The following is a 57,671-nucleotide window of genomic DNA, read 5'->3' on the forward strand; positions in this document are numbered from 1 at the left end:
GTGGGCTACAGCGGCGGCCTGGACTCCAGCGTGCTGCTGCACCTGCTGGCGAACACGTCCGGCGCCATCCCGCTGCGCGCCCTGCACGTGCACCACGGCCTGCATCCGCACGCAGATGCCTGGGCCGAGCACTGCGCGCGGACGTGCGCAGCGCTGGAGGTTGCACTGACCGTGGTGCGGGTGAGCGTGGTCGCTGATGGCGACGGCCCCGAGGCCGCTGCGCGCGCCGCCCGGCATCGTGCGTTCGCCGACGCGCTTGCGCCCGCCGAAGTGCTGGCGCTGGCCCATCACCGTGACGACCAGGCCGAGACGCTGCTGCTGCGCGCACTGCGCGGCTCGGGCAGCGACGGCCTGGCGGCGATGCGTCGTTGGCGGCAGTTCGGCGCTGGCCGGCTGTGGCGGCCGCTGCTCGACCACGGCCGCGCCGACCTGCTGGCCTACGCGCGTGCAAACGGGCTGGACTGGATCGACGACCCCAGCAACGCCGACACCGCGTTCGACCGCAACTTCCTGCGCCAGCGCGTGATGCCGTTGTTGCGCGAACGCTGGCCGCACGCCGATGCGGCGCTGGCGCAATCGGCGGGCCTGTCGGCGCAGGCGCGGGACCTGCTCGAGGAAGGCGACGCACAGGCGCTGGCGGCTGCCGCCACCGCCGACCCGCACTGTCTCTCGCGCCGTCGCCTGCTGGCGATGCCGGCCGCGCGCCGCGCGCGCGTGCTGCGGCGCTGGATCGCCGGACTCGCCCTGCCCGCCTTGCCCGCCCAGGGTGTCGCCCGCATCGAGGCCGACGTGCTCGCGGCAGACGAGGACGCCGAGGCCGAATTCGCCTGGCGTGGCGTGGCGGTGCGCAGCTGGCGCGACCTGCTGCATGCCGGTCCGATCCGCCCGCGCTTGCCCGGACACTGGCGCAGCCCGTGGAACGGCGACACCCCACTGGCGCTGCCGCACGGCGGGCAACTGCGACTGGAGGGCGCCGTGGCGCTGGCCGCAGGGGTGGTGGTGCACGCCCGCCAGGGCGGCGAACGCATCGTCCAGCCCGGGCGCACCCATTCGCATGCACTCAAGCACGTGCTGCAGGACCTGGGCGTGCCGCCGTGGCTGCGCGAGCGGCTGCCGTTGCTCAGCGACGCCGATGGCCACTTGCTGGCCATCGCCGACCTGGCCTATTCGGCACCGTTCGATGCCTGGCTGCGCCAGCACGGGGCGCGGCTGGCCTGGGACGACGCCTGATCGCACCGCGGCTGCGCGGAGCGCGGCTGCGGGAATGGCGATCGCATGAACCGCGACGCATTGCCTACTGACCCGCTGCGGCAATTGACCCCCGCCGGGCGCGGTCGCAAACTTCGCCCATGTCGCGAAAAACCGCCAATGAAGCCGCTTCCTCCGCCTCGCCTGTCAGCGATTTCGAACAATCGCTGGATGCGCTCGAACAACTGGTCGAGAAGATGGAACACGGCGAGATGAGCCTGGAGGACTCGCTGGCTGCCTACGAGCGCGGCGTCGGCCTCTACCGCCGCTGCCAGAGTGCGCTGGAGCAGGCCGAACTGCGCGTGCGCCTGCTCAGCGACCCGCAGAACCCGGCCGCGGCCGAGAACTTCGCCGCACTGTCGCCCCAGTCGCCCAACGATGCCTGACGTCAGTGATGTCTGACCTGGCCGGCTGGCGCGAACGCGCCGACGCGGCGCTCGCCCGAGTCCTGCCCGACCCTTCGCTGCCACCGCATCGGCTGCATGCGGCCATGCGCCACGCCGTGCTGCTGGGCGGCAAGCGCATGCGGCCGCTGCTGGTGTACGCCAGCGGCGCGGCGCTGGGTGCCGGGGCGGACGCCCTGGACGCACCCGCGGCCGCAGTCGAACTGATCCACGCCTATTCGCTGGTGCACGATGACTTGCCGGCGATGGACGACGACGCCCTGCGCCGCGGCCAGCCGACCGTGCACGTCGCCTTCGACGAGGCCACCGCAGTACTGGCTGGCGACGCACTGCAATCGCTGGCCTTCGAAGTCCTGGCTGATGCCCCGGTATCGGATGCCGTCCGGGTCGCGTTGCTGCGTACGCTGGCGACGGCCTCCGGCGCCGCCGGCATGTGCGGCGGCCAGGCTCTCGACCTGGCTGCCACCGGCAACGGCGCCACGGTATCGGTGGCTGATCTCGAAACGCTGCACGCACTCAAGACCGGGGCGCTGATCCGTGCCGCGGTGCGCATGGGTGCACTGTGCGGCGGCGCATCGGCGAGCGAGTTGGACGACCTCGACCGCTATGCCGATGCACTCGGCCTGGCGTTCCAGGTGCGCGACGACATCCTCGACATCGAAGGCGACAGCGCCACCCTCGGCAAGACCGCGGGCAAGGACGTGGCGCAGGACAAGGCAACCTTCCCGGCGTTGATCGGCCTGGAGGCTTCGCGTGCACGATTGCAGGAGCTCGGCGCGGCGATGACGGCGGCATTGGCGCCGTTCGGTGCGCGTGCCGATGCGCTGGCGGCGTTGGGCCGGCTCGCGATCGAGCGCGATCGCTGATCAGCGCGTGACAACCCGGGCGCGGCGATCGGCCGCACCCGGTTGCAGGCCTTACTTCACCAGGCGCAGCGTGAAGGGATAACGGTAGCTGACGCCCTCGTTCGACTTCACCGCGGCAATGATGGTGAACACCAGCCATGCCACGCCGACGACCAGCCAGGCCGGGATCGCGATCAGGAAGCCGATGCCCAGGGTGATGAACACCAGCACCCACAGGGCGAAGAACACGATCGCCACGGTGATGTTGTAGTTCAGCGCTTCCTTGGCCTGGTCTTCGACGAAGGGCATGGTGTCCTTCTTGATCAGCCAGATGATCAGCGGTCCCAGGAACGTGCCCCAGCCGCCGATTCCGGAGGTGAGCACGGCGCCGGCAATGGCCGACAGGTGCGCGAACATCGCCCACTGACGCTGCTCGGCCGATATGCCGCCCAGGTTGCTTTCCGGCGGCGGCGGGGGCGCGGAGTACGGGCTCGGATCGTTCGGGTTTTCGCTCATGAGTCTGCTCCCTTGACTGTTAAGGCCACTTTCCACTCGCGGCAGTGACAGGTCAAGCGCGCCCCTGCCCCTCGCCCTGAGCCGGGCGAGGGGGTAGCGCTCACTCCTGGGTTTCGCCGGCCACCGTCATCCGCCCGACCAGGATCGAGCCGGTGCGCAGGTGCGAGCGCGGGTCGACGTCGCTGCCGACGGCCTCGATCGCGGTGAACATGGATTTCAGGTTGCCGGCCACGGTAATCCCGTCGACCGGGTACTGGATCTGGCCGTTCTCGATCCAGAATCCGGCGGCGCCGCGCGAGTAGTCGCCGGTGACGGTGTTCACGCCCTGCCCCATCAACTCGGTGACCAGCAGGCCGCGGCCCATCCCGGCCAGCATGGCGTCGAGGTCGCCGGCGTTGGCCTCGACCTGGAGGTTGTGCACGCCGCCGGCATTGGCGGTGGTCTGCAGGCCGAGCTTGCGCGCCGAGTAGCTGCCCAGGATGTAGCGCTGGAGCACGCCGCCGGTGACCAGCGGCGACTCGCGCGTGGCCACGCCCTCGGCATCGAACGAGCACGAGCGGAAGCCACGCTCCAGGAACGGCAGCTCATCGATCGCGAACCAGTCCGGGAACAACTGCGTGCCGACCGAATCGACCAGGAAGCTGGCGCGGCGGTACAGCGCGCCACCGGAGACGGCGCCGAGCAGGTGCCCGATCAGCGAGCGCCCCATCTCGGCGGCGAACAGCACCGGGTACTCGCCCGTCGCGATCTGCCGCGGCTGCAGGCGCGAGGCGGCGCGCTGGGCGGCCTTGCGACCGATGGTGGCGGCAGACTCCAGATCGTCGGCCGACAAGCCGATGCTGTACCAGCCATCGCGCTGCATCGCGTCGCCGCGACCGGCGATCAGCGCGCAGCCCAGGCTGTGCTGGGTGCTGCGTTCGCGGCCGATGAAGCCGTGCGAATTGGCATAGACGCTGATGCTCTCGCCGGTGCCGACCGAGGCGCCGTCGGAATTCTCGATGCGCGCATCCGACTCCCGCCCCGCCTGCTCGCAGGCCAGGGCCAGGTCGATGGCGCGGTCGGCGTCGATCACCCACGGGTGCCAGGAATCGAACTCGCGCAGGTCGCGCGCCATCAGCGCGGCATCGGCCAGACCTGCGGCGGCATCGTCCTCGGTGTGGCGGGCGATCGCGCAGGCCTGCTCGACAGTGGCGCCGAGGCTTTCCTCGCGCAGGTCGGCGGTGCTGGCACTGCCCTTGCGCTGGCCGAAGTAGACGGTGACGGCGATGCCGCGGTCGCGGGTGGATTCGACCGTCTCGACCTCGCCCATGCGGACATTGACGTTGAGCCCGGATTCTTCCGAGCACGACACCTCGGCCTGGGTGGCGCCGGCGGCGCGGCAGCGCTCCAGCAGGCGCTGGGACACCTCCGCCAGGGACTCCAGGCGGGCATGGCTGTCGCCGAGGGAGGCGGCGTATTGGGGAGTCAGTTCGTTCAATGGCTTATCCTTGTGGCCTGCCGTTCCGCGGGCCTGGGCCCGGGAACCTGTTTTTGCCCTCCGCGGCGCTGACGACTGCGCGCGGAGAGATGTATCGATATCCAGGAAGAAGTGTCATGCGTGGTAGAGACGAAGAATCCGGCGAGTTCCTCAGCCCAAGCCGCAGCCAGAACCGGCGCGAGGCGCTGGAGGTACTGGCGCTGGGCGAGAAGCTGGTGGCGCTGACCGAGGCGCAGCTGGCCAAGCTGCCCGTGCCCGACTCGCTGCTGCCGCATATCCGCGAGTGCAAGCGCATCACCGCCAACATCGCCCACAAGCGCCAGCTGGCGTTCCTGGCCAAGCAGATGCGGCGCGAGGACGACGAAATCCTCAATGCCCTGCGCGACGCCCTCGACGAGAACGGCGAAGCAGCGCGGCGCGAAATCGCCGCCATGCACCGCGTCGAAGCCTGGCGCGAGCGCCTGATCGCCGACGGCGACACCGCGCTGGCGCAACTGCTCGACGAATACCCGACGGCCGACCGCCAGCGCCTGCGGCAACTGGTGCGCAACGCCATCGACGAGCGCAACCGCAACAAGCCGCCGCAGTCGTTCCGCGAACTGTACCGGGAGCTGCGCGGCGTGATCCTCGGCGCAGCCGACACCGGCGACGACGAGTCCGACGACGAATAGCCCCCCGCCGGCATCATCACGCCTGCGTGCCGCCCACCGTCAGTTGGTCGATCAGCAGCGACGGCTGGCCGACGCCGACCGGTACGCTCTGGCCGTCCTTGCCGCACACGCCCACGCCTTCATCGAGGGCGAGGTCGTGGCCGATCATCTTCACCCGCTGCATCGTCTCCGGGCCGTTGCCGATCAGCGTGGCGCCCTTCACCGGCGCGGTGATCTTTCCGTCCTCGATCAGGTACGCCTCGGTCGCCGAGAACACGTACTTGCCGCTGGTGATGTCGACCTGGCCGCCGCCGAAATTGACCGCGTACAGGCCCTTCTTGACCGAGCGGATCATCTCTTCCGGATCGTGCTGCCCGGCCAGCATGTAGGTGTTGGTCATGCGCGGCATCGGCAGGTGCGCGAACGATTCGCGGCGGCCGTTGCCGGTCGGCGCCATGCCCATCAGGCGCGCGTTGAGCGTGTCCTGCATGTAACCGACCAGGACGCCGTCCTCGATCAGCGTGGTGCAGTTGGTCGGCGTGCCTTCGTCGTCGACGTTGAGCGAGCCGCGCCGTCCCGGCAAGGTGCCGTCATCGACGATGGTCACGCCCGGTGAGGCGACGCGCTGGCCCATGCGGCCGGCATAGGTCGAGGTACCCTTGCGGTTGAAGTCGCCCTCCAGGCCGTGGCCGACGGCTTCGTGCAGCAGCACGCCGGGCCAGCCACTGCCAAGCACCACCGGCATGATGCCGGCCGGCGCATCGATCGCATCCAGGTTCACCAGCGCCTGGCGCAGCGCTTCGCGAGCCAGCTGTTCGGGCTTGTCGCCATCGAGCAGCTCGGCGTAGCTGTAACGGCCACCACCACCGGCGTAGCCGCTCTCGCGACGGCCTTTGTGTTCGACGATCACCTGCACGTTGAGGCGCACCAGCGGGCGCACGTCGGCGGCAAGCACGCCGTCGCTGCGCGCTACCAGGATGGTGTCGACGCCACCGGCCAGGCTCACCATCACCTGCTGCACGCGCGGGTCGGCCGCGCGCAGCATGCGGTCGACGCGACGCAGCGCCTCGACCTTAGCTTCGTTGGCGTAACCGTCGATCGGATCTTCGGGCACGTAGAGTTCACGACCGCCGCCGCGCACCAGCGCATGCGGCGCCTGGGTCGAACCGTCGCGGGCGATGGCGCGCGCCGATTTCGACGCGGCCAGCAACGCCTGCGTGTTGATCTCGTCGGAATAGGCAAAGCCGGTCTTTTCGCCGCTGATCGCGCGCACACCCACGCCCTGCTCGATCGAATGCGCGCCGTCCTTGACGATGCCGTCCTCGACCGTCCAGCTCTCGCGGCGGGCGTGCTGGAAATACAGGTCGCCGAAGTCAATGCCAGGTCCGAGCAGGGTGCCGAAAGTGCGCTCAAGGCCACCGGCGTCGAGCCCGGAGGGCAGGAGCAGGCGGGTTTCGGCGATCTGGATGGGCAGGGTCATCGTGTCGGGGGGCTCGCGGGCTGTGGAATGAGAGGTGGAAAAAGCAGTTATACGCTGCACTAGATGCGGGCGAAGTGGTCGCCTTCCAAGGCTGCGGCGCCGGGGCCGCGGGCTCCGGAGGGCGCCGGCAGTGCGAACGGCACCGCCGCAGCTGGGCCTGCGGGCCGGCGACGCGTCGGGTCTGGCCCGGCCCTTCAGCGGGCCGGTGGCACGGTCTGTTCGGCCCGCCCTTGTTCGCTGCCGACCACCTCGACCTTGGGCTCCTTCCACGGCCCGGTGACGCGGTAGGTGCGCGAGGCCATCTGCCCCAGCGGCTTCTGCAGGACCGCATTGGCCGCTGCGCCGATCGCCGCTCCGACGGGGCCGGCGGCAATGGCGCCGGCCACGGTCAGCAGGTTGCCGGCCTTGGGCCGCACTTCGATGGTCTGGTCGAAACTCTGCGCGCGCAGGTTGGCGCTGCCGCTGATGCTGATCTGCGCGGCCGGCCCGTCGATGGAGATCGCGTCGCTGTGGGCAGTGCCGGCAGTGAATCGAAGCTTGCCGCCGGCACGGTTGAAGGCGAATCCCTTGGAGAAGAAGTCGCGGAAATCCAGCATCAGCCGCCGCGGCAACTGGGCCAGGCTGAGCAGGCCGAGCACGCGGCCGGCGCCGGGCTCGACTTCGAGCAGGCGACCGTCGCGGATGTCGGCATCGAGCGAGCCTTCCAGCGTCGCCAGGTTGAAGTCGGCGGGACTGCCGTTCCAGCCCGCGGCGAAATGCATCGTGCCGATACCACCGGCCAGTTGCTGGCTCATGCCGAAGCCGCCCAGCAACGTGCCCAGATCCTTGCTGTCGATCCGCACGTCCATCTGCGTGCGTGCAGCCGCGCCGCGCCCGCTCCACTCGCCGCTGACGTCGAGGCTCTGGCCGGTGCCGCGCATGCGCAGTTGTTCGAAGCGCATGCCATTGCTGCTCGGTCGCGTGCGCAGGTTGGCTTCGCCCAGATGCGCATCGGCGACACGCAGGTCGGCGATGTCGATGGTCAACGGCGGGATCCTGGCGGGATTGAAACCGTCGTTGCCTGCCGGCGCGGGCGCGGGCGGTGCCGGCGTGGAGGCGGCCGCGGTGGCGGCCTTCGGAGCGCGCCAGTAGACGCGATCGAACCGGCCCGCGATCGGCGCGCCGTCACCGGCGGGGATCAGCGCCGCGCCCTGCAATGCCGCGCCTTCCACCTGCACCGCGATTGCGCCTTGTGGGGCTGGAACCACGACCAGATGCGTGTCGGCGAAGGCGCCACCGAGCAGGTTGAACCGCTGCGCGGTGACGTCGATGCGCTGCAGCGCGAGCCCGCCGCTGCCGCCGCCGTACATCATCGCGATCCAGTCGATCGCATCGAACACCGGCGCGCGGCCGGTGGCCACCAGGCCATGCGCCGGCGGCGCTTCGTCGACACGCCCGCCACCCAGTGCGACCCGTACTCCGGTCTGCGATTTGCCCGAGGCATCCTCGCGGCTGCGCGCGCGCACCGAGACCAGGTTGCCCAGGGTCACGCGGATGTCGTCGCTGCCCATCGGCAAGGGCGCATCGATGCTCGCCGCCAGCGCGTCGCCGGCGGGCTTGCGCAGCGGCGCGGGCAGGTTGAGCGCGGTACCGACCAGGTCCGAGCGCAGTTGCAACTGCGTGGGCACGGCGCGTCCCGACGACGCCTTCGGGATGGCGATGCCGACCGTCCAGCGCGAGCGGCCATCGACGTAAGGCTTGAGCCACGCCATCTCCGGCGCGCGATCCAGCAGGTCGGCAATGGCCATGTCGGCATCGAGACCGGCCTCGAACACGTGCGACTTGTCGCTCACGTACTGGTCGCCAGCCAGCAGCGACAAGCGCCCCGGCTGGCCGTCATGGCGTACGCGCAGATCCTTGGCGCCGAAACCGCCGCGCCCGTAGATGGCCGAGCCGTTGACCTGGTCGAACGCGAGCTTCCAGCGCGGGTCGGCGAGTTTGGCGTCCTTGAGTTCCACCGTCCCGCTGATCGCCGTCACTGCGCCATGGACCAGCGGCAGGGTCATGTCGAAGCCGACCTTGGCCGGTCCGCTTGCGACCACGTTCTTGAGCGTGTCGGCGTGGTCGTGCTGCAGCGGACTGGCGCGCAGCAGGTTCAGCAGTTGCGCGGCGTCGCCCCCGCCCTGCGCCTTGACCGTCAGCGCGCCACCGCCGTAATGATCGATGCCGGCGCGGATGTGATCGATGGCGACTTCAGCCAGCTTGCCGTGCCCCTCGACGGTGAAGCCGTCGGCGATGAACGCGACATCGGCCTCGAGACCTTCCGCCGCCGGCCATTCCGGCTGGAACTTGACCACGGCGTCATGCAATTGGGCAACGGCTTCGAAGCGGCCGTTGCGATCGCGGAACGGCCAGTCGTCGAGGTCGCCCGACACCACCGCATGGCCATTGCGAAGCTGCCCGCCGACCAGCGCCGAGTCGAGCCACCCGATCACGCGCGGCGACATCTTGTGATGGATCCAGAAACCCTTCGCGACCGGCACCTGGGTCTCGTCGATGTCGGCGGCGATGTCGATCCACGGCCGCGATCCGTCGCCCTGCCACCACAGGCCGCCACGCGCGGTCACGCCGAAGCCATCGCCCTTGATCGCCAGCGACGGCGTGCCGATGCGCCAGCCGGCGCCCTCGCGCCAGCCGCTGACCATGCCGTGCAGGGCGGCGGTATGGACGACGCCGAACCCGCTCGGCCAGTCGAACCGCATCGGCGACTTCTGGTCGAGCACCAGGCTGAAGCCGTCGGCATCGCCGTCGAACTCGCCGGCCAGTCCGCTCAGTCCCGGCGCGTTGCCGACCGCCTTGAACCCGAACGAGGCGATGCGTGCATGCGTGCGCATCGGCCCACCGCGCACGCCGGCCACTTCGATGCGTTGCAGCGACGCCTGCGGCGCGGTGTTGTGCAGCCACTGGCGAAGGCCAGGCTCGAGCCGGTCGCTCAGCGCCGCGGCCGCAAGCAGCGGGCCGGCGTCGATCTGGTCGGCCATCAGTGCGAAACGGCTGCCGCCCGCGATCGCCAGGCCGTCGAGCTTCTGCGCATGGCCGGCACTGTCGATGCGCAGCTTCGGCGCGTCCGCGCGCCAGCCACCGTCCACCAGCCGCCAGCGCGCACGCGCCTCGATGTGCGGGAACATCAGGCGCGGCACCTTGCCGCCGGGCAATGCCTGGCCGCGCAGGCCGACGCGGTCGAGCGCGGCATCGATGATCACATCGGTGATGCGGTGGCTTCGCAACTGCGCCCACGCTTCGGCGCGGCCCTGGCCGGACTCGCTGCCGACACCGGCCAACTGCAGCAGCGGGCCCCATGCCGCCAGATCGGCGCGACGCGTGCCCAGGTAGGCCCTGCCATCGCCCTGCTGGCGGTCGAAGTCGAACACCGCGTCCAGCGGCGAGGAGGCGGCGCCGGGCACGCCAACGCTCGGCCAGGCGCGGACACCGGCGCGCACGCGCGGGCCGTCCACGCGCAGACGCAGGTCGATGCGCGGGATGCGCGCGTCGATGCCCAGCTGCGGCGCGATCACCGACAGCTTGCCACCGATGACCTGCAGTTCGCCCAGGCCTTCCAGCGCCGACAGCGGATCGCGCGCGGGCTGCTCCTGGCCGGGCAGGCCGCGCACTTTCCAGCGCGCGTCGTCGCTGCGTTCCAGGGTCAGGTCGAGGCCACGCAGGCGCAGCTCGGAAAAGGCGTGGCCAGGCAACAGGCCGGCGTAGACCGACACCAGCATCTCGGTGTCGCCCACGGTGAACGCCTCATCGCCCGCGCCGACGCGCAGATTGTCCAGGCGCAACAGCGGTCCGCGCCGGGTCCAGTCGGTTTCGACCCTGTCGAACGAGACCGGCCGGCCGGCGCGCTCGCTGAGCCACGCGGCGACGCGCTGCGGATTGCTTTCGGCCAGCGGCAGCAACTGGCTGGCGATCGCCAGCACCAGCGCGATCAGCACCAGCACCAGGGCGGTCGTGTAGGCCAGGCCACGGCGGGCGATGCGCAGGCGGCGGCGCATGGGGGTCGGCATCGTGCTTCAGCCTTCCGCCCTAGAGGAGAACCACATCGAACTGCTCCTGCGCATACTGGTCGTCGGCCTGGAAGCGGATCGACTTGGCGAGGAACTCTTCCAGTTCGGCCACCGCCGCCGACTCTTCGTCGGTGATGCGCGCGACCACTTTCGGCGAGGCGATCACCAGCAGCCGCTGCGCATCGAACTGGCGCACCTGGCGGACGATGTCGCGGAAGATTTCGTACGTCACCGTCTCCGGCGTCTTCAGCGTGCCGCGGCCGCCGCACTCATGGCAGGCCTCCGACAGCTGGCGCTCCAGGCTTTCGGTGGTGCGCTTGCGCGTCATCTCTACCAGGCCCAGCGGCGAGAACTCGTACACCGTGGTCTTGGCGTGGTCGCGCGCCAGCGACTTCTCGAGCTGGCGCAGCACCTGCCGCCGGTGCTCGGAATCAATCATGTCGATGAAGTCGATGATGATGATGCCGCCCAGGTTGCGCAGGCGCAGCTGGCGCGCCACCGACTGCGCAGCTTCGAGGTTGGTGCGGTACACCGTCTCCTCGAGGTTGCGCTGGCCCAGGAACGAGCCGGTGTTGATGTCGACCGTGGTCATCGCCTCGGTCTGGTCGATCACCAGGTAGCCGCCGGATTTGAGCGGCACTTCCTTGTCGAGTGCGCGCTGGATCTCGTCCTCGACGCCATACAGGTCGAAGATGGGCCGCGCGCCGGTGTAGTGCTCGATCTTCTCGTCCAGGCCCGGCATGTACTGCGCGGCGAACACGCGCAGGCGCTCGCAGGTCTCGCGGGAATCGACGCGCACTTTCTCGACGTCCTTGCGCATCAGGTCGCGGACCGCACGCAGCGGCAGGTTCAGGTCTTCGTACACGCGTTCGCCGACGCGGGCGCTGCGCGAACGTTCCTCGATCAGGCCCCAGACCCGGCCCAGGTAGGCCACGTCCTCGGCCAGCTGCTCCTCCGGCTGGCCCTCGGCGTTGGTGCGCACGATGTAACCGTGGCTGTCGCCGGACGGGGCCAGCGAGGTGATGTGGCTCTTGAGGCGGGCGCGCTCGGCCTCGTCCTCGATCCGCGCCGAGACGCCGACCACGCGCGTGCGCGGCAGCAGCACCAGGTAGCGCGAAGGAATGCTGAGCTGGGTGGTGAGTCGGGCGCCCTTGCTGCCGATCGGGTCCTTGACCACCTGCACGATGATGTCCTGGCCCTCGCGCAGCAGTTCGGCAATCGGCCGCGTCGGCGTCGGCGGCAGCGGCGCCTCCTCGCCTTCGCTGGCGCCCTCGGCGACCGGCACGGGCTTGATGATGTCAGCCGCGTGCAGGAACGCCGCGCGCTCCAGGCCGATTTCGACGAACGCCGCCTGCATGCCCGGCATGACCCGCTGGACCTTGCCCTTGTAGATGTTGCCGACCACGCCACGGCGCCAGCCACGTTCGATGTGCAGTTCCTGGAGCATGCCGTTTTCGACGACGGCAACACGGGTTTCGCGGGGCGTAACGTTGACCAGTATTTCTTCGGTCACTTCAACACTCCGAACTGTCGCAGCAAGGTGGCGGTCTCGTACAGCGGCAACCCCATCACACCGGAGTAGCTGCCGGACAGGCGTGTGGTGAATGCCTCGGCCAGGCCCTGGATCGCGTACGCGCCGGCGCGCCCGTGCGGCTCGCCGCTGGCAACGTAGGCATCGATCTGCGACGGACTCAGCGTGGCGAAGGTGACTTCGGAAATCGAGACGGCCTGCAGCTCGCGCGACGGCGAAACCAGCGACACTGCCGAGATCACCTGGTGGGTGCGTCCGGACAACCGGGCCAGCATCGCCGCGGCGTCGGCGTCGTCGGCCGGCTTGCCGAACACCTCGTCATCGAGCACGACCTCGGTATCGGAGCCAAGCACGACCGCGGACGGGTTGCCGACCACCTTGAGCAGTCCGGCCCCGGCCTTCTCGCGGGCGACACGGCGCACATAGGATTCGGCCGGCTCGCCGGGCTGCGGGTGCTCGGGGATGTCGAGGTCGAGCACGCCGAACTCCAGGCCAGGCTGGCTCGACAGGAGCCGGCCCAGCAATTCGTGCCGGCGGGGGGATTTGGAGGCGAGATAAAGCATCGGCGAAAGCATAACCCGCGCTGACTGCGCGACAGCGCACGCAACCTCATCCAACCCCGACCAGGCTCACGAATCGTTCACCGCACCATCCAGACCCTAGCCGCAACCACAAGGAGTTGTTCATGCCCCTGCCGTCTTCTCGCCCGTCTTCGCGGCTCGCCCTGCGCCCGCTCGTGCTGGCCGCCGCCCTCGCATTTGGAGCCTTCCCCGTCGTGAGCCCCGCCCAGACCACCCCGTACGTAGCGACCGACGGCACCCTGCTGTCGGTGTCGGCCCAGGCCGAGAGCCGTCGTGCGCCCGACATCGCAACCCTGTCCACCGGCGTTGTGACCCAGGCGGCCGACGCCAACTCGGCCATGCGCGCCAATGCCGAGCAGATGAACAAGGTCGTGGCCGCGATCAAGGCCGCCGGCATCGCCGAGCGCGACGTCCAGACCAGCGGCGTCAATCTCAACCCGCAATACAGGTACGCCGAGAACCAGCCGCCGACGATCACCGGTTACCAGGCGCAGAACACCGTCAACATCACCGTCCGCGACATCGCCAAGCTCGGCAGGATCATGGATGCGCTGGCCGCCACCGGCGCCAACCAGATCAACGGGCCGACCTTCGACATCGACGAAACCAAGAAGGGCGAGGCCTACGACGAGGCCCGCCGCGCCGCGGTCGAGAAGGCGCAGACGCGCGCGCAGATGTACGCCAAGACGCTGGGCCTGAAGGTCCGCCGCATCGTCAGCATCAGCGAGGGCGGCAGCTTCGCCCCGCCGCGGCCGATGCCGATGATGGCGATGGCGCGCGGCAAGGAAGCCTTCGACACGCCGATCGCGGCCGGCGAGAACACCCTCTCGGTCAGCCTCGACATCGTCTTCGAACTGGGCAACTGAGCGCCGCAGCGCTGAAGCTTCCCGCAAGGTCCAACGATCAGGCCCGCCCCGCGCGGGCCTGATTTTTTTCAGGGTCCGTAACCCCGCCGCCGCCATGGATGCGTTTGCCGCCAGTGCAGACCACACAGGAGGCGCGCCATGTCGAATGCAATTGCCCTGCACCACCAGGCCGGGCCGTTCAAGCTCGGTGAACTCGATAGCAGCCGGATAGTCGCTGCAGCCGGTGCCATCGCCGTCAATGCGGTGGTGGCGATGCTGCTGATGGTCCCGTTGGCGCAGGTCGCACCGCAGCTGGAAGAAGACACCATCCAGATATTCGAATTGCCACCCAGGGCCACCAAAACAGAGCCGCCGCCGACCGAACCGGTCAAGATCGAAAAGAACAGGCCCCAGCCCGCGCCGACGCGCTCAGAACGTTTGACCCCCGCGCGCAGCGAACCCATCGAGGCCGTGGTCGACGCCCAGACCGGCGACGAAGCACTGCAACCGGTCGATCCGGTCACACCCGGCGGATCAACCGGCGAATCGATCGGCGAGTCGACGGAGCCTGCCACCGGCTCAGTGCTGCAGGCATTGTCGGCGCCCGCGCCGGCCTATCCAGGTGAAGCGGTGCGTCAGGGCCTGATGGGTACGGTCGAACTGGAGATCCTGGTCGGCATCGACGGACGACCGCTGGAAGTGCGCGTGGTCCGCAGCAGCGGTCACCGCGTGCTCGACCAGGCCGCCCGGCGGGCGGTGCTGACGCAGTGGACGTTCCAGCCGGCGTTCCGCAACGGCCAAGCCGTGCAGGCGCTGGGGCGCGTGCCGATCGAGTTCAAGCTGGCGCGGTGATCAGCACGCGCGCGGTGATCAGGCGCGGTGATAGGGATGGTTCGCAAGCAACGCCGCCGCGCGGTACAGCTGCTCGGCGGCAACCAGCCGCACCAGCATGTGCGGCAGCGTCAGCGGCCCCAGCGACCACGACTCGTCACCGCGCGCGATCACTTCCGGCGCATGCCCTTCAGGACCGCCGATCAGGAACGCGAGGTCGCGCCCCTGCCCGCGCCAATGTTCCAGCCGTTGCGCCAGCTGCTCGGACGACCAGGTCTTGCCGCGTCCATCGAGGGTGACCACGCACGCGTTCTTCGGCAACGCCGCCAGCACGCGTGCGCCTTCGTCCTGGGTCGCACGCGCCGCATCGCGGCCCTTGCCGCGCAGGCCGGGCTCGATCTCGACCAGCTCCAGCGGCAGCCAGTGCGACAGGCGCTTGCGGTACTCGCCGAAGCCTTCGGCCACCCAGCGCGGGGCGTGTTCACCGACGGCGATCAATTTCGCTTTCATTGCAGAGATGGTACCGGCTGCGTGTCACGTTCCGGCGCACTGACATCGGCATGTCATCGCATGGCCATGCCCCGCACCTAGGTTGCAGGCTCCCCCCAGCCCCGCAGGAGTCCGCAGATGGATGCATTGGATCTCTCCCGCCGCCAGGTCCTCAAAGGCGGTGCCGCCGCGATGACGCTTGGCGCCATGGGCAGCCTTGGCGCGCTGTATTCGCGCCAGGCGCTGGCCGCCGGCGACCCCACCCGCCTGGCCCCCATTCCCGGCCGTTATGGCCCGCTCGCGCCGGTCGCCGATCTCGCTACCGGCCTGCCGCTGCTGCAACTGCCGCGCGGTTTCAGCTACCGGTCCTTCGCCTGGAGCGGCGATGCGATGAGCGACGGCCAGCCCTGCCCCGATCGCCACGACGGCATGGCCGTGGTCGGCCTGCGCCGGCCCGGCTCACGCCCACGCGACAACAAGCACGCCTCCGGCCGTGGCCGCGGCAACGAACTGGTACTGATCCGCAACCACGAACGCGGCGCAGCCACCCCGATCAACGCACCGGGCATGTACGACCGCGGCGACATCGGCGGCGGCCAGGTCGCCGGCGGTGGCACCACCACGCTGACCTGGCGCCAGGGCCAATGGCGCAGCAGCGAAGCCAGCCTCGGCGGCACCCTGGTCAACTGCGCCGGCGGGCCGACGCCCTGGGGCAGCTGGCTGACGTGCGAGGAGATCAAGACCGACGCGGTATCCAGCACCGGCAAGAAGCACGGCTACGTCTTCGAAGTGCACCCGGAAGCCGAACGCACCTGCGGCCGTCCACTGATCGGACTGGGACGCTTCAGCCATGAAGCCGTGGCGATCGATCCGCGCACCGGCATCGTCTACATGACCGAGGACGACCGCAACAAGGCCGGCCTCTACCGCTTCATTCCCAACGATCGCGCCGGCCGCTACGGCTCACTCGAACACGGCGGGCGCCTGCAGGCCGCGCGCGTGCGCCGCCGGCCCAACGCCGACCTCACCGTGGCCGCGATCGGCGACGAATACGCACTGGAATGGGTCGACATCCCCGATCCGGACCTGGACACGATCGTCGCCCCGGCCGGCTTCCCCGACATCTCCGCCGGCGAAACCCTCAGCGGCCCGTTCGCACAGGCCTGGAGCGCCGGCGCGCTGCGCATGAGCCGCGGCGAAGGCATCTGGCACAGCTACGGCAAGATGTTCATCGTCGACACCAGCACCGGCGTCGACGCACAGGGCCGCAAGGGCCGCGGCAACGGCGCGGTGTGGGTGCTCGACCTGCTGACCCAACGCATCCGCGCGTTGTTCGTCAGCGGCAACCAGCTCGCCGCGCACAACCCAGACAACATCACCGTCAGCGCGCGCGGCGGCGTGCTGCTGTGCGAAGACGGCGGCGAAAGCCCCGACCAGTACGGCCCCGGCGCGCGACTGATCGGACTGACCCGCCAGGGCGAGTCGTTCTACTTCTGCAAGAACAACATCGAGCTGACGTCGACGCAGATCGGCAACGCCGGCAAGGTCATCCCCGAGGGCGACTACCGTGAAAGCGAGTTCTGCGGCGCCTGCTGGGATCCGTTGAGCCAGGCGTTGTTCGTCAACATCCAGACACCGGGGATCACGGTGGCGATCACGGGACCGTGGGAGCGCGGGCACCTGTGATCTGCAGACCGGTCAACGTCCATGGATTCCCGCCTTCGCGGGAATGACGGCTCTTCAACGAAGACCGGGAACGAAATTTCCGGAGCGTCGTCCGGCGGCTCGGGGATTGCGTGGCAGCGGGCCATGGATGGCCCGGCGGGCGACGCCACTCCGAGCCTCTACGACGCCGATCGCACAAATGAAAACGGCGCCCGCAGGCGCCGTTGTCCTTGACTCGATGAACAGCGACTCAGCGACGCCGGCCGTAGCCGACCTCGTACTCCTGGTCGTCTTCCATGCCCGGCGGCTGATCGCCGACCGTCCACAGACGCTCAAGCGCATAGAACTCGCGAACGCGCGGCAGCATGACGTGGACGACAACGTCGCCCAGATCGACCAGCACCCACTCGGCCTCGCGCTCGCCTTCGACGCCCAGCGGCTGGACATCGAGATTCTTGGCGAATTTGACGACTTCGTTTGCGATCGACTTGACGTGGCGCGTCGAAGTGCCCGAAGCGATCACCATGTAGTCGGTGACGCTGCTCTTGCCGCGCACATCGATCTCGACGACGTCCTTGGCCTTGAGTTCCTCGACCGCGGCATGGACCGTCTTTAGCAGGAGATCTACCGGCGGCGGCGGGTCGGGCAAACGGGTCTTGATGACTTGTGCTTCGGTACTCAAGGGGCGATGGCTCTCGGCGCGGGGGGCATCTGGATTATGTCATGCAGATTATAACGAAGCCGGCGTGACGTCCCGGACGGCGTAAAGACCGTGACGGACGATGTACTCGGCGACAGCCGCCGGCACCCAGTCTCGCCAGGCCTCGCCAGCGGCGATCCGGCGGCGCAGCTCCGTGGAGGACTCAGGCCGCTGCAGGGGCAGTTCAAACGCCGCGAAGCCCCCAGCAGGGGCTTGCGACAGATCCCGGGGCGGGCGCCAGCGCGCGGCGACCTCCGCATGAACCGGCGGCGACTGCTCGGCGATGGTGGCCATATCCAGATGCGACCCCGGCCGGGCCACCGCCAGGACATGCGCGAACTGGAACAATTCCTGCCAACGGTGCCAGCGATGCAGCTGCAGCAGCGAATCGCCGCCGACCATCCACACGATCGGCGTGTCCGGGCCCAGCTCCGCGCGCAGCTCACGCAGGGTGTCGACCGTGTAGGACGGCCCCTCCCGGCGCAGCTCGCGGCGATCGACCTTGAGCCCGGGCTCGCCGGCCACCGCCAGATCGAGCATCCGCGCCCGCGCGATCGCGTCGGCGTGGGTCGCGTCCTTGTGCGGCGGATCGGCGGCGGGAACCAGTTGGACCTGCGCATCGAGGCCATCGCGCACCGCGCGCGCCACCGCCACGTGGCCGCAATGGACCGGATCGAAGGTGCCGCCGTAGTAGACCTGCAGCGCCATGGCGAACGCTCAGCCGCGCGGTGCGACGAGCAGCCTGGCGGCGCGCGGCTCGGCCACGGCCAGCAGCAGGCGCTCCAGCGCCAGCCAGGCGTCGGTCGGCTCCTCGCCGATGCGCATGCGACCCTTGGCGATGCGGTCGACGCGACCGGCTTCGGCCACGAACGCATCCCAGCGCGGCGCCGCGTGGCGCTGCAGCGCGCGCCGGTACATCGGCTGCTTGGAATCCCAGATGCGCTGCGCCTTGAATTCGCCGGCGAGGTTGCCGCCGCGTGCCTGCACTCGCGCCAGCGATGCGGCGCGCTGCAGTTCCATGACGACCATGCCGAGCAATGCCGGCACCGCCTCGCCTTCCGCGCGCAGCCCGGCGAGCATGCGCGCGACCAGCGCAGCCTGCCCGTTCATCGCCGCATCGACCAGGCGGAACACATCAAAGCGTGCGGCATCGGCGACCAGCTCGGTCATCTTCGCGCTGTCGAGCGTGCTGCCATCGGACAACAGCGCAAGCTTGTCGATCTCCTGCGCAGCTGCGAGCAGGTTGCCCTCGACGCGATCGGCCAGGTTCTGCACCGCGTCGCGGTCTGCGCGCAGGCCGTGCTGGCGCAGGCGCCGTTCGATCCAGTCGGGCAACTCGTGCGGCTTGACCGCCCAGGCGATCGCGATCTGGCCGATGCGACCGATCGCCTCGCTCCACTTGCCGCCGTGCTGTTTGCTCCATTCGCCGGCAGTGACCATCAGGACCACGTCGGCCGGCGGATCGGCGCAGAAATCGCTGATGACTTCAGCGCCCTCCTTGCCCGGCTTGCCGCTGGGCAGACGCACTTCCACCAGGCGACGGCTGGCGAACAGGCTGGGCGCGCGGAAACTGGCCGACAGACCATTCCAGTCCGGTTCGCGCTGGTTGCCTTCGGCCTCGAAGACTTCGCGTTCGGCAATGCCCTGCCTGCGCGCAGCGGCGCGCACGGCGTCGGCGGCCTCGAGCACGCGCAGCGGCTCGGGCCCTGCGATCAGGTAGGCCGGACGCAACGGCGGCGGCGCAGCCTGGTCGAGGCCAAGCTGGGCTACCAGCTGTTCCGGTTTGAGTTCCATTGCGACGACGGCAGGCTCAGCGCGGCGTGCCGCCGCCACCTTCTGCCGGCGGGACGGGCGCGGCGGCAGGCGCCGGCGTGGTCCCTTCGGCAGCAGGCGCCGGCGTGGCCGCAGGCAACGCACTGACGTGACGGGCGACAGCATCGAGGCGGCGCAGCACGGAAGCCACCATCTCGCGGCGCATTTCACCCTGCAGGATTTCGCGTTCGCCTTCGGTACCGATCGACTGCACCGGGTTGGACACGTAGTCGCGCGCGAGCTCGACGGTCTGGCGCGGCACCGGCGTGGTGCCATCGGCCTTGCGCACTTCGAACGTCACCGCATAGCGCAACGAGTACTCCTGCGCGCGGCCGAGTTCGTCCAGCGCGATCGGGCGGTCGCCCCACTGCTCGCCGAGCAGGTCGAGCACGGTTGCATTGCTGGTGTCTTCGGTCGCCGGCACCGCACCGGCGCGGGTCAGCGCCTGCGCCAGAGAGTCGGCCAACGGGCTGTAGCGGTCCGACGACACCACCCGCACCGGACCCATGTCCGGCGGCAGCACGAGGGCGTTGCGCAGGTGGAAGCCACAAGCCGACACGGCCAGGGTGATCACCAGCGCGGCGCTGGCGGGGAGCATGCGACGGATCGGGCGCATCTGGCGGATCGGGTGACGGATCATGCGGGCAGTCTGGACGAGGCGTGCGTGGCCATCAATAGCGGGCGGCGGCTCGTTCAGCCTGTGACGACGGGCGGGCCCTCACCCCAACCCCTCTCCCGCGGGCGGGAGAGGGCCCAGGACGCCGATCAAGCGGCGACGATGTTGACGATCTTGCCCGGCACGACAATCACCTTGCGCACCGTCAGGCCTTCCATGTACTTGGCCACGTTCGGTTCGGCCAGGGCCAGGCGCTCGGCGTCTTCCTTGCTGATGTTCACCGCAACGTCGATGGTGCCGCGCAGCTTGCCGTTGACCTGCACCGCCAGCGTCACCGCGTCGCGCACCAGCGCGGCCGCATCGGCCTGCGGGAACGGCACGTCCTCCAGCAGCGTCTCGGCATGGCCCAGGGCCTGCCACAGGGCGTGGCAGACATGCGGCGTGACCGGATTGAGCAACAGCACCATCGCCTGCAATGCCTCGTGGCGAACGGCCCGGCCCTGGTCACTCATGTCGTCGAACTTGGAGACGTGGTTGAGCAGTTCCATCAGCGCCGCGATCGCAGTGTTGAAGCTGTGGCGGCGGCCGTAGTCGTCGCCGACCTTCTGGATGGTTTCGTGCAGCTGGCGGCGCAGCGTCTTCTGCGCAGCATCCAGCTGTGACGCATCCACTTGCGGATGGTCAGGCTGGGAGACGTGCTCGAGCACCTCGCGCCAGAAGCGGCGCAAGAAGCGCGACATGCCTTCCACGCCCGCCTCGTTCCATTCCAGCGACTGCTCCGGCGGCGCGGCGAACATCGAGAACAGGCGCACCGTGTCGGCGCCGTACTTGCCGACCATCAGTTGCGGGTCGACGCCGTTGTTCTTCGACTTCGACATCTTCTCGGTGCCGCCGATCACGACCGGCTTGCCGTCGGCCTTCAGCGTGGCGCCCGTGATGCGGCCGCGCTCGTCGCGGATCACCTCGACGTCGGCCGGGTTGATCCAGTCCTTCGAGCCGTCGGTGTTGTCGCGGTAGAAGGTTTCCGCGATCACCATGCCCTGGGTCAGCAGGTTGATCGCAGGCTCGTCGCTGTTGACCAGGCCCTGGTCGCGCATGAGCTTGTGATAGAAGCGGAAGTACAGCAGGTGCAGGATCGCGTGCTCGATGCCGCCGATGTACTGGTCGACCGGCGTCCAGTACTTGGCGCGTTCGTCGACCTGCTGCTCCGCGCCGGGCGAGGTGTAGCGCGCGTAGTACCAGCTCGACTCCATGAAGGTGTCGAACGTGTCGGTCTCGCGCTCGGCCGCACCGCCGCACTGCGGGCAGGTGGTCTGGCGCCAGGTCGGATCGGACTTGATCGGCGAGGCGACGCCGCTGAAGGCGACGTCTTCGGGCAGCACCACCGGCAACTGGTCTTCCGGCACCGGCACGTCGCCGCACTTCGCGCACAGGATCACCGGGATCGGGCAGCCCCAGTAGCGCTGGCGGCTCACGCCCCAGTCGCGCAGACGGAAGTTGACCCGGCGCTGGCCGCTGCCGTCGCCTTCGAAGCGCGTGGCCAGCGCATCGAGCGCCTGCTGGAACTCCATGCCGTCGAACTCGCCGGAGTTCACCAGCCAGCCGCGCTCGGTGTAGGCCGACTCTTCGGCGATGCGACGCTGGAACTCTTCCACCACCTGCACCGCGGCCGTGGTGTCGTAGACATCGACCGAACCGGCGCCGCCGAGCGCGCTGCGCATCGGGTCGTCGTGGCGGGCCAGGTGCTGGCCAATCTCGGCCAGCGCGTCACGCACCTGCGCCGGCACGATGACCATGCGGATCGGCAAGACGTAACGCTGGGCGAATTCCCAGTCGCGCTGGTCGTGCGCGGGCACGGCCATGACCGCGCCGGTGCCGTAGTTCATCAGCACGAAGTTGGCGACGAACACCGGCAGTTCTTCGCCGGTGATCGGGTGGATGGCGCGCAGGCCGGTGTCGCGGCCGCGCTTTTCCTGGGTCTCGAGCTCGGCTTCGGTGACACCGCCCTTCTTCAGGTCGGCCAGGAACCCGGCCAGCCCGGCATCCTTCTGCGCCGCCGCCAGGGCGAGCGGGTGCTCGCCGGCGATCGACACGAAGGTCACGCCCATCAGCGTGTCCGGGCGCGTGGTGAACACGCTCAACGGCGCAACGGCGTTGCCGTCTGCATCGCGCACGTCGAAGCGGATCTCCAGGCCTTCGCTGCGGCCGATCCAGTTGCGCTGCATGGTCTTGACCGCATCCGGCCAGCCCGGCAGCGCGTCCAGTCCGTCGAGCAGTTGCTGCGCGTAGTCGGTGATCTTGAGGAACCATTGCGGGATTTCGCGCTTTTCCACCAGCGCGCCGGTGCGCCAGCCGCGGCCGTCGACGACCTGCTCGTTGGCCAGCACGGTCTGGTCGACCGGATCCCAGTTGACCACCGAGTTCTTGCGGTAGGCCAGGCCCTTCTTCATCAGGCGCACGAACATGCGCTGCTCGTGCACGTAGTACGACGGCTGGCAGGTGGCGAACTCGCGCGACCAGTCGATCGCGTAGCCCATCTGCTTGAGCTGCGCCTTCATGTGGGCGATGTTGGCGTAGGTCCACTTGGCCGGCGCCGTCTTGTTCTTGATCGCGGCGTTCTCGGCCGGCAGGCCGAAGGCGTCCCAGCCCATCGGCTGCAGCACGTTGTGGCCGGTCATGCGCTTGTAGCGGCTGATGACGTCGCCAATCGTGTAATTGCGCACGTGACCCATGTGCAGCGCGCCGGACGGATACGGCAGCATCGACAGGCAGTAGTACTTGGGCTTGTCGGAGCGCTCGTCGACCTCGAAGGCGCGGCTGTCGTCCCAGTACCCCTGGGCGGCGGCCTCGATGGCAAGCGGATCGAAGGCCCGGATGTCGGTGGCGTTCGGATCGGCGACGGTTTGAGCGGCTTCGGCGTCTGTGGACACGGGGGGCAAGGGAAAGCTAGGGGAAGACCGCCAAGCCTACCGCAGTGCACAAATGGCCGCTATTCCGCCCGGGGCCGCGCGGTCGCCCGATCAGGCGGCGGCCGCCAGACCGCCACCGCGTGACCGCCGCCACGGGAGGTTGCGACCAATGTCCCAGCGGCCCGGCCCGCCCGCGCGGCTACAGTAGTGGCTTCATCTGGGGAGATACCGAATGCGCCTGTCCACGCTTGTCCTGTCCTTGACCACCGCCCTGGCCGCCGCGCCGGCCGTCGCCGCCGGCGACAGTTACGCGCTGCAGTGCGGGCAGTTGTTCGACGCCCGCGCCGGCAAGGTGCTGGGCCCGCACACCGTGATCGTCCGCGATGGCAAGGTCGCCGAGGTGGTCAGTGGCCAGGCCGACATGGCGGGGCTGGAGCGCATCGACCTGTCCGGCCATACCTGCTCGCCGGGTTGGACCGACCTGCACGTGCATCTGGGCAGCCAGTCGAGCCCGCAGAGCTACTCGGAAGGCTTCCGCCTGGACGACGTCGATTTCGCGTTCCGCTCCGTCGGCTTCGCCAAGAAGACGCTGCTGGCCGGCTTCACCAGCGTCCGCGATCTGGGCGGCGAAGTCAGTCCGCACCTGCGCGACGCGATCAACCAGGGCCTGGTCGACGGGCCGCGGATCTGGGCGGCGGGCAAGTCGATCGCCACCACCGGCGGCCACGCCGATCCCACCAACGGCTACAACGACGCGCTGTCGCACCTGATCGGCCCGCCCGGCCCGACCGAGGGCGTGATCAACTCGATCGACGACGCGCGCCAGGCCGTGCGCCAGCGCTACAAGGAAGGCAGCGACGTGATCAAGATCACCGCCACCGGTGGTGTGCTGTCGTATGCAAAATCCGGCGACGCGCCGCAGTTCACCGTCGAAGAGGTCAAGGCGATCGTCGACACCGCCAAGGACTACGGCTACCGGGTCGCCGCCCACGCCCACGGCGAGGAAGGCATCCGGCGCGCGGTGCTCGGCGGCGTCACCTCCATCGAGCACGGCACCTACATGAGCCCGGAGGTGATGTCGCTGATGAAGCAGAAGGGCACCTGGTACGTGCCGACCATCTACGCCGGTCGCTTCGTCGCCGACAAGGCCAAGATCGACGGCTATTTCCCGGAGGTGGTGCGGCCCAAGGCGATCCGCATCGGCGCGCTGATCCAGGACACTGCCGGCAGGGCCTACAAGAACGGCGTCAAGATCGCCTTCGGCACCGACATGGGCGTCGGCCCGCACGGCGACAACGCGCGCGAGTTCATCTACATGACGGAAGCCGGCATCCCCGCCAACGTAGCGCTGCAGGCCGCCACGATCCGCGCAGCCGAGGTGCTCGGCGTCGACGACCAGGGCGTGATCGAAATCGGCAAACGCGCCGACATCATCGCAGTGCCCGGCAACCCGGTCGAGGACATCACCGCAGTGATGAAGGTCGACTTCGTGATGAAGGACGGCAAGGTGTACCGCCAGCCCGATTCGCGCACCGACACGGCGTCGGCAGCGCTGTAAGTCTTCGAGGCTGACGTAGCTTCGGAACGGCGTCGCCCACAGGCTCCTGCCTTCGGAGCGGCGTCGCCCACCACGCTTCGGCACTTCGTTGATCGGTCTTCGGCCGGCGCACGACGAGGAGCCGTCATGTCACCGTCTTCTGGGCATCACGGGCTTCTCGTCGCATCTCCGCCGTTGTCACCGTCATCCCCGCGAAGGCGGGGATCCAGGGACGTTGGCTTTGTCCCCACGGCTACAAAAGCAAATGGATCCCGGCGTTCGCCGGGATGACGGCAGGGGCACGCCGCTGGGTTCCCGCCTTCGCGGGAATGGCGGGCGGGGGCAGCGGCGCTGGGTTCCCGCCTTCGCGGGAATGACGGCGATCCAAACGAAGACCGGGAAATCAAGCGCTGGGGCGTCGTCCGCCGGGGCGGGGATTGCGGAGCAGTGGGCCATGGATGGCCCACGCCCGGCATAAAGACAGGATGTCGTCTGCCGGGCGTAGCAATCCCCGCCCCGGCGGACGGCGCCACCCCGAAGCTGACGCCCCAAGCTGGCGCGCCCCGGCGGACGCCCGAAGCTGACACCACTCAGAAGCCAAAGCGTCAGCGGCGACGCGACGCCATCCACACGCACAGCAACCACAGTGCCAACAGCAACCGCTGCGCCACCGGCCCTGGCAACCACGTGTTCGGCAGCACGTTGAACACCACTGCCAGCGCACCAGCCGCGAAGAACGCCCACCCCCACCCACGCCAGCCCGGCGCAGAACGCACCCCCAGGCCCAGCAACAACGCACCCGGAGCGAACGACAACCACCACAACAGCCAGGCGGTCGCATGCCACTGACTCTGCGCGTTCTCCAGATCGGAGGCATCGAGCGGCAGCAAACCCTGCGCCGCGAATGCCAACGCCGAAATCGCCAGCATCCACACGCCCACCGCGGCGATGCGACCGGCGCCCACCGGCAGCCGCCCGCGCAACCGGAAGGCCACCACCGCGGCCAACAGCCCCGGCACGATGAACGCCAGCAGATTGAACCCCGCCGCACCCGGCACCCCACGCGAACCGAGCAGCGCGACCGGATGCTGCAGGTGCGAAAACGCATCGAACACAGCGGCGAAGCCGAAGACGGCCGCAGCACACGACAGCACCGCCAGCGTGCCGGCATGGCGATCGAACAACGAGGCGGCGCGGCTTGGGGAGTTGGAATTCACGGCGGTCCGGCGGGTCGGGAATGCGGCGCTTCATGCTAGCGTGCCGACCGCCCGGCCATGCTTGCCAAGCACGCCGCCCGCCCCCATCTCCTGCCACTGACCACCGAGCCGACCCGAGCCGAGCTGATGACGACCGAAACCGCCTCCCCCCACGTCTTCGACGCCACCGCCGACAATTTCGAAGCGCAGGTCCTGCAGAAGTCCCTGCAGACACCGGTGCTGGTCGACTTCTGGGCCGAGTGGTGCGGCCCCTGCAAGACCCTCGGACCGATCCTGGAAAAGCTGGCTGCCGACTACAACGGCGCCTTCGAGCTGGCCAAGGTCGACGTCGACAAGGAACCGCAACTGGCCGGCGCATTCCAGGTCCGCTCGATCCCGACCGTGTTCCTGGTCAAGGACGGGCAACTGGTCGATGGCTTCCCCGGCGCACTGCCGGAAGGTCAGATCCGCGAATTCCTCAAGCACCACGGTGTCGAGCCGGGCGAAGCGGCCGCTACCGAAGCGGTGGAGGCCCCGGCGCCGGCGCTGGACCCGCACGAGGAAGTGGTGCGCCTGCACGCCGACGTGGCGGCCAATCCCGACACCGCCGAGCTGCGCCTCGAGCTGGCCCTGGCCCTGCTCAAGACCGGCGCAGTGTCGGAGGCCGAGCAACTGCTCGACGGCCTGCCGGCCAACCTCGCCACCGACGACCGTGCCCAGCGCGCGCGTTCGCGCCTGGAGTTCGCCTCGCTGCTCAAGGACGCGCCGCCGGCGGCCGTGCTGGAAGCCTCGATCGCCGGCAATCCCGACGACCTGCGCGCCCGCCATCTGCTTGGCGCCATCCACATCGTCGACGGCAATGCCGAGGCCGGCCTGGAGCAGTTCCTGGAGATGCTGCGGCGCGATCGCAGCTACGCCGAAGGCCTGCCGCGCAAGGCGCTGATCGACGCGTTCCGGGTGGTCGAGGACGAGGACCTGGTGGGCCGCTACCGCCGCAAGATGTCGTCGCTGCTGTTCTGACCGCCACAACCATGCAGCGCATGAATCGGGGCGTCGCATCACCCGCACCACAGGAACCTGGAATACCGCACAAAAGTACTTCACCGTACGGAAATTGATGGTTGATCCAGGTCAAGGCAGTCGTCATTGTGGGAAACCACACTGCCGCGTTCCACGCCACGGTACTTCCAGATGACTCGTCCCAATTCATTCGACCGCGCGCAGCTGCTTGCATGCGCCGGCGGCACCATGTTCGGCCCCGGCAACGCGCGCCTGCCGCTTCCGCCGATGCTGATGTTCGATCGCATCACCCACATCGCCACCGAAGGCGGAAGCTACGGCAAGGGCGTGATCCGCGCCGAGCTCGACATCAACCCGGACCTGTGGTTCTTCGCCTGCCACTTCGAAGGCGACCCGGTGATGCCCGGCTGCCTGGGCCTGGATGCGCTGTGGCAGCTGTGCGGTTTCTTCCTGCCCTGGCTGGGCGAACCCGGTCGCGGCCGCGCGCTGGGCGTGGGCGAGGTGAAGTTCACCGGCCAGGTGCTGCCGGATGCAAAGCTCGTCAGCTACGAAATCGATATCCGCCGGGTCATGCGCGGCAAGCTGGCGCTGGTCATCGGCGACGGCAGCGTGAGCGTCGACGGCCGCCAGATCTACACGGCCAAGGATCTTCGCGTCGGGCTGTTCACTTCCACCGAGGGCTTCTGAATGCGTCGTGTCGTTGTCACCGGCCTGGGTGTGGTTTCGTGCCTGGGCAATGATCGCCAGTCGGTCACGGACTCCCTGCGCGAAGGGCGCGCGGGCATCAGTTTCGTTCCCGAGTACGCAGAGAAAGGCTTGCGCAGCCATGTCGCCGGCGTGCCGCAGATCGACCTGGAGTCGCGGATCGATCGCAAGCTCAAGCGTTTCATGGGCGATGCCGCGGCCTACAGCTACATCGCCATGCACGATGCGATGACCGAGGCCGGCCTCGACCAGGAACAGATGCACAACGTCCGCACCGGCGTGATCGCCGGCTCCGGCGGCGGCTCGCCGCAGTGGCAGATCGAACTGGCGGACATCCTGCGCGAGAAGGGCATTCGCCGCGTCGGCCCGTACATGGTGCCGCGCACGATGTGCTCGACCGTATCGGCGACGCTGGCCACCGCGTTCGGTATTCGCGGCCTCAGCTACTCCATCAGCGCCGCATGCGCGACGTCAGCGCATTGCATCGGCATGGCCGCGGACCTGATCCGCCATGGCGCGCAGGACGTGGTGTTCGCGGGCGGTGGCGAAGAAGTCCATTGGGGCATGACCGCACAGTTCGACGGCATGGGCGCGCTGTCCACGCATCGCAACGACACCCCGCAAAGCGCCTCGCGGCCGTACGACAACGACCGCGACGGCTTCGTCATCGCCGGCGGTGGCGGCATGGTCGTGCTGGAAGACTACGAACACGCCCGCGCCCGCGGCGCCCGCATCCTCGCCGAACTGGTCGGATACGGCGTCACCTCCGACGGCGCCGACATGGTCGCCCCCTCGGGCGAAGGCGCGGTGCGCTGCATGCAGATGGCGCTGGCCGGCTACGACGGCCGCGGCGTCGGCGCGATCGACTACCTCAACACGCACGGCACCTCCACGCCCCTGGGCGATGTGGTGGAACTGGAAGCGGTGCGCGCCGCATTCGGCGACAACGTGCCGCCGCTTTCATCGACCAAGGCGCTCAGCGGCCATTCGCTGGGTGCTGCCAGCGTGCATGAGGCGATCTACTGCCTGCTGATGATGGAAGGCGGATTCATGGCCGCCTCGTCCAACATCGAAACACTCGATCCTCGCGCGGAGAGCTTCCCGATCCTGCGCGAGCGCCGCGACGCGGCCTGCGACACGGTGATGTCCAACAGCTTCGGCTTCGGCGGCACCAACGCCACACTGATCTTGCGTCGCGCGGACTGACGCGCGGCAAACCATTTGCGGCAGACAACGCCGCAGACAAACCGCTCTGAACAACCAGCACGCCCCGCGCGTGCTGGTTGTCGTTGTCTGGAAAAGCAGACGCATGGACTCCCGGGTTTTGACTCAGATCAAGGTCCCGACGCCCGCACGCGCCTACCGTGTCGACATCGGCCCTCCCTCCCCCAGGAATTGTCCATGAAGCACAAGCATTCCACGACGATCGTTTCGACCTCCCTGCTCTGCCTGGGCCTGCTGTCCGCAACCGGCCTCGCCCATGCCGCGGGCAACTGCACCATCGCGCTCAAGGCCGACGACGCGATGAAGTTCGACCTCAAGACCGTCACCGTTTCGGCGGCCTGCCCGACCATCACGGTCGAACTGGCGCATACCGGCAAGCTGCCGGTGGCGGCGATGGGCCACAACGTCGTGATCGCGACAAGCAAGGACATGGAGGCCATCGGACGCGACGGCATCAAGGCAGGCGCGGCCAACAACTACCTCGCCAAGGGCGACGCGCGCGTCATCGCCGCAACGTCGTTGATCGGCGCAGGACAGAAGACGACGGTGTCGTTCCCGGGCAAGAAGCTCACCGCCGGCGGCGACTACGCATTCTTCTGCAGCTTCCCCGGCCACTCGTTCCAGATGAAGGGCAAGCTGACGGTCACCAGGTAGACGCCATGCGACGCCTTCCACTTGCCATCACGTTGTCTCCCGCCATCGCCGCAACGCTGCTGTTGACCGGTTGCGGTAACGCAGGTACCGCGCAGAACACACCCGCCGCCGGAGTTCATGCCACCCACACCGCTCCTGCCGCTGATTCCGCCGCAGCGGCACTTCGAAAGCGCGCCGAGGGTGTTTTCACTCCCGTCCCGGAGAAGCTGGCGGCCGTGCGCGACCAGACCATCAGCCCCGCGAAAGTCGAACTGGGCAAGATGCTCTTCTTCGAGCCGCGCCTGTCATCGAGCCAGGTCATCAGCTGCAACAGTTGCCACAGCCTCAGCACTGCCGGCGCGGACAACGTCCCGACATCCATCGGCCACGGCTTTCAGCGCGGCCCGCGCAATGCGCCAACCGTGTTCAATGCCGTATTCAATGCCGCCCAGTTCTGGGACGGGCGCGCGCCCGACCTGAGCGAGCAGGCGAAGGGTCCGATCCAGGCCGGTGTCGAAATGAACAACACCCCGGCCCGCGCGGTGGCGACGCTCAAGGGCATTCCCGGCTACGCCAGGGCATTCGCACTGGCCTTTCCCGACAGCGGCAACAACGCCATCACCTTCGACAACATGGCGCGCGCCATCGAAGCATTCGAGGCGACCTTGCTGACGCCCGGCGCCCCGTTCGATCGCTTCCTTGCCGGCGATGACGGCGCCCTGGATGCGCGGCAGCAACGCGGCATGGGGTTGTTCATGGACGCCGGCTGCGTCGCCTGCCACAACGGCATCAATGTCGGTGGCCAGAGCTACCACCCGTTCGGCGTCGTCAGCAAACCCGCCGCCCACCTGTTGCCGGCTGCGGACACGGGCCGTTTCGCCGTGACCAGGGCCGAAGGAGACGAGTACGCGTTCCGGGCGGCGCCGCTGCGCAATGTCGCCCTGACCGCACCTTACTTCCACAGCGGCCAGGTCTGGGACCTGCGCGAGGCGGTCCGGATCATGGGCAGCAGTCAACTCGGCCGCCAGCTGGCACCGGCTGAAGTCGAGGACATCACCGCCTTCCTCCAGTCCCTCAGCGGAGTGGCACCGCAGGTCACGCTCCCGATCCTGCCGCCGAGCGCTGACGCCACGCCGAGGCCACTGAACGGATGAACGGGGAGGCCCGCCCTGCGGCGGGCGGGCCTTCCTCAATACGGCCCCGTATGGCAGGCTAGCCGCCCCACCCCGCTCCTGCCCCCGAATGAAAGCCAGTCACCTGCGCCTGGGCCTCAACCTCTGGCCGCCGTTCCTGTTCAGCGGCATCCGCGTCACCGCCATCGCCGCCGACTACCGCCATGCCCATGTCGAGCTGCGCATGCGCCCCTGGAACCGCAACTACGTCGGCACCCACTTCGGCGGCAGCCTGTTCGCCATGACCGACCCGTTCTGGATGCTGCTGACGATGAACGCGCTCGGCAGCCGCTACTGGGTCTGGGACAAGGCCGCGGAGATCGAGTTCGTCAAGCCCGGCCGCGGCACCGTCCATGCCGATTTCCGCCTGGACGAAGGCGTGCTGACCGAGTTGCGCCAGGCCACCGCCACCGGCAGCAAGACGCTGCGATGGTTCAACACCGACGTGGTGGACAGCGAAGGCGATGTCGTCGCACGTTTGCGCAAACAGCTCTATGTGCGCCGCAAAACCGAGCACCGGGACGCGCCCGAAGTAGCTTAAAACAAGCCATTTCCGACAGAAACTGACGCTGTGCGTCATCACATTTGTCTTCACATCGCAGATGTGAGGATCGCGTCGTGAGCTGGGCGCAATGACGGCGTATGCTCCCGTTTCGCGACAGGGGGACGCGATGTCCGGATCAGCATCCAACATCGACAACACATCGCCATTACCGGAGATCACCGGCTTTCACCTGCACAAGGTGATCAACCACGGTGGCATGTCGACCGTGTATCTGGGCAACCAGATCGCGTTGTCGCGCGAGGTCGCCATCAAGGTGATGCTGCCGCTGGCGCTCGCCGACGAAGTCAGCCGTCGCCGCTTCGAGAATGAAGTGCGCACGATCGCGCGCCTCGAACACCCCAACATCGTCACCATCCACGAAGTCGGCCGCACCGTCGACGGACTGCCCTATTACGCGATGCCGTTCCTGCCACGCGGCCACCTTGGCCAGCGCGATCTGAGCAAGGACGAGCCGCGCGCGGTCGAAGTCGCGCTGACGCTGCTGTCGGCGCTCGACTACGCCCATGCACGGGGCGTCGTGCATCGCGACGTCAAGGCCGAGAACGTGCTGTTCGACGACAGCGAACGCGTGCTGCTCGCCGACTTCGGCATCGCCCTGCGCCGTGGCTTCGGCCCGCGCGTGACTGCCGCCGGACTCGCCGTCGGCAGCACCGCCTACATGGCGCCGGAACAGGCGCGCGGCGAAGACGTCGATGGCCGCGCCGACCTCTACAGCCTGGGCGTGCTGTTGTGGGAGATGCTGACCGGTCGCCTGCCGTTCGAGGCCGCCGACGCGCTGTCGATGGCGGTGATGCACGCGCAGGATCCGATTCCGAAACTGCCGCAGCACCTGCATCACTGGCAGCGCTTCATGAATCGCGCACTGTGCAAGCAGGCCGCCAACCGCTTCCAGGATGCCGCGCAGATGACCGCGTCCATCCGCGCCGTGCAGCAGCGCAAGCCGTGGACGGCAGCGCTGGAAATGTTCGAACGCCTGCGGCCGTCGCGCCGCTGGGCGACGCCGATGTGGGCGGCGCTGGCCGTGGCCGCGGTCACGCTGGTGGTGCTGGGTTTCAGCATCGGCCGCGATGACGACGACGACAAAGCCACGCCCTCCGAAGTGATCGCCACGTCGCCCACGGCGACGACGACCGACGATCCCACCGAGGCAATGCTGCAGCCGCTGCCGGAAGCGCCGTTGCAACGCGCGCTCGACGAAGCGCGGCAGCAGATCGAACGCGGCCGCCTGACCGAACCCGACGATGCCAACGCCTTCGACAGCGTGCTGCTGGCATGGCACACCGACAGCACCCACCCGGATGTCGCCAAGGCCATCGACGACCTCACCCTCGCCCTGTCCGCGCAGATCGTGCGCAGCGTGCGCGAGGACAAGGACGCGCGCGCGATCGAACTGCTGACCCACGCCAACAACCTGGGCCAGCAGACCGGCACCGTCAGCTCCCCGGCCCAGTCCGAGCTGCGCATCCAGGCCGGCAAGGCGCTCGATGCCCGGCTCGAGCAGGCGATCAAGCGCCGCGACAAGCCCGAGGCGCAGCGCACCGTCGCGCTGGCCGACCAGTTCAAACTCCCGCGCAAACTCAATTCGCGCCTGCTCGCCCAGGCCAAGGCCATGCCCACCGCGCTGGCCCGCGGCGCCACGATCGATGTCACTTCGCAGGCCAGCGCCAAGGTCAGCGTGACGCTGACGCCGCGCCCGGTCTCGCGCCGCGAGTACGCACGCTTCGCCGCCTCCAACGGCCGCACCGCGGCGCTATGCCGCGAGCGTGCCTCGCTGCTGCGCATGATCGACCCGCGCGACTGGCAGAAGCCCGGCTTCACGCAGGACGAGAACGACCCGGTGGTGTGCATCTCGCTCGAAGATGCACAGGCCTACGCGCAGTGGTACAGCGCCCAGACCGGCCGCCGCTACCGCCTGCCCAGCGCCGAGGAAGCCGCCCACCTGCGCGGCGACAGCGGCAACCGCGCCCTGTCGATGTGGCTGCGCGACTGCGGCAGCAATTGCCAGCAGCGCCAGGTCGCCGGCGAATCCTGGCGCAGCCGCCAGGACCAGCGGACCCTGCTGGCCGAGCGCGGCTACGACGACGTTGGCTTCCGCCTGGTGCGCGAGCGCTGAAGCGCGCCAGCGCGGAACCGGGGCCCGTGCCCTACAATCCGCGCCATGTCCGAGCCCATCCCCGGCGGCCGCGCCGCCCCGAACCGCCCCAGCCTGCAGAAACTGTTCCTGACCGGCCTGCTCACGCTGCTGCCGATCTGGCTGACGTGGGTGGTGGTCAAGTTCGTCTTCGTGATGCTGTCCGACATCAGCCAGCCGCTGATGACGCCGGTGCTGCAGAACCTGGCGGCATCGTCGCCGCAGTCGCTGTCGTGGCTGGTCGAACCGTGGGTCAGGACGGTGCTGGCGATGCTGGCGACGGTCGCGGTGATCCTGTTCTCGGGCGTGATGGCGCGTCGCGTGTTCGGCCAGCGCATGCTGAGCTGGTTCGAGGCGCTGATCCAGCGCATCCCGCTGGCCAGCACCATCTACAGCAGCGCCCGGCAGCTGTTGAACATCCTGCAGACCAAGCCCGACGGCACCCAGCGCGTGGTGCTGATCGACTTCCCGCACACGCAGATGAAGTCCATTGGCTTCGTCACCCGCACGCTGCGCGAGCAGGGCACCGGCCGCGAGCTGGCCGCGGTGTACGTGCCGACCACGCCGAACCCGACCTCCGGCTACCTGGAGATCGTGCCGGTGGAGAAGATCACCCCGACCGACTGGAGCGTCGACCAGGCGATGAGCTTCATCATCTCCGGCGGCGCGGTCTCGCCCGACACCATACCGTTCTCGCCACCGGCCGCGCCTGACGCATGAGCATCCAGGGACGCACGCTGGACGACCGCGCGGTGTGGTTGTTCATCGTTCTTTGCGCATTCTTCTGCGTCAACGCGGTGCTGGCGGAATTCATCGGCGTGAAGATATTCGCGCTCGAGGACACGCTGGGCATCGCGCCGCTGGAATGGAACCTGTTCGGCCAGACGGGCTCGCTGAGTTTCACCGCCGGCACGCTGTTGTGGCCGATGGTGTTCCTGATGACCGACGTCATCAACGAGTTCTTCGGCCGCCGCGGCGTGCGCATGATCTCGTGGCTGGCGGCGGGGCTGATCGTCTACGGCTTCGCGTTCGCGTTTGCCGCCATCTCGCTGGCCCCTGCTTCGTGGTGGGTCAAGGCCGCGCAACCGCAGGGCGTGAGCGACTACCAGACCGCGTTCGCGGCGGTGTTCGGCCAGGGCCTGTGGACGATTGGAGGCTCGCTGGTGGCCTTCATGCTCGGCCAGCTGATCGACGTGGCGGTGTTCCACCGCATCCGCAACATCACCGGCGAAAAGCACGTCTGGCTGCGCGCCACCGGTTCCACCGCGGTCTCGCAGCTGGTGGACAGCTTCGTCGTGCTCTATATCGCCTTCGTGCTGGGCCCGCAGAAGTGGCCGACGTCGCTGTTCCTGGCCGTCAGCACGGTCAACTACGCCTACAAGATGCTGGCCGCGGTCGCGCTTATTCCGGCGATCTACCTGGTACGTGCGGGCATCACGCGCTATCTGGGTGAGGCGCGGGCCACGCAGCTGCGCGAGGAAGCGGCGCTGGTCTAGGACGAAAGGGCCCCGGCAACCGCCCATTTCGTGACTTCCGACCTAAGCGGTCCCCGCCCGCCTCGGCCATGCTTGGGCATTCGGCCTTGCCCCGGGGACCCTACATGCCGTTGTTGCGCCCGCTTGCCCTCGCCCTTGCCCTGACCTTCGCCACCGCCGCGACCGCGCCGGCCTTCGCCGCACCCACGCCGGCAACCGCACCCCAGTCCGCCAAGGCCACCCGCCTCAACGCGCTCTACGAGCAGTACTGGGAAGAGCTGCTCAAGCTCAATCCGCTGCAGGCGACCTTCCAGGGCGACAGCCGCTACAACGACCAGTTGCCCAACACGCTGTCGGCGCAGTACCGCCAGCGGATGCACGACTTCAACACGCGCTGGCTCAAGACGGTGAAGCAGGCCGGCAGCGACAACCTCGCCGGCCAGGACCTGCTGAGCTGGCAGATCTTCGTGCGCGACCGCGAGAAGCAGCTGGAAGGCGAGCAGTTCCCGACCTGGCAGCAGCCGGTCAACCAGTTCTACAACTTCGCCGCCACCATCGCCCAGCTCGGCTCCGGCACCGGTGCGCAGCCGTTCAAGACCACCGCCGACTACGATGCCTGGCGCAAGCGCGCCGCGCAGGTGCCGGTGCTGTTCGCGCAGGCCATCGCCAACAGCCGCGAAGGCATGAAGAACGGCGTGGTGCAGCCGCGCGCATTGATGGTGAAGGTGATCCCGCAGCTGGATGCGCTGATCAAGGACAAGGCCGAGGACACGCTGTTCTGGGGGCCGGTCAAGGCCTTCCCGACCGGCATCTCCGACGCCGACAAACAACGCCTGACCGCCGAGTACAAGGCGATGATCGAAGGCCAGCTGATGCCGGCCTATCGCGAGCTGCGCGCTTTCATCAACGACGTCTACCTGCCGGCCACGCGCACCACCTCAGGCCTCGACGCGCTGCCCAATGGCGCGGCCTGGTATGCCTACAACGCACGCAACACCACCACGACCAGCCTGACCCCGGCGCAGATCCACCAGATCGGCCTGGACGAGGTGACGCGCATCCACGGCGAGATCACCACCGTCATCGCGCAGACCGGCTTCAAGGGCTCGATGAAGGAGTTCTTCAAGTTCGTCCAGAGCGACCCGCGCTTCAGCTTCAAGGACGAGCCGGCGCTGCTGGCCTACTACCGCGGACTGGAAGCGAAGATCAACGAGAAGATCCCGGAGCAGTTCTCGCTGACGCCGAAGGCGCCGTTCGAGATCCGTCCGGTCGAGGCCTTCCGCGCGCAATCGGCGGCCGGCGGTTCCTACCAGCGTCCGAGCCAGGACGGCACGCGCCCGGGCATCTTCTACGTCAACACCTACGACCTGCCCACGCGCAAGACCTGGGACGCCGAGGACCTGTACCTGCACGAAGCCATTCCCGGCCACCATTTCCAGCTGGCGCTGCAGCAGGAGCTGACCAACCTGCCCAAGTTCCGCCGCTTCGGCAGCGAGACCGCCTTCAGCGAAGGCTGGGGCCTGTACGCCGAGTCGCTGGGCCGCGACCTGGGCGTGTACACCGATCCCTACTCGTACTTCGGTTACCTTCAGAACGAGTTGTGGCGCGCGATCCGCCTGGTCGTCGACACTGGCCTGCACAGCCAGGGCTGGACCCGCGAGCAGGTGATCAAGTACATGCTCGACAACTCGGCCGAAAGCGAGACACAGTCCACTGCCGAAGCCGAACGCTACATGGCCATCCCGGCCCAGGCGCTGGCCTACAAGATGGGCGAGCTGAAGATCCAGGAACTGCGCCACCGCGCCGAGAAGGCATTGGGAGCGAAGTTCGACGTGCGCAGGTTCCACGCCGAGGTGCTCAAGGACGGCTCGGTGCCGCTTGAAATCCTCGAAGGCAAGATCGACCGCTGGATTGCTTCGGAAAAAGCAGGCGGCTGACGCCTCGCCTTACCCTTACCCCGTTCCCTCTTCCGCAAGCGTGAGAGGGATCGGGGAAAACGTGTTCACAAGGAGATCCACCCATGAAGCTTCGCCCGCTCCTGCTTGCCGTCGCCATCACCGCCGCGATCGCCGGCTGCAAGCCCGCCACTGAAACCGCGTCCGCCCCTGCCCCGGCCGCTTCCACCGCCGCCACGCAGAACTCCCAGGCCAAGGCCGACCAGCTCAACAAGTTGTACGCCGATTACTGGGAAGCCAACCTCAAGTTCAATCCGCTCGCCGCCACGTTCCAGGGCGACCCGCGCTACAACGACCAGTTGCCCGACTACTACTCGGCGCAGTACCGCGAGCAGACCAAGCAGTTCACCAGCGAGTGGCTGGCCAAGGTCGAGGCGATCGGCAGCGAAGGCCTCAGCGGCCAGGACCTGCTGAGCTACGAAATCTTCGTCGAGGATTCCAAGGACACGCTGGAATCGTTCAAGTACCCGGACTGGCTGGTGCCGGTCAACCAGATGCATTCGCTGCCATCGCTGGCCGTGCAGCTGGGCTCGGGCACGGGCGCGCAGCCGTTCAAGACCGTCAAGGACTACGACAACTGGCTGGCCCGTGCCGGCAAGCTGCCGACGCTGTTCGACTCGGCGATCACCAGCATGCGCGAAGGTGTCACCGCCGGCGTGGTGCAGCCCAAGCCGCTGATGGTCAAGGTGATCCCGCAGCTGGATTCGCTGATCAAGGCCAAGCCTGAGGACACGCTGTTCTGGGGCCCGATCCAGCAGATGCCCAAGGACTTCTCCGACGCCGACAAGAAGCGCCTGACCGACGCCTACCGCGCGCTCATCGCCGATCAGCTGATGCCGTCGTACAAGAAGCTGCGCGCCTACATCAACGATGAGTACCTGCCCAAGACCCGCGACACGGTCGGTCTGGACAAGCTGCCCAACGGTGCGGCCTGGTACGCGTTCAACGCCAAGCAGAGCACCACCACGGACCTGACCCCGGACCAGATCCACAAGATCGGCCTGGACGAAGTCGCGCGCATCCACGGCGAAATCCAGAAGGTCATGGAGCAGGTCGGATTCAAGGGTTCGATGCAGGACTTCTTCAAGTTCATGCAGACCGACAAGCGTTTCAGCTTCAAGGACGAGAAGGCGCTGCTGGAGTACTACCGTGCGCTCGAGGGCAAGATCAACCAGAAGATTCCGGAGCAGTTCTCGCTGATTCCGAAGTCGCCGTTCGAGATCCGTCCGGTCGAGGCGTTCCGCGCGCAGTCGGCGGCAGGTGGCGAGTACCAGACGCCGAGTGAGGACGGCACGCGTCCGGGCATCTTCTACGTCAACACCTACGATCTGCCGACGCGCAAGACGTGGGACGCCGAGGACCTGTACCTGCATGAGGCGATCCCGGGCCACCACTTCCAGCTCGCACTGCAGCAGGAGCTGAAGAACCTGCCGGCGTTCCGCCGTTTCGGTGGCGAGACCGCATTCGCCGAAGGCTGGGGCCTGTACGCGGAATCGCTGGGCAAGGACCTGGGTGTCTACACCGATCCGTACAACTACTTCGGTTATCTGCAGAACGAGCTGTGGCGTGCGATTCGCCTGGTCACCGACACCGGCCTGCACAGCAAGGGCTGGACGCGTGAGCAGGTGATCAAGTACATGCTCGACAATTCGGCCGAGAGCGAGACGCAGGCAACGGCGGAAGCGGAGCGTTACATCGCGTGGCCGGGCCAGGCGCTGGCTTACAAGATCGGCGAGTTGAAGATCAAGGAGCTGCGTGCGAAGGCGGAGAAGGAACTGGGTCCGAAGTTCGACATCCGCGAGTTCCACGCCGAAGTGCTGAAGGATGGCGCAGTACCGCTGAGCATCCTCGAAGGCAAGATCGATCGCTGGATCGCCGCCAAGAAGGGCTGATCCCTCCACCCAACACAGAACAGGCCGGCTTCTCGCCGGCCTGTTTTTTTTCGCCCAAACTGAACAAACACGCGGCCGGAGCGCGCTTGAATTCCAAATTTCAGCCGCAAAATACGTGATTCAGCAATGCCTTACGACAATAGCCGGATGCTCAAGCCCCGAACCCTTCTCTTGGCCGCCGCCGCCCTGCTGCCGGCCACGCCCGGCCTTGCCACGCGCAAGGCCAATGCGCCCGCGGTGCTGAAGCTGCCGGTGGCGACGGAGGCCGCGCAGTTGCCCGCTTCGCCGTTGGCGCGTCTGGCCCCGGGCGCGGACCCGAAGGTGCTGGATCTGGCCCAGGCCGCGATGCAGTGCGCACAAGCCAGCGGCGTTGGCGCCACCGCGCGGCGGCTGGCGGTCATCGATTACAGCCGGCCGTCGCTGTTGCCGCGGCTGTGGGTGTTCGACCTCGCCGCGGGCCGGCTGCTGTATGAAGAGGTGGTTGCACACGGCCAGGGCTCGGGCGACAACCTCGCCACGCATTTCTCCAATCGCGATGGCAGCCACCAGTCGAGCCTCGGGCTGTTCGTCACCGCCGACACCTACACCGGCAAGAATGGCTACTCCCTGCGCATGCAGGGCCTGGAGCCGGGCGTGAATGACGCGGCGATGGCGCGCGCGATCGTCATGCACGGCGCGCCCTACGTCGATCCGGCGCAGGGCAAGCGGATGGGACGGCTGGGACGCAGCTGGGGTTGCCCGGCCGTGCGCAGCGCGGTGGCCAAGCCGATGATCGACCTGCTCAAGGGTGGCCAGTTCGTCTTCTCGTATTACCCCGACCAGGCCTGGCTGGCGCGCTCGGCGCTGCTCAATTGCCCGGCCGCGCGGCAGAAGCGCGATACCTTCGTGCGCCACGACGCCGCTCCCCGCGCCACGTCCGGCTGACGTTCCCGGCAAGGCCGCATGAGGCCGCTGGCTGGCTCCCGCGGCCAGGCGCGGCTACGCTTTACCCAGTTCAAAGGATGGAATCGTCGATGTCACGCTCACTGCTTGCCCTGGCCCTGGCACTGACCCTCAGCGCGACCGCGCACTCGGGGGTGCCATCGTGGGGTGCGCGCGAATCGAGCCCGGCCACGCTGACGCCGGCGCAGCTCAAGCCCGGTGAGTGGATCTGGGGTGGCGACAATCGCGCCGGTCCGCTCGCGGTGGTGGTCAGCCTGACCGAGCAGCGCGCCTACGTGTACCGCAATGGCATTCCGATCGGCGTTACCACGGTCAGCACCGGCAGGAAGGGTTACGAAACACCGACCGGTGTCTTCACGATCCTGCAGAAGGACAAGGACCACCGCTCCAGCAAGTACAACGCCGCACCGATGCCGTACATGCAGCGGCTCACCTGGGACGGTGTCGCCCTGCACGCCGGCGGCCTGCCGGGCTATCCCGAATCGCACGGCTGCGTGCATCTGCCGTCCGAGTTCGCGCGCCATCTGTTCGATTCGTCGAACATGGGCATGACGGTGGTCGTGTCGCAGGAAGGCAAGTCGCCCGAGGACATCGTGCACCCGGGCGCGCTGAGCCCGATCGATCCGCACACCGGTGCCGAGGCGGCGATTCCGCCGCTCGAGAATGGACAGAAGTATCGCTGGCGGCCGGAAGTGTCGACCGAAGGTCCGGTGTCGATCCTGCTCAGCGGTGCCGACCAGCGCGTGATCGTCTACCGCAATGGCATCGAGATCGGTCGTTCGCGCGTGCTGATCCGCAACCCGGAGAAACCGCTCGGCACGCACGCCTACATCGTCAAGGACGGCTTCCTGCCTGGCGACAACCCGCTGCTGCCAGGCACGCGCATGCCCAACTGGAGTGCGATCGGCATCCCCGGCGGCACGGACCCATCGGGCATGTTGCTGGGACCGGAGACGATCGATCGCGTGGTGATCCCGCACGATTTCGTCTCCGCGGTGCTGCCGCTGCTGAGCCCGGGCGTGGTGATGCTGGTGACCGACTCGCACATGACGGAAGAGTCGACCGGTGGTGGCACTCCGGTGCAGGTGCTGGATTCGGATCCGCCGGAGGCGTGATCCGCTGCGTAGGGTTCCCGCCTTCGCGGAATGACGGCCATGAAAAAAGCCCCGGTCTTGCGACCGGGGCTTTTTCATTGCTGCGAGCCTGCTTAGCCGCTGAAGCCGCTGCGCGAGCCGCGGCCTGCACCCTGGCCGCCGCTGCGATGCTGCTTCGGACCGGCATGCGCGTGACGCGCCGCCGGCTTGCCGTGCGGGCGATGGGCCGGCTTGCGCGGCTGGCTGGCGCCGCGCGGGTTCGGGATCGGTGCGTTCATCTGGATCGGACGGCTTGCCTCGAAGCCCGGCACCGAGACCAGCTCGATGTCTGCCTTGAGCATGCGCTGGATCTGGCGCAGCAGGCCGCCCTCTTCCGGTGCGACCAGCGACAGCGCTTCACCGCTGGCGCCGTTGCGGCCGGTACGGCCGATGCGGTGCACGTAGTCCTCGGCGACCATCGGCAGGTCGTAGTTGATCACCAACGGCAGGTCGGGGATGTCCAGACCGCGCGCGGCGACGTCGGTGGCGACCAGCACGCGGGCCTTGCCCGACTTGAAGTCGCGCAGGGCTTTCTGGCGCTGCGCCTGGCTCTTGTTGCCGTGGATGGCGACCGAAGCCAGGCCCGACTCTTCGAGCTGCTCGGCGAGGCGGTTGCAGCCGTGCTTGGTGCGGCCGAAAACAATCGCGCGATCGGTGTGGCGCGAAGCGAGGATCGAGACCAGCAGGTCACGCTTCTTGGCAACGTCGACCGGATGGGCGCGGTGCACGATGGTCTCGGCGATGGTGTTCTGCGCGGCGACCTGCACCTGCTTGGGGTGATGCATGAACTCGAGCGCGAGCTGCTTGAGCTGCGACTCGAACGTGGCCGAGAACAGCATCGTCTGGCGCTCGCGCGGCAGCTTGGCGAGGATGCGCTTCATGGCCGGCAGGAAGCCCATGTCGAGCATGCGGTCGGCTTCGTCGAGCACCAGCACTTCGATCGCATCGAGCTTGACGGTGCCGCGCTCCATGTGGTCGATCAGGCGGCCCGGCGTGGCGACGAGCACGTCGACGCCGCGGCGGAACAGTTCCACCTGCGGGCCCATGCCGGCGCCGCCGAAGATGGCGGCGATGTTCAGGCGGACGTGGCGGGCGTAGCTGCGCAGGCTCTCGGTGACCTGCACCGCCAGCTCACGCGTCGGCACCAGGATCAGTGCGCGCGGGCGACGGAAGCCGTTGACCGGGGTCTGCTTGGACATGCGCTGCAGCAGCGGCAGGCCGAACGCAGCGGTCTTGCCGGTGCCGGTCTGGGCGCCGCCGAGCAGGTCGTGGCCGGCCATGGCCAGCGGGATCGCTTCGGCCTGGATCGGCGTCGGGACGGTGTAGTTCTGGTCTGCGAGCGCGCGCAGCAACGCGGGCGAAAGCCCGAGGGTTTCGAACGTCATGTGGTGGAACTCCTTGTGCTCGCGACGCCCGTCACGCCCACGCAAAAACGCGGACGCGCGATCGATTGTCGCGTTGATGGCTCCAGCGTTCCCTGATACCGCGCTGTGAGCGATCGAATTGGACGGCTGCCGGATGCTCCGGGCCGTGTCTGCGCGACGAAAGACGTGCGGGATAAAAGCCGTGTTGACTGGCCCAATGTCTGGACCAACGGCGGGCATACCTGGGAAACGTACCCTTGCGGGGAGGCAGCCGTGCGCTGAACGGGGCGGACTCTACGCGAAAGGCCGGTCCGGTGCCAGCCCGGAGGGCGGGATCCGGGGCTGGAGGTTAAGGCTGGGGGGCGGGCCGCCCTCACCCCGACCCTTCTCTCGCGGGCAGAAGAGCGTCTCCGGTGGCCGCGACACGCGATGGAGGGGGTTGCGGCGGTTTCCGGCCGTTTGTGCGACCCTTCGCCCAAGTCGTAAACGAGACCGGGCTCATGGAGCGAAATGCCGGATGGCTGGCCGGGCGGGTCCTGGTGGCCAGCGTGTTCATCGCAATGGGGAGTTACCGACTGCTGGCCTGGGCCGGCGGCGAATCGATCGGCACCGGCGCGATCGTCGCCAGTACGGCCGAACTGGTCCTGGGCCTGCTGATCGCCGGCGGCTGGCAACTGCGCTGGACAGCCGCCCTGGCCGCCATCTCGATGCTGGTCGACGCACTGGTGTCGCATCCGTTCTGGTCGCTGGCCGGCCCCGAGCGCGGCGCGCAGTTGCTGCACTTCATGAAGAACGTGTCGATCATCGGCGGCCTGGTGCTGCTGGCGTTCGCCAATCGCCACCGGCGCCACTGACCTCCCGGACGCATGACCACTTCCCTGCTGCGCCAACGCGGCCAGAACGACAGCAGCCGCGTCGCCATGGTCGAGCTGTTCTTCGACCTGGTCTTCGTCTTCGCCGTCACCCAGTTCTCCCATGCCCTGCTGGCCGATCTCAGCGTCGGTGGTGCATTGCGCACGCTGCTGCTGTTCCTGGCGGTGTGGTGGCTGTGGATCTTCACGTCGTGGGTCACCAACTGGCTCGACCCGGACCGCGCGCCGGTACGGATCATGCTGTTCACGCTGATGCTCGGCGGCCTGCTGCTGTCGTCGTCGATTCCGGCCGCGTTCGGCGAACGCGGCCTGGTGTTCGCGGTTGTGTTCGCATCGATGCAGGTCGGCCGCACGCTGTTCGTCACATACGTCATGCGGCAGCGCAGCGAGGTGCACTACCGCAACTTCGTGCGCATCTCACTGTGGCTGTCGCTGTCAGCCGTGTTCTGGATCCTCGGCGGCCTGCGCGAAGGGCCCGAGCGGGTCGGCTACTGGATTACCGCCGTCGCGATCGAGTACGTCTCGCCGCTGCTGTACTTCTGGGTGCCCGGGCTGGGGCGCGCCCACACCCAGGACTGGGACATCGACGGCCACCACCTCGCCGAACGCTGTGCGCTGTTCGTGATCATCGCGCTGGGCGAGTCGATCCTGGTCACCGGTGCGACCTTCGCCGCGCAACCCTGGATCACACCGACGGTGATCGCATTCGTCAGCGCGTTCCTCGGCAGCGTGGCGATGTGGTGGATCTATTTCGACAGCGGCGCCGAGCGCGCCAGCCACCGCATCGCCCACTCCGACGACCCGGGCAGGCTGGCGCGGCTGAACTACACCTACCTGCACCTGCTGATCATCGGCGGCGTGATCGTGTGCGCGGTGGCCGACGAACTGGTGCTCTCGCACCCCGGCCATGCCAGCAATGCCGGCATTGCCGCGATTCTCGGCGGGCCGGCGTTGTATCTGCTCGGCAATGGCCTGTTCAAGTGGGCCAGCAATGACCGGCGCTCACCACCGCTGTCGCATTGCGCCGGTCTGGTGCTGCTGGCTGCGCTGGTGCCCGCGGCGTATGCGCATGTGCTGCCTGCGCTCGGACTGGGCATGGCGACAACCGCGGTGATGGTGCTGGTGGCAACGTGGGAAACCATTGCGTTGCGCCGCGGCGCGTAACCCCCTCAGACCTCCAGCACCATCTCCGGCCGCGCCAGCACCGCTTTTACTCCGAACCGCTCGCCAATCTCACCCGCCAGCGCCTCGCGCGCCTTGTCCTCGCCATGCACCAGCGCCAGCGGCGGAGGCCCGTCGATCGCGCCGTACCACTGCATCAACCCGTGCTGGTCGGTATGCGCCGACAAGCCGCCGACGGTGTGCCGCTGCGCGTTGACGCGCACGTCGTAGCCGTGGATCCGCGCCCACTGCGCACCATCGACCAGGCGCCGCCCCAGCGTCCCTTCTGCCTGGTAGCCGACAAACACCACATGCGTCTGCCTGCGTTCGAGGCGATGGCGGAAGTGATGCAGGATCCGCCCCGCATTGGCCATGCCGGAACCGGCAATGACAATCGCGCCGCGCTCGATCCGGTTGATCGCCATCGACTCCTCGCGCGACACGGTGACGTGCAGGTTGGGCAGGCGGAACGGATTGGGTTTGTCCTGCCACACCCGCCGCGCATCCTCGTCGAACAGATCGGTGTGGCGGTCATAGATGTCGACCACCTTGGCCGCCATCGGGCTGTCGAGGAAAATCTGCCAGCGCGACATCTGCCACTCGTCCCAGTGCCGCGCGAACCAGTACAGCAGCTCCTGGCTGCGACCGACCGCGAACGCGGGAATCAACACGTTGCCGCCCTCGTGCCAGGCCTTGTCGAGGATGCCGCCCAGCTCGCGGATGGTCTCGGCGCGGTCGCGGTGCAGGCGGTCGCCGTAGGTGGACTCCATCAGCACCAGGTCGGCGCGGTCGATGCTGGCCGGATCGCGCAGGATCGGAGTTCCCTTCGGGCCGAGGTCGCCGGAGAACACCAGCTTGCGGCCGTCGGCCCACACTTCCACGCTCGATGACCCCAGGATGTGGCCGGCCTCGCGGAACGCGATGTCGATGCCCGGCAGCACTTCGCTGCGCTGGTCGTATGGCAGCGTGCGCACCTGCGCCATCGCCGCCTGTACGTCGTCGCGCGTGTACAGCGGCAGCACTTCCGGCTCGCCGTGACGGCGATGGCGGTTGGCGCGCTCGGCGTCGCCTTCGGAGATCGAGGCCGCATCCATCAGCATCACCGGCATCAGGTCGGCAGTGGCCTCCTGCGCGTAGATCGGCCCCTTGAAGCCGCGCCGCACCAGCAACGGCACGCGCCCGATGTGGTCGATGTGGGCATGGCTGATGACCAGCGCATCGAGCGCGGCCGGGTCGAACGGAAACGACTCGTGGTTGCGCCGCTCCGCCTCCGGGCTGCCCTGGATCATGCCGCAGTCGAGCAGCAGCCTGCGGCCGGCCGCCTCGACCTCGTGCAGCGAGCCGGTGACCTCGCCCGCCGCTCCATGGAAATGCACGCGCATCGCCGTTTCCTTTGCCGATAGGGGTGACAGGAGAAACCTAGCATGGGCATTGGCGGGCGCCGTGACCGCGGCCATCCCGCCGCCCGGCCGGAGCGTCCACAATGGGCGTCCAACTGTTTTGCCGCGCACCCCGGACCCGACCCACGATGAACAAGCCCCTGCTGACTTCGGCCCTCGCCCTGGCCCTCGCCAGCGGCCCGCTCCACGCCGCCGAACACGTCGACCTGCTGGTGCGCGACGCCACCGTGATCGACGTCGTCGACGGCAAGCGCCACCCGCACCAGGCCATCGCCGTGCGCGATGCGCGCATCGTCGCCATCGTCGACGACGCCCGCGCCAAACGTTTCGACGCGGCGCAGACGGTCGACGCCAGCGGCAAGTTCGCCATCCCCGGCCTGTGGGACATGCACGTGCATTTCGGCGGCGGCGACGCGCTGATCGAAGAGAACCGCAACCTGCTGCCGCTGTATGTCGCCCATGGCATCACCTCGGTACGCGATTGCGCAGGCGACCTCAGCCCGAGCGTGTTCGAATGGCGCGCCGCCACCGCCGCCGGCACGCTGCTGGGCCCGCGCATCTTCACCTCCGGTCCGAAGATCGAAGGCTACAAGTCCATCTGGCCGGGCGACATCGAGATCGGCACCGTCGCCGAATTGAATGCAGCCCTGGACAAGCTGCAGGGCTGGAACGTCGACTTCGTCAAGATCACCGACAACACGCTGTCGCCGGAGCTGTTCATGGCGGCAGTGAAGGAAGCCGGCCGGCGCGGCTTGAAGACCTCCGCGCACGTGCCCTACCCGATCACCATCGACGAAGTCAGCGCCGCGGGCCTGAGTTCGGTCGAGCACATCGACTACGCCTTCAAGGCCGGCTCGCCGAAGGAGAAGTCACTGGGCGAGGCCATTGCCCGCGGCGAGATCAACAGCCGCGATGCCTGGACCCAGTGGAACGCCACGTTCGACCCGAAGCTCGCCACTGCCACCTACAAGCACATGGCGCAGCGCGGCACTGCGATCACGCCGACCCTCAACGGCAGCCAGGCCGTGGCCTACCTCGACCAGAACGACCATCGCCACGACGACTACCTCAAGTACATCGGCCCCGGCCTGCAGGCGACCTACACCTGGCGCGTGGAGCGCGCGGCCAAGGACGACACCGCCGCGATCGCCGCGCGCCACCTGCGTTTCGAGCGCAACGCCTCGGTGCTGCCGCTGCTGCAGGCCGCCGGCGTGACGATCCTGGCCGGCACCGACGCCGGTTTCCTCAACTCGTACAACTACCCGGGCATCGGCCTGCACGACGAGCTCGGGCTGCTGGTGAAGTACGGCCTGACGCCGCTGCAGGCGCTGCAGGCGGCGACCATCAACGGCGCCCGCTTCCTCGGCCACGCCGACCGCAACGGCACGCTTGCCGCCGGCAAGGCCGCCGACCTGGTGCTGCTGGACGCCGACCCGCTGCTGGACATCGCCGCGACCCGCCGCATCGACACGGTGGTGATGAAGGGGCGGGCCTACGACCGTGGCCAGCTGGACGCGATGCTGGCCGATGTAGAGGCGCGGGTGGCCGCGGAGAAGAAGTAAGCCCTTATCCCGCTGGCGGAAGAAGATGGGATGAGGGCGGGGCGCGGTTTGGGCATACTGGCCCGATGAACCGCCCCGACCTGCTCGACGCCAACGCCCTTGCCGCCCAGCCGGCAGACCGTGCCACTTCCCTGCCGGCGCGCTACTACGCCGACCCGGGCACCGTCGCGCTCGATCGCGAACGGATCTTCGACCGCGGCTGGCAGATCCTGGCCCATGTCTGCCAATTGCAGAACGCCGGCGACCACGTCGTCGGCGACTTCAATGGCCTGCCGGTGATCGCCGTGCGCGGCGCCGATGGCGAAATCCGCGTCTTCCACAACGTCTGCCGCCACCGCGCCGGGCCGCTGGCCGCGTGCGACGGCCTCGCCGCCAAGTCGCTGCGCTGCCGCTACCACGGCTGGACCTACACGCTCGACGGCGTGCTGCGCTCGGCACCGGAGATGGGTACCGCGCCCGACTTCAACGTCGCCGACGTCAAGCTGCCGCAGCTGGCGGTGCGCATATGGCAGGGCCTGGTGTTCGCTGCGGTCGATGCCGAACACGCGATCGATTTCGACGCGATGGTCGCCGGCATCGACGAGCGCGTCGGCGCCGACCGGCATCTGGAACGCTACGGCCACCACCGGCGCGTCGGCTACGACATCAACTGCAACTGGAAGATCTACATCGACAACTACCTGGAGGGTTACCACGTCCCGCACGTGCACCCCGGGTTGAACCGGTTGCTGGATTACCGCAGCTACACCACGCAGACCCACGACTGGTACTCGTTGCAGTTCAGCCCACTGGAGAGCGGCGACGACCTCTACGGCAGCGGCGATGCGCTGTACTACTGGATCTGGCCGAACACGATGCTCAACATCGTCCCCGGCCGGCTGCAGACCAATCGCGTGATTGCCAAGGGCGTGGACAAGTGCCGGGTCGAATTCGACTTCTACTACGCGATGGACGAGTCCGAGGAAGCCGCGGCGCGACGCCTGGCCGACCTCAACTTCAGCGATGAAGTGCAGTTCGAGGACCTCACCATCTGTGAGGACGTGCAGCGCGGCATGGCGTCGGGCTCCTACCAGCCTGGCCGCCTGAATCCGTTGCGCGAGACCGCGGTGCATCACTTCCACGAGTTGCTGCGCCGCGTATATCGCCAGGCCTGACCAGATCCGTCATCCCCGCGAAGGCGGGGACCCAGCGTCGTTGCCTTTGCGCGGCGACGCGAAGTCACTGGGTTCCCGCCTTCGCGGGAATGACGGCCTCCTACAGGCTCTCTTCCGGCACCGTCGCGCTCGGCTCCGCCACGCAACGCGTCCGCACCACCGCCGCCTCCCAGCGCCAGAACCCCCACGCGATCAGCAGGAACGTGCTGGCCACGCCTACCATCCACAGCATGTGGTCGCTGATCCAGGGCGACAGCACGCCGGCGATCAGCGCGTTGAGCACCAGGCTGGTGAAGGCCTGCATCGACGACGCCGAACCGCGCTGGCGCGGGTACATGTCCAGGATCGACAGCGTCACGATCGGGAACACCAGCGCGATGCCGAACGCGTTGAGCATCATCGGCAGCACCGCCCACGGCACCTGCGGCGTGTCGGTCCACAGGTTGTAGCCCAGGTTGAGCAGCATCGCCACGGCCGAGCAGCCAAACCCGATCGACACCAGCTTCTCGCCGCTGACCTTGCCGGCCGCGCGCCCGGACACGAACGCGCCCAGCACCATGCCGCTGATCATCGGCACGAAGAACCAGCCGAACTGGCGCTCGTCGAGCTTGAGGATGTCGAGCACGAACGCCGGCGCCGAGGCGATGTACAGCCACAACGCGGCGAAGTTGAAGGCACTGGCCGCGGCCAGCCGCTGGAAACGCGGGTTGATGACGATGGCGACGTAATCGCGCAGCAGGCGTCGCGGCACCATCGGCAGGCGCGCCTCGGGCGGGTGCGTCTCCGGCAGCGTCCGCCAGGTGAATACCAGCAGCACGATCGAGAACGCCACAAGGAACCAGAAGATCGCCGGCCAATGGCTCCAGCCCAGGATCCAGCCGCCGATCACCGGTGCCACCGCCGGCGCCACGCCGAAGATCATCGACACCTGGCTCATCAGGCGCTGCGCGTCGTGGCCGTGCAGGACGTCGCGGATCACCGCGCGGCCGACGATCAGGCCGACGCCGGACGACAAGCCCTGCAGCGCACGGAACACCAGCAGCGTGGTCAGGTCGGTGGCCAACGCGCAGCCGACGGATGCCACCGCGAACACCGACAGCCCGCCGAGAATCACGCGACGGCGCCCGATCGCATCCGACAGCGGCCCGTGCACGATGCTCATCGCCGCATAGGCGATCAGATAGACGCTGATGGTCTGCTGCATCGCCAGCTTGTCGGCGCCGAACTGCGTGCCGATGGCCGGGAACGCCGGGAAGATCGTGTCGATCGAGAACGGACCGAACATCGCCAGACCGCCCAGGAGCAGGGCCAGCAGGCGGACAGAGATCGAAAGCGAGGGTGCGGGTGCAGCGGTGGGCATCTACGGATCTCTGGCGTGAAGGCAGCCGATCAAGGACCGGCGGCGGCACAACTCACGTACTGGCATTGGACGCCGCCGTATCGATCGGCACCTCGTCCGGCGGCCCCTTGAGTTCGACCAGATTGCCTTCCGGATCGAGCAGGTACTGCGACGGACCTTCACCTTCGGCACCATAGCGCCGACCGAACTCGCCTACCTGCACACCATGCGACAGCAGATAGGCGACGATCTGCTCGCGGTCGAAGGGATCGGCGCGCAAGCACAGATGGTCCATGTTGCGCCCCTCGGCCCCTGGCCCGGCACCGCCCATGCGCCCGATCTTGCCCGACACGGCGACCAGGTCGATCAGCGAATTGCCGGCACGCAGCTGCACCAGCCCCACCGCGTCCACCCGGCGCTCGGCCACGCAGCCGAGCACATCGCAGTAGAACGCCTCCATCAGTGCCGGGTCGCGTACGCGCAACACCACGTGATCGAGTTGCAGCAACCGGAAAGGGGCAGCGCCCATGTCGTGCTTCCTGCGTGCGGGGGCGCAAAGCATACCCCTGACTCGTGCGGGGCGGCGTTGCGACGACAGACGAATGAGAAAGGGCGCCGGTTTCCCGGCGCCCCCGCTCGTTTCCGCTTGTAGCCGGCAATCGCCGGGGCGATTACTTCGCCGCGACCTGCACCGGCCCCGCGCCCGTCTTCAGCCATCCGTGCGCCTTGACCGCATACGGCTTGCCTTCGATCGTGCCCTGCTCGCTGTAGAAGTACTCGTTGGTCTCCACATCGACCGACAGGTCGGCCTTGATCCCGGCATCCTCCGACGTGAAGTGCTTCACGCCGTCGGCACCGTCGCGGTAGCTCAGCTGGCGGTCCACCGCGCCCTTCTGCGTCTGCAGCTGGACGCCGGCCGAACCCTGGTCGAGGTCGACCGAGACCTGCGTCAGCTGCGCCTGGGCCCAGGCCTGGGCCTCGTCCGATTCCACCGTGACCGGTTCGGCCGACTGCAGGTGCCAGCTGTCGGCGCCGCTGCTGACCGCCCAGAAGCCGGCGGCACCCAGTCCGAGGACGCCCACCGCCATGCCGGCGTTACCGCCGCCGCCACCACCGCCGCTGGAGCCCGAGCCCGTCACCGGCGTGACGCCACCGTTGCCGTTGCCATTGCCGCCACCGCCACCCGTACCGCCGGTGCTGGGGGTGATGGTTTCCTTGCTGCCGTTGTTGGACGTCACCGCGGTGGCGTTGCCGTCGACACTGATCGAACCGGAGTCGATCAGCCCGGCGCCGGTGCCCGACGCGCCCGTCACGCTGACCTGGCCGTTGTCGCCACCGTGGATGGTGCCGACATTGGTGATGCCGGTGCCGCTGATGGAGCCGCCGATGACGCTGGTCGTGCCGCTGCCTGCCGCATCGATGTTGCCGGCGTTGTCGACACCCGAACCGGTCTCCGACGTGCCGGTGACCGCGGTCGTGCCGGTGCCGGCAGTGGTGATCGATCCGGTCGGATCGACTTCGACGCCTGCGCCGGTGACGGAGGTGCCATCGACAATGGAGGTACCGCCCTCGGTGGTGGTCACCGCACCGTCAATCTCGGTGCCCGAACCGTTGGTCGAGGTGCCGGTGATGCTGGTATCGCCCGTGCCCGAGGTGCCCACCGTGCCGGTCGGACCGACTGCAACACCGGAGCCGTCCGTGGACGCACCGGTGACCGCGGTGGAGCCGTCACCCGTGGTGCTCACCGTGCCATCGATGTTCGTACCCGCACCGGTGCCCGAGGTACCGCCGATGTCGGTACTGCCGGTATCGGTGGTGGTGACCGAACCATCGACGTCGATGCCAGGACCGCTGGTGGACGTGCCGCCCACCGTCGTGTTGCCGTCGCCGCTGGTGACAATCGTGCCATCGACATCGGTGCCCGAGCCGGTCTGCGACGTACCGTCGACCGTCGACGTGCCGCCTTCGCTGGTGGTCACCGCGCCGTCGATGTCGGTACCCGGACCATTGGTCGAGGTGCCGTCGATGCCGGTGTTGCCGGTGCCCGAGGTGCCGATCGTGCCGGTCGGACCAACCGCGACGCCGGAACCGTCAGTGGATGTGCCGCCGACCGTCGTGTTGCCGTCACCGGTGGTGGTGACCGCGCCATCGACGTTCGAACCGTTGCCGGTTTGCGACGTGCCGGTGATCGACGTGTCGCCGGTGTCGGTGGTGCTGACCGAACCATTGACGTCCACGCCCGAACCACTGGTCGAGGTGCCTTCGATGGTCGAGGTGCCGTCGCCGGTCGTGGTGACGGTGCCGTCGATGTTGGAGCCCGGGCCAGCAACGGACGTGCCGTCGATCACCGAGGTACCGGTTTCGCTCGTGGTCACAGTGCCGTCGATATCCGTACCCGGACCATTGGTCGAGGTGCCATCGATGCTGGTGTTGCCCGTGCCGGAGGTGTCGATCGAGCCGGTCGGGGTGACTGCGACGCCCGAACCGTCGGTAGAGGTGCCGCCGACCGTCGTGTTGCCGTCACCGGTGGTGGTCACCGTGCCATCGATGTTCGAGCCGTTGCCGGTCTCCGAGGTGCCGGTGATGGCCGTGTCGCCGGTATCGGTCGTGCTGACCGAACCGTTGACGTCCACACCAGGGCCAGCGACGGACGTGCCGCCAATGGTCGAGTTGCCGTCGTCCGTGGTGCTCACCGTGCCATCGATGGCCGTACCCGACCCGTTGGCGGAGTTGCCATTGATGCTGGTGTCGCCGGTGCCCGTGGTGCTGACCACGCCGGTCGGTGAGACCGCCACGCCGGTGCCGTCGGTCGAGGTGCCGGCAACCGTCGACGTGCCGTCGCCGGTGGTGGCCACGGTGCCGTCGATGTTCGAACCCGCGCCGGTCACCGACGTACCGGTGATGCCGGTGTTGCCGGTGTCGGTGGTGCTGACTGAACCGTTGACGTCGACGCCCGTGCCACCGGTGGAGGTGCCGGTGATCGTGGACGTGCCGTCCACGGCGGTGGTGACCGTGCCGTCGATGCTCGAGCCCGTGCCAGTCTCCGAGGTACCGGTGATGTTGGTGTCGCCGGTGCCGGCAGTCGTGATCGAGCCAGTCGGAGCGACCGAAACACCCGTGCCACCGGTCGAGGTGCCGCCGATATTGGCCGTGCCGTTGCCGGTGGTGGCCACGGTGCCGTCGATGTTCGAGCCCGCACCCGTCTCCGACGTACCGGTGATGCCGGTCACGCCGTTGTCGCCGGTGTTGATCACGCCGGTCGGATTGACGTCGACGCCGTTGCCCGCAGTGGACGTGCCGCCGATCGCGGCGGCGCCGTCTTCGCTGGTGTTGACCGTGCCATCGATCTGCGAACCCGAACCGTTGGTGGACGTACCGGTGATGCTGGTGTCGCCGGTGCCGGAGGTGCTGATCACGCCTGTCGGAGTCACTTCAACGCCGGAGCCGTCGACCGAGGTGCCTGCGATGTTGGCGGTGCCGTCACCGGTGGTGTTGACCGCGCCATCGATCTGCGAGCCCGAACCGGTCTGCGACGACCCGTTGACGCCGGTGGTGCCGCTGCCGGAAGTGGTGATCACGCCTGTCGCGTCGACATCGACGCCTGGGCCGCTGGTCGAGGTGCCGGCGATGGTGGAGGTGCCGCCCTCAATGGTGGTCACCGTGCCATCGATCTGGATGCCCGAGCCGGTCTGCGAGGTGCCGGTGACAGCAGCCGTGCCCTCGTCCGTGGTATTGACCGTGCCGTCGATCTGCGTGCCCGAGCCGTTGGTGGAGGTGCCGGTGATGTTGGTGTTGCCGGTACCCGATGTGCTGATTACTGCAGCAGGAGCGACCGTGATGCCGGATCCGTCGACGGAAGTGCCAGTTACAGTCGCCGTTCCGTCGACAGTGGTGTTCACCCCGCCACTAATGACGACTGCGGTGCCGCCATTTGACTCACCGGTAGCGGTGGTGGACGCGGTCCCCGACGTGTTGATCGTACCGACAACCAGGCCTGTGCCGGTGCTTGATTCGCCATTGAGATCAGTCTTGGCCGTTTCCGACGTGGTGATCGTGCCGTTGAGCGCGGCGCCACGACCCGACTCTGAAGTTCCCGAGATGGACAGCGCGCCATTGTCAGCGACAGTATTTTGCCTGCCGCCACTCATCAAGGTGCCAGTGCTTGATTCGGACGTGCCGTTGACATCGATCTTGGCGTCGCCAGACACAGTCAAAGCAGGAAGGTATACCCCTTCTCCGGTGGTACCGTGTCCGACCAGGCTGACCTTGGCCGTGTCAGATGCCGCCAATGCTCCTGTTGACACCACCCCGCGCATTCCTTCGCCGGCAATGCTCAAGGTGCCAGCGCCAGCAACGTTCACCTTCGTACCCCCGGCCGACGCAAAGCCAGTGCCCGTGACCGACTGTCCATGCAGATTGACCGTGCCATTACCGGCAACGTCGATGTTCGCACTCCCGCCGAAAGCGACACCGATCGCATCCTCGCCAACAGGATTGACTTTGAGGGCAGCGACCGAAAGACCAATCCCTGTCTGCGAAATGCCGTTTGCATTCAGCTTTGCGTCGTCGGTGACGAGAATGCTGGATCCGCCAACGAAGTTCGTCGCGATCCCGGTATCCGATCGTCCGATAAGATCCAGCGTGCCATTGCCTGACAACCTCGTGCTGTTCCACAGTCCAACGCCGCTATTGCTCTGAGAGGTTCCGTCGAAGCTTGCCGCCGCATCGTCGGTAATGGTCAACGCGCCTCCGCTGCCCTTCGCCACACCCGTGCCGTTACCAGCAGATGTACCCTTCACAGTCAACTTCGCCTTGTTCGCGAGCGCCAGGTTGCCTTCGAATTGGACACCGTTGGAGGTCACCGAGGAGCCAGTGATATTCATCGAGCTGTCGCCGCTGAGAGACAGCAACGTGCCAGAGTTCTGGTAGAAGCCGCGCCCACCACCGGCCGAAGTACCCGTGATGTCCAGCTTGGCGGCATTACTCAGCGTGACGTTCCCGAACATCTGCACACCGTCGCCCGTAGTGGACGTACCGTTCACGGTGAACGTGCCACCCGTCTGCGTGAAGCTGCCAGCGTTCGTGATGACCACGCCCGCACCGGTATTGGACGCACCGGTCAGGGAGCCGCCGCCGATGTTGGCTTCCGTGCCGTTGAACTCGATGGCATTGTTGGACCCCGACAGGCCGTTGCCGAGCGTGGTGTTCGCCGAGGCCGTCAGCGTGCCGCCATTGAGGTCGATCGTTTTGCCGGTATCGGACGACACCGAGCCCATGTGCGCGCCGCTGCGGTCGGCCTGCAGGTCCAGGTCGAGCGCACCGACCGTCGAGGTGATGTTGCCTTTGAGCTGGATGCTGCCGTCGGCCTGCAGCGTCAGCTTGGCCGCGGTGCCGGCCGACTTGGTGATGTTCGCGTCCGCGTTCTGGACGATGTTGCCTGTAGCCGTACCCGCGCTGGTCGTGGTGATGGTGACGTTGGTACCGGCGTTGAGCGCGGTGCTGATGGCGCCGTTGTTGACGGTGGCGCTGTTGGTCGTCGGCGTGAACACACCGCCGGCTTCGGTCTCGTTGGCCGTCGCCGCCGTGCTGATGGTCACATCGGTCGGGTCGATCAGCCACAGGCCGGCCTGGCCGTTCGGTGCGGCGGCGGTGACGTTGCCCTGCACGCTCAGGTTCTTGCCCGAGGTCTCGACGAAGCCGCCGTTGCCGCGCGAGGCACCGGCCTTGATCGAGGCGCCCTGGTCGACCTGGGTGTAGCTGGCGAAGTTGACGCCATCGATCAGACCTGCGGCGCTGGTGCCGCCGAGCTTGCCCAGGCTGTCGCCACCAACGATGACTTTGCCACCGGCCTGCTCACCGCTGGCATCGATGCTGGCATTACCGAACAGGCCGACGCGGTCGCCCGACAGCACGACGGTGCCGCCGTTGGCGCCCGTTGCATCGACCGTGCCGCGCACGGCCACATCACCCGTGTTGCCTGCATCGGCAACAACGGTACCTGCGCGCGTCACGCCCGACAGGTTCACCACCGACTTCAGCAGCGTGTCCTTGCCGCGGCCGGTCAGCAGCACGCTGCCACCGCGGGCGTCGATATTGCCGGTGTTCTCCACCAGCGCGTTGGCGGTGGCGTCGGTCAGCTTCAGCGAGATTCCCTGGCCGTTGGCGAGCGCGACGGTCGCGCTGTCGCCTGCGGCAAGCACGACCTGATTGCTGCGGATGTCGCCGCTGTTGCGCACCTGGTCACCGACCAGGGTGACGAAACCAGCGGCATCGATCGAGCCTTCGTTTACCACGCCGGCATTCTTGCCGGTGGCCTTCAGGTCGAACGCACCACTGGACATGAACTGGTTGGCATCAATGGCCTTGGTCGTCGCCAACAGCGAACCGACATTGACGGTGGAGCCCTTGGCAAACAGCACGCCGTTGGCGTTCTGGATCAGTACCTGGCCGTTGGCCAGCAGCTGGCCCTGGATGTTGGACGGCACGCCGCCGGTGACGCGGTTGAGCGCCTGTGCCTGTGCATTGGGCTGGTTGAACTGGACGGTGTTGCCCTGGCCGACGTTGAAGGTGTTCCAGTCGATCACGGCGCGCTGGCTGGCCTGGTCGATGGTGAGCATGTTGGCGTTGGGCTGGCCGATGCTGGCCTGGCCGGCGACGACGTTGCCGCCGGTCGGCAGCTGCTGCGCGTACAAGCTGCCCGATGCGAGCAGCATCGCCAGTGCGAGTGCGGTCATCGACGAGACGACCGGTGCGCCGTTGCCGGTGCCCTCGCCACTGTGCTTGCCCTGGCTGGTTACGTATTCCGGCACCGGGATCAGCATGCCCAGGCGTGTGTCGAAGATGAGGCGGTAGCGGTTCTTGTTCATTTGCGATGACTCGGCAGATAAGGGTGGCGTGTCCGGTCACGGGGTGACCAGGCAAAGGCGTGAGGTTGTGTGGCCTCGCTTCGGCAACTAGCGGGAAGCGGCCCCGTGGGCAACAGCACAGGTGCGCATGCTAGGCAGACGATTCCGACGGGATATCAGATTTGTCTGAGTTGTCTTAGGCGAATCGGGCGACGTGGTTTTAGCGCGTTTCCCGACGGGAACTCAGACAATTCTCAGACGGGGCGCTGACCGCGGTTGTGCGTGATTGGCATCGGTTTGCGCGTCGGGCGTGGCCGTCGTTTCGCGGGTTCAGCGCGTGCCCAGACTTACGGACAGCCAATACTGCAGCGCTCTGGCTTCTTCATCGATCCACGATGGGCTGGCCGAATTGAACGGTTTCGCCACCGACACCGACACGGTGATGCCCTTCGGCGTCAGCCAGTCCAGGCTCAGGCCCGGGCCGGCGAGCGTGCGCCAGTTGGTGACGTTGTCGACGCCTATGTAGCTGCTCTCCCAGAGCGGCCACGGATCGTGGTTGACGCGTCCGCGCGCGACATCGACGAAGGCTCCGGCCTGCAGCTGGTGGCCGGTGGCCAGCGGGAAACGCCGGTAAAGGCCGACGTTGGCGATGAATGCGTCATCGAAGGACGCTTCGTCGGTGCGGTAGGCGCGCACCGCGTCTGGCCCGCCCGCCAGCAGTTTCTCGCTCGGGTCGAGGTTGCGGCTGGCCCACTGCACATTGGTGCGCCCGGTGATGAACAGGTCGCCGCTGCTGCCAAGCAACCAGCGGCCGAACGCGGTCATGTTCGCTTTCGCGTAGCCACCGGCCCGCTTCACCACGGCGTCGGCCGGGTCGTCGTTGCGCTGGTGGCCGGCGGTGAGCGCGCCCTGCACGCTCCACAGGTTGGTGCGCAACTGCTGGGCGCGGTCGCCGTTGTCGGCCTGCAGCGAGAAACGTGCGGAGTCGATGGTGCCGCGGGTGGCGAAGTCGAAGTCCTCGAACGTCGTCTGCGTCCTGCTGTGCAGAAGCGACGTGCCGAGCCATACATTGCGGTCCAGACCGCGTTTCAGCGGATACGAAAGCCCGATCTGCGCGGTACTCGCGACGCCTTCGACCGGCGTGCCGGCATTGATCGTGTACTCCTGCCGCACCAGGCCGCCGACGGCGCGCAATCCGTTGGCGGTCACGGGGATGGCGCCATCCAGCGAGCCGGTCCACATGCCTTCGCGCGTCACCATCAAGGTGGCGGCGTAACTCTCGCCAAGCCCGAAGTGGTTGTTGCCGGAACCGGTCACGCCGAGGCGATAGGCGCCCGTGGATTGCATGCCCTTGTTGTCGACGATGAAGTCGGCCTGCGCGGGCTTGCCCCGCTGCGCGACGCTGAATGTCACGTCGACCTCGCCCACGCCGGCGCCCGGCGAGAACTGCGGCGCCTGTTCGATGGCAACGCCGGGGAGGTCCTGCAGCACCTGCGTGGCGCGTTCGAGACGGCCCGTCTGCAGCAGGCAGACCGCGGTGTCGGTGGACCGCTCGTCGCACAAGGCATCAACCACGACGCGTTGCAGCCGGTCCTGGTGCATGCGCGAGGTGTTGTTGACCACGATGTTGCGGATGCGCCCGGGATAGGCGATGAACACCGGCGCGCCGCCGGCATCGGCACGGCGCCAGTCGTCTTCGGTCATCAGCACCTGCGCGATCGGGAACCCGCCCTGGCGCAAGGCGACGGT

The 57,671-nt window shown here is 68.0% G+C and carries 44 protein-coding genes (2 of these 44 cut by a window edge); 25 read left to right on the forward strand and 19 right to left on the reverse strand.

The genetic code is table 11. The features are described from left to right. The 3 genes from tilS to ispA all read left to right on the forward strand — a co-directional run. Window positions 1-1,230: the 3' portion of a tRNA lysidine(34) synthetase TilS gene (gene tilS / locus AB4Y64_RS15540; RefSeq protein ID WP_441817370.1), read on the forward strand. 66 nt of this gene lie to the left of the window's left edge; only the last 1,230 of its 1,296 coding nucleotides appear in the window; its start codon lies off the left edge, out of view; its stop codon occupies window positions 1,228-1,230. 119 nt (window positions 1,231-1,349) lie between these two features. Then, window positions 1,350-1,634, forward strand: coding sequence for an exodeoxyribonuclease VII small subunit (locus AB4Y64_RS15545; RefSeq protein ID WP_441817371.1), 285 nt, complete (start codon window positions 1,350-1,352; stop codon window positions 1,632-1,634). A gap of 8 nt (window positions 1,635-1,642) precedes the next feature. Continuing rightward, window positions 1,643-2,518 (forward strand): (2E,6E)-farnesyl diphosphate synthase, encoded by an 876-nt coding sequence (gene ispA / locus AB4Y64_RS15550; protein WP_441817372.1) that lies wholly within the window; start codon window positions 1,643-1,645, stop codon window positions 2,516-2,518. A gap of 51 nt (window positions 2,519-2,569) precedes the next feature. Here the strand turns inward: ispA and AB4Y64_RS15555 are convergent, their stop codons facing one another. Both AB4Y64_RS15555 and pmbA read right to left on the reverse strand, forming a co-directional pair. Further along, window positions 2,570-3,013, reverse strand: coding sequence for a DUF4870 domain-containing protein (locus AB4Y64_RS15555; protein ID WP_441817373.1), 444 nt, complete (start codon window positions 3,011-3,013; stop codon window positions 2,570-2,572). 100 nt (window positions 3,014-3,113) lie between these two features. Beyond that, entirely contained in the window at window positions 3,114-4,481 is a 1,368-nt protein-coding gene (gene pmbA, locus AB4Y64_RS15560) for a metalloprotease PmbA (protein WP_441817552.1), read from the reverse strand. 125 nt (window positions 4,482-4,606) lie between these two features. Here pmbA and yjgA point away from each other — a divergent pair, with 125 nt between their 5' ends. Beyond that, entirely contained in the window at window positions 4,607-5,161 is a 555-nt protein-coding gene (gene yjgA / locus AB4Y64_RS15565) for a ribosome biogenesis factor YjgA (protein ID WP_441817374.1), read from the forward strand. Between the two features lie 16 nt (window positions 5,162-5,177). Here yjgA and tldD read toward each other — a convergent pair whose 3' ends face one another. The 4 genes from tldD to AB4Y64_RS15585 form a co-directional block, all read right to left on the reverse strand. After that, window positions 5,178-6,620, reverse strand: a complete 1,443-nt coding sequence (gene tldD, locus AB4Y64_RS15570; protein ID WP_441817375.1) for a metalloprotease TldD — start codon at window positions 6,618-6,620, stop codon at window positions 5,178-5,180. A 194-nt stretch (window positions 6,621-6,814) separates the two neighbouring features. After that, on the reverse strand, window positions 6,815-10,666 hold the full coding sequence (locus AB4Y64_RS15575) for a YhdP family protein (protein ID WP_441817376.1): 3,852 nt from the start codon (window positions 10,664-10,666) through the stop codon (window positions 6,815-6,817). 19 nt (window positions 10,667-10,685) lie between these two features. Then, on the reverse strand, window positions 10,686-12,179 hold the full coding sequence (rng, locus tag AB4Y64_RS15580) for a ribonuclease G (RefSeq protein WP_441817377.1): 1,494 nt from the start codon (window positions 12,177-12,179) through the stop codon (window positions 10,686-10,688). After that, the gene (locus AB4Y64_RS15585) at window positions 12,176-12,760 is read right to left on the reverse strand and encodes a Maf family protein (protein WP_441817378.1); all 585 of its coding nucleotides are present in this window, start codon (window positions 12,758-12,760) and stop codon (window positions 12,176-12,178) included. The genes rng and AB4Y64_RS15585 overlap by 4 nt, the downstream gene beginning before the upstream one ends. Before the next feature lie 122 nt (window positions 12,761-12,882). On the opposite strand from AB4Y64_RS15585, the gene AB4Y64_RS15590 reads away from it, so the two are divergent. After that, on the forward strand, window positions 12,883-13,644 hold the full coding sequence (locus AB4Y64_RS15590) for an SIMPL domain-containing protein (protein ID WP_441817379.1): 762 nt from the start codon (window positions 12,883-12,885) through the stop codon (window positions 13,642-13,644). Between the two features lie 138 nt (window positions 13,645-13,782). Then, on the forward strand, window positions 13,783-14,475 hold the full coding sequence (locus AB4Y64_RS15595; RefSeq protein WP_441817380.1) for an energy transducer TonB: 693 nt from the start codon (window positions 13,783-13,785) through the stop codon (window positions 14,473-14,475). An 18-nt stretch (window positions 14,476-14,493) separates the two neighbouring features. Here the strand turns inward: AB4Y64_RS15595 and rlmH are convergent, their stop codons facing one another. Continuing rightward, the gene (gene rlmH / locus AB4Y64_RS15600) at window positions 14,494-14,964 is read right to left on the reverse strand and encodes a 23S rRNA (pseudouridine(1915)-N(3))-methyltransferase RlmH (protein WP_441817381.1); all 471 of its coding nucleotides are present in this window, start codon (window positions 14,962-14,964) and stop codon (window positions 14,494-14,496) included. A 117-nt stretch (window positions 14,965-15,081) separates the two neighbouring features. Here rlmH and AB4Y64_RS15605 point away from each other — a divergent pair, with 117 nt between their 5' ends. Continuing rightward, on the forward strand, window positions 15,082-16,629 hold the full coding sequence (locus tag AB4Y64_RS15605; protein WP_441817382.1) for an alkaline phosphatase PhoX: 1,548 nt from the start codon (window positions 15,082-15,084) through the stop codon (window positions 16,627-16,629). Window positions 16,630-16,858: 229 nt separating this feature from the next. Here the strand turns inward: AB4Y64_RS15605 and rsfS are convergent, their stop codons facing one another. The 5 genes from rsfS to leuS form a co-directional block, all read right to left on the reverse strand. Further along, window positions 16,859-17,290, reverse strand: coding sequence for a ribosome silencing factor (gene rsfS, locus AB4Y64_RS15610; RefSeq protein ID WP_441817383.1), 432 nt, complete (start codon window positions 17,288-17,290; stop codon window positions 16,859-16,861). 48 nt (window positions 17,291-17,338) lie between these two features. Then, complete coding sequence (gene nadD / locus AB4Y64_RS15615; RefSeq protein ID WP_441817384.1) at window positions 17,339-18,016, reverse strand: nicotinate-nucleotide adenylyltransferase; 678 nt, start codon at window positions 18,014-18,016, stop codon at window positions 17,339-17,341. 9 nt (window positions 18,017-18,025) lie between these two features. Next, entirely contained in the window at window positions 18,026-19,102 is a 1,077-nt protein-coding gene (gene holA / locus AB4Y64_RS15620) for a DNA polymerase III subunit delta (protein WP_441817385.1), read from the reverse strand. Window positions 19,103-19,118: 16 nt separating this feature from the next. After that, window positions 19,119-19,718: an LPS-assembly lipoprotein LptE gene (locus AB4Y64_RS15625; RefSeq protein ID WP_441817553.1), complete on the reverse strand. Its 600-nt coding sequence runs from the start codon at window positions 19,716-19,718 to the stop codon at window positions 19,119-19,121. A gap of 167 nt (window positions 19,719-19,885) precedes the next feature. Then, window positions 19,886-22,612: a leucine--tRNA ligase gene (gene leuS / locus AB4Y64_RS15630; RefSeq protein WP_441817554.1), complete on the reverse strand. Its 2,727-nt coding sequence runs from the start codon at window positions 22,610-22,612 to the stop codon at window positions 19,886-19,888. A 265-nt stretch (window positions 22,613-22,877) separates the two neighbouring features. On the opposite strand from leuS, the gene AB4Y64_RS15635 reads away from it, so the two are divergent. After that, window positions 22,878-24,203, forward strand: coding sequence for an amidohydrolase family protein (locus AB4Y64_RS15635; RefSeq protein WP_441817386.1), 1,326 nt, complete (start codon window positions 22,878-22,880; stop codon window positions 24,201-24,203). A gap of 584 nt (window positions 24,204-24,787) precedes the next feature. On the opposite strand, the gene AB4Y64_RS15640 is transcribed toward AB4Y64_RS15635, so the two are convergent. Continuing rightward, window positions 24,788-25,399, reverse strand: coding sequence for a DUF998 domain-containing protein (locus AB4Y64_RS15640; RefSeq protein WP_441817387.1), 612 nt, complete (start codon window positions 25,397-25,399; stop codon window positions 24,788-24,790). Window positions 25,400-25,525: 126 nt separating this feature from the next. Here AB4Y64_RS15640 and trxA point away from each other — a divergent pair, with 126 nt between their 5' ends. From trxA to AB4Y64_RS15705, 13 genes are all read left to right on the forward strand, one after another. Continuing rightward, on the forward strand, window positions 25,526-26,398 hold the full coding sequence (gene trxA, locus AB4Y64_RS15645) for a thioredoxin (RefSeq protein WP_441817388.1): 873 nt from the start codon (window positions 25,526-25,528) through the stop codon (window positions 26,396-26,398). A 171-nt stretch (window positions 26,399-26,569) separates the two neighbouring features. Continuing rightward, window positions 26,570-27,085, forward strand: coding sequence for a 3-hydroxyacyl-[acyl-carrier-protein] dehydratase FabA (fabA, locus tag AB4Y64_RS15650; RefSeq protein WP_441817389.1), 516 nt, complete (start codon window positions 26,570-26,572; stop codon window positions 27,083-27,085). After that, window positions 27,086-28,309 carry a beta-ketoacyl-ACP synthase I gene (gene fabB, locus AB4Y64_RS15655; protein WP_441817390.1) on the forward strand — a complete coding sequence of 408 codons (1,224 nt, stop codon included), beginning with the start codon at window positions 27,086-27,088 and terminating at the stop codon, window positions 28,307-28,309. It abuts the gene before it with no gap. A 195-nt stretch (window positions 28,310-28,504) separates the two neighbouring features. Next, window positions 28,505-28,981 (forward strand): azurin, encoded by a 477-nt coding sequence (azu, locus tag AB4Y64_RS15660; protein WP_441817391.1) that lies wholly within the window; start codon window positions 28,505-28,507, stop codon window positions 28,979-28,981. Window positions 28,982-28,986: 5 nt separating this feature from the next. After that, window positions 28,987-30,114 carry a cytochrome-c peroxidase gene (locus tag AB4Y64_RS15665; RefSeq protein ID WP_441817392.1) on the forward strand — a complete coding sequence of 376 codons (1,128 nt, stop codon included), beginning with the start codon at window positions 28,987-28,989 and terminating at the stop codon, window positions 30,112-30,114. An 88-nt stretch (window positions 30,115-30,202) separates the two neighbouring features. Next, complete coding sequence (locus AB4Y64_RS15670; protein WP_441817393.1) at window positions 30,203-30,673, forward strand: DUF4442 domain-containing protein; 471 nt, start codon at window positions 30,203-30,205, stop codon at window positions 30,671-30,673. A gap of 130 nt (window positions 30,674-30,803) precedes the next feature. Beyond that, complete coding sequence (locus tag AB4Y64_RS15675) at window positions 30,804-32,810, forward strand: bifunctional serine/threonine-protein kinase/formylglycine-generating enzyme family protein (RefSeq protein ID WP_441817394.1); 2,007 nt, start codon at window positions 30,804-30,806, stop codon at window positions 32,808-32,810. Between the two features lie 45 nt (window positions 32,811-32,855). Next, entirely contained in the window at window positions 32,856-33,548 is a 693-nt protein-coding gene (locus AB4Y64_RS15680; RefSeq protein WP_441817395.1) for a DUF502 domain-containing protein, read from the forward strand. Next, complete coding sequence (locus AB4Y64_RS15685) at window positions 33,545-34,324, forward strand: queuosine precursor transporter (protein WP_441817396.1); 780 nt, start codon at window positions 33,545-33,547, stop codon at window positions 34,322-34,324. The genes AB4Y64_RS15680 and AB4Y64_RS15685 overlap by 4 nt, the downstream gene beginning before the upstream one ends. Window positions 34,325-34,428: 104 nt before the next feature. Then, window positions 34,429-36,240: a DUF885 domain-containing protein gene (locus AB4Y64_RS15690; protein ID WP_441817397.1), complete on the forward strand. Its 1,812-nt coding sequence runs from the start codon at window positions 34,429-34,431 to the stop codon at window positions 36,238-36,240. Window positions 36,241-36,323: 83 nt separating this feature from the next. Beyond that, window positions 36,324-38,150: a DUF885 domain-containing protein gene (locus AB4Y64_RS15695; RefSeq protein WP_441817398.1), complete on the forward strand. Its 1,827-nt coding sequence runs from the start codon at window positions 36,324-36,326 to the stop codon at window positions 38,148-38,150. Window positions 38,151-38,297: 147 nt separating this feature from the next. Beyond that, entirely contained in the window at window positions 38,298-39,074 is a 777-nt protein-coding gene (locus AB4Y64_RS15700; RefSeq protein ID WP_441817399.1) for a murein L,D-transpeptidase catalytic domain family protein, read from the forward strand. A gap of 89 nt (window positions 39,075-39,163) precedes the next feature. Next, window positions 39,164-40,207, forward strand: coding sequence for a L,D-transpeptidase (locus tag AB4Y64_RS15705; protein ID WP_441817400.1), 1,044 nt, complete (start codon window positions 39,164-39,166; stop codon window positions 40,205-40,207). A 92-nt stretch (window positions 40,208-40,299) separates the two neighbouring features. Here the strand turns inward: AB4Y64_RS15705 and AB4Y64_RS15710 are convergent, their stop codons facing one another. Further along, window positions 40,300-41,610 carry a DEAD/DEAH box helicase gene (locus tag AB4Y64_RS15710; protein ID WP_441817401.1) on the reverse strand — a complete coding sequence of 437 codons (1,311 nt, stop codon included), beginning with the start codon at window positions 41,608-41,610 and terminating at the stop codon, window positions 40,300-40,302. A 479-nt stretch (window positions 41,611-42,089) separates the two neighbouring features. Between AB4Y64_RS15710 and AB4Y64_RS15715 the strand changes: the two genes are divergently transcribed. Both AB4Y64_RS15715 and AB4Y64_RS15720 read left to right on the forward strand, forming a co-directional pair. Then, window positions 42,090-42,443: a DoxX family protein gene (locus AB4Y64_RS15715; RefSeq protein ID WP_441817402.1), complete on the forward strand. Its 354-nt coding sequence runs from the start codon at window positions 42,090-42,092 to the stop codon at window positions 42,441-42,443. 12 nt (window positions 42,444-42,455) lie between these two features. Further along, window positions 42,456-43,625 (forward strand): low temperature requirement protein A, encoded by a 1,170-nt coding sequence (locus tag AB4Y64_RS15720; RefSeq protein ID WP_441817403.1) that lies wholly within the window; start codon window positions 42,456-42,458, stop codon window positions 43,623-43,625. Window positions 43,626-43,630: 5 nt separating this feature from the next. Here AB4Y64_RS15720 and AB4Y64_RS15725 read toward each other — a convergent pair whose 3' ends face one another. Then, window positions 43,631-45,004, reverse strand: a complete 1,374-nt coding sequence (locus tag AB4Y64_RS15725) for an MBL fold metallo-hydrolase (protein ID WP_441817404.1) — start codon at window positions 45,002-45,004, stop codon at window positions 43,631-43,633. Window positions 45,005-45,150: 146 nt separating this feature from the next. On the opposite strand from AB4Y64_RS15725, the gene AB4Y64_RS15730 reads away from it, so the two are divergent. Next, on the forward strand, window positions 45,151-46,584 hold the full coding sequence (locus AB4Y64_RS15730) for an amidohydrolase family protein (protein WP_441817405.1): 1,434 nt from the start codon (window positions 45,151-45,153) through the stop codon (window positions 46,582-46,584). A gap of 65 nt (window positions 46,585-46,649) precedes the next feature. After that, on the forward strand, window positions 46,650-47,738 hold the full coding sequence (locus AB4Y64_RS15735) for an aromatic ring-hydroxylating oxygenase subunit alpha (RefSeq protein ID WP_441817406.1): 1,089 nt from the start codon (window positions 46,650-46,652) through the stop codon (window positions 47,736-47,738). A 100-nt stretch (window positions 47,739-47,838) separates the two neighbouring features. On the opposite strand, the gene AB4Y64_RS15740 is transcribed toward AB4Y64_RS15735, so the two are convergent. The 4 genes from AB4Y64_RS15740 to AB4Y64_RS15755 all read right to left on the reverse strand — a co-directional run. Then, window positions 47,839-49,098, reverse strand: a complete 1,260-nt coding sequence (locus AB4Y64_RS15740) for a multidrug effflux MFS transporter (protein ID WP_441817407.1) — start codon at window positions 49,096-49,098, stop codon at window positions 47,839-47,841. A 52-nt stretch (window positions 49,099-49,150) separates the two neighbouring features. Then, on the reverse strand, window positions 49,151-49,606 hold the full coding sequence (locus tag AB4Y64_RS15745) for a VOC family protein (protein ID WP_441817408.1): 456 nt from the start codon (window positions 49,604-49,606) through the stop codon (window positions 49,151-49,153). 142 nt (window positions 49,607-49,748) lie between these two features. Continuing rightward, window positions 49,749-55,943 (reverse strand): two-partner secretion domain-containing protein, encoded by a 6,195-nt coding sequence (locus AB4Y64_RS15750; RefSeq protein ID WP_441817409.1) that lies wholly within the window; start codon window positions 55,941-55,943, stop codon window positions 49,749-49,751. 309 nt (window positions 55,944-56,252) lie between these two features. Further along, window positions 56,253-57,671 carry the 3' portion of a ShlB/FhaC/HecB family hemolysin secretion/activation protein gene (locus AB4Y64_RS15755; RefSeq protein WP_441817410.1) on the reverse strand. The gene runs 276 nt beyond the window's last position, so 1,419 of the gene's 1,695 nt are visible here — the last part of the coding sequence; its start codon lies off the right edge, out of view; it ends in the stop codon at window positions 56,253-56,255.

It is taken from the genome of Lysobacter sp. TAF61, from assembly GCF_052113485.1.
Taxonomy (GTDB): Bacteria; Pseudomonadota; Gammaproteobacteria; order Xanthomonadales; family Xanthomonadaceae; genus Lysobacter_J.

Coding starts and splice junctions, on each gene's coding strand:
- trxA (WP_441817388.1), top strand. CDS start 25,526: ATGACGACCGAAACCGCCTCCCCCCACGTCTTCGACGCCACCGCCGAC.
- AB4Y64_RS15635 (WP_441817386.1), top strand. CDS start 22,878: ATGCGCCTGTCCACGCTTGTCCTGTCCTTGACCACCGCCCTGGCCGCC.
- AB4Y64_RS15705 (WP_441817400.1), top strand. CDS start 39,164: ATGTCACGCTCACTGCTTGCCCTGGCCCTGGCACTGACCCTCAGCGCG.
- AB4Y64_RS15740 (WP_441817407.1), bottom strand. CDS start 49,098: ATGCCCACCGCTGCACCCGCACCCTCGCTTTCGATCTCTGTCCGCCTG.
- AB4Y64_RS15575 (WP_441817376.1), bottom strand. CDS start 10,666: ATGCCGACCCCCATGCGCCGCCGCCTGCGCATCGCCCGCCGTGGCCTG.
- AB4Y64_RS15685 (WP_441817396.1), top strand. CDS start 33,545: ATGAGCATCCAGGGACGCACGCTGGACGACCGCGCGGTGTGGTTGTTC.
- AB4Y64_RS15695 (WP_441817398.1), top strand. CDS start 36,324: ATGAAGCTTCGCCCGCTCCTGCTTGCCGTCGCCATCACCGCCGCGATC.
- AB4Y64_RS15670 (WP_441817393.1), top strand. CDS start 30,203: ATGAAAGCCAGTCACCTGCGCCTGGGCCTCAACCTCTGGCCGCCGTTC.
- AB4Y64_RS15555 (WP_441817373.1), bottom strand. CDS start 3,013: ATGAGCGAAAACCCGAACGATCCGAGCCCGTACTCCGCGCCCCCGCCG.
- ispA (WP_441817372.1), top strand. CDS start 1,643: ATGTCTGACCTGGCCGGCTGGCGCGAACGCGCCGACGCGGCGCTCGCC.
- AB4Y64_RS15680 (WP_441817395.1), top strand. CDS start 32,856: ATGTCCGAGCCCATCCCCGGCGGCCGCGCCGCCCCGAACCGCCCCAGC.
- AB4Y64_RS15720 (WP_441817403.1), top strand. CDS start 42,456: ATGACCACTTCCCTGCTGCGCCAACGCGGCCAGAACGACAGCAGCCGC.
- AB4Y64_RS15595 (WP_441817380.1), top strand. CDS start 13,783: ATGTCGAATGCAATTGCCCTGCACCACCAGGCCGGGCCGTTCAAGCTC.
- AB4Y64_RS15725 (WP_441817404.1), bottom strand. CDS start 45,004: ATGCGCGTGCATTTCCATGGAGCGGCGGGCGAGGTCACCGGCTCGCTG.
- holA (WP_441817385.1), bottom strand. CDS start 19,102: ATGGAACTCAAACCGGAACAGCTGGTAGCCCAGCTTGGCCTCGACCAG.
- tldD (WP_441817375.1), bottom strand. CDS start 6,620: ATGACCCTGCCCATCCAGATCGCCGAAACCCGCCTGCTCCTGCCCTCC.
- AB4Y64_RS15590 (WP_441817379.1), top strand. CDS start 12,883: ATGCCCCTGCCGTCTTCTCGCCCGTCTTCGCGGCTCGCCCTGCGCCCG.
- AB4Y64_RS15625 (WP_441817553.1), bottom strand. CDS start 19,718: ATGCTCCCCGCCAGCGCCGCGCTGGTGATCACCCTGGCCGTGTCGGCT.
- fabA (WP_441817389.1), top strand. CDS start 26,570: ATGACTCGTCCCAATTCATTCGACCGCGCGCAGCTGCTTGCATGCGCC.
- AB4Y64_RS15690 (WP_441817397.1), top strand. CDS start 34,429: ATGCCGTTGTTGCGCCCGCTTGCCCTCGCCCTTGCCCTGACCTTCGCC.
- AB4Y64_RS15675 (WP_441817394.1), top strand. CDS start 30,804: ATGTCCGGATCAGCATCCAACATCGACAACACATCGCCATTACCGGAG.
- AB4Y64_RS15715 (WP_441817402.1), top strand. CDS start 42,090: ATGGAGCGAAATGCCGGATGGCTGGCCGGGCGGGTCCTGGTGGCCAGC.
- yjgA (WP_441817374.1), top strand. CDS start 4,607: ATGCGTGGTAGAGACGAAGAATCCGGCGAGTTCCTCAGCCCAAGCCGC.
- AB4Y64_RS15605 (WP_441817382.1), top strand. CDS start 15,082: ATGGATGCATTGGATCTCTCCCGCCGCCAGGTCCTCAAAGGCGGTGCC.
- AB4Y64_RS15665 (WP_441817392.1), top strand. CDS start 28,987: ATGCGACGCCTTCCACTTGCCATCACGTTGTCTCCCGCCATCGCCGCA.
- AB4Y64_RS15745 (WP_441817408.1), bottom strand. CDS start 49,606: ATGGGCGCTGCCCCTTTCCGGTTGCTGCAACTCGATCACGTGGTGTTG.
- nadD (WP_441817384.1), bottom strand. CDS start 18,016: ATGGCGCTGCAGGTCTACTACGGCGGCACCTTCGATCCGGTCCATTGC.
- AB4Y64_RS15710 (WP_441817401.1), bottom strand. CDS start 41,610: ATGACGTTCGAAACCCTCGGGCTTTCGCCCGCGTTGCTGCGCGCGCTC.
- AB4Y64_RS15585 (WP_441817378.1), bottom strand. CDS start 12,760: ATGCTTTATCTCGCCTCCAAATCCCCCCGCCGGCACGAATTGCTGGGC.
- AB4Y64_RS15735 (WP_441817406.1), top strand. CDS start 46,650: ATGAACCGCCCCGACCTGCTCGACGCCAACGCCCTTGCCGCCCAGCCG.
- AB4Y64_RS15730 (WP_441817405.1), top strand. CDS start 45,151: ATGAACAAGCCCCTGCTGACTTCGGCCCTCGCCCTGGCCCTCGCCAGC.
- AB4Y64_RS15545 (WP_441817371.1), top strand. CDS start 1,350: ATGTCGCGAAAAACCGCCAATGAAGCCGCTTCCTCCGCCTCGCCTGTC.
- AB4Y64_RS15700 (WP_441817399.1), top strand. CDS start 38,298: ATGCTCAAGCCCCGAACCCTTCTCTTGGCCGCCGCCGCCCTGCTGCCG.
- fabB (WP_441817390.1), top strand. CDS start 27,086: ATGCGTCGTGTCGTTGTCACCGGCCTGGGTGTGGTTTCGTGCCTGGGC.
- azu (WP_441817391.1), top strand. CDS start 28,505: ATGAAGCACAAGCATTCCACGACGATCGTTTCGACCTCCCTGCTCTGC.
- rlmH (WP_441817381.1), bottom strand. CDS start 14,964: ATGAAAGCGAAATTGATCGCCGTCGGTGAACACGCCCCGCGCTGGGTG.
- AB4Y64_RS15750 (WP_441817409.1), bottom strand. CDS start 55,943: ATGAACAAGAACCGCTACCGCCTCATCTTCGACACACGCCTGGGCATG.